Annotated in this window: 50 protein-coding genes; 15 read left to right on the top strand and 35 right to left on the bottom strand. The window is 70.1% G+C overall.

Annotated features, from left to right (window positions below; all coding sequences use genetic code 11):
• The 3 genes from IG08_RS0144425 to IG08_RS0144415 all read left to right on the top strand — a co-directional run.
• The coding region (locus IG08_RS0144425; RefSeq protein WP_030617412.1) for a GNAT family N-acetyltransferase at positions 1-285 on the top strand (285 nt) is incomplete at its 5' end.
• A 138-nt stretch (positions 286-423) separates the two neighbouring features.
• On the top strand, positions 424-963 hold the full coding sequence (locus tag IG08_RS0144420) for a DUF1707 SHOCT-like domain-containing protein (protein WP_030617409.1): 540 nt from the start codon (positions 424-426) through the stop codon (positions 961-963).
• A gap of 135 nt (positions 964-1,098) precedes the next feature.
• Positions 1,099-1,419 carry an antibiotic biosynthesis monooxygenase family protein gene (locus tag IG08_RS0144415; protein ID WP_052425137.1) on the top strand — a complete coding sequence of 107 codons (321 nt, stop codon included), beginning with the start codon at positions 1,099-1,101 and terminating at the stop codon, positions 1,417-1,419.
• 122 nt (positions 1,420-1,541) lie between these two features.
• Here the strand turns inward: IG08_RS0144415 and IG08_RS0144410 are convergent, their stop codons facing one another.
• From IG08_RS0144410 to IG08_RS0144370, 9 genes are all read right to left on the bottom strand, one after another.
• Positions 1,542-2,162: a hypothetical protein gene (locus tag IG08_RS0144410; RefSeq protein WP_158812347.1), complete on the bottom strand. Its 621-nt coding sequence runs from the start codon at positions 2,160-2,162 to the stop codon at positions 1,542-1,544.
• Positions 2,147-2,581 (bottom strand): hypothetical protein, encoded by a 435-nt coding sequence (locus IG08_RS0144405; protein ID WP_052425136.1) that lies wholly within the window; start codon positions 2,579-2,581, stop codon positions 2,147-2,149. The genes IG08_RS0144410 and IG08_RS0144405 overlap by 16 nt, the downstream gene beginning before the upstream one ends.
• 47 nt (positions 2,582-2,628) lie before the next feature.
• Entirely contained in the window at positions 2,629-3,294 is a 666-nt protein-coding gene (locus IG08_RS0144400) for a response regulator (protein WP_030617399.1), read from the bottom strand.
• The gene (locus IG08_RS0144395) at positions 3,291-4,637 is read right to left on the bottom strand and encodes a histidine kinase (protein WP_030617397.1); all 1,347 of its coding nucleotides are present in this window, start codon (positions 4,635-4,637) and stop codon (positions 3,291-3,293) included. Before IG08_RS0144395 ends, IG08_RS0144400 begins: the two co-directional genes overlap by 4 nt.
• Positions 4,638-4,732: 95 nt before the next feature.
• Positions 4,733-5,407 (bottom strand): response regulator, encoded by a 675-nt coding sequence (locus IG08_RS0144390; protein WP_030617395.1) that lies wholly within the window; start codon positions 5,405-5,407, stop codon positions 4,733-4,735.
• Positions 5,404-6,753 carry a sensor histidine kinase gene (locus IG08_RS0144385; protein ID WP_052425135.1) on the bottom strand — a complete coding sequence of 450 codons (1,350 nt, stop codon included), beginning with the start codon at positions 6,751-6,753 and terminating at the stop codon, positions 5,404-5,406. The genes IG08_RS0144390 and IG08_RS0144385 overlap by 4 nt, the downstream gene beginning before the upstream one ends.
• A 148-nt stretch (positions 6,754-6,901) precedes the next feature.
• Positions 6,902-8,113 carry an acyltransferase family protein gene (locus tag IG08_RS0144380; protein WP_030617388.1) on the bottom strand — a complete coding sequence of 404 codons (1,212 nt, stop codon included), beginning with the start codon at positions 8,111-8,113 and terminating at the stop codon, positions 6,902-6,904.
• A complete protein-coding gene (locus tag IG08_RS0144375; RefSeq protein ID WP_030617385.1) occupies positions 8,106-9,119 on the bottom strand; it encodes an alpha/beta hydrolase in 1,014 nt (337 codons plus the stop codon). Before IG08_RS0144375 ends, IG08_RS0144380 begins: the two co-directional genes overlap by 8 nt.
• Positions 9,120-9,344: 225 nt before the next feature.
• Positions 9,345-10,274 (bottom strand): alpha/beta hydrolase, encoded by a 930-nt coding sequence (locus IG08_RS0144370; RefSeq protein WP_030617382.1) that lies wholly within the window; start codon positions 10,272-10,274, stop codon positions 9,345-9,347.
• Positions 10,275-10,494: 220 nt separating this feature from the next.
• Between IG08_RS0144370 and IG08_RS0144365 the strand changes: the two genes are divergently transcribed.
• Positions 10,495-11,097, top strand: coding sequence for a TetR/AcrR family transcriptional regulator (locus IG08_RS0144365; RefSeq protein ID WP_030617378.1), 603 nt, complete (start codon positions 10,495-10,497; stop codon positions 11,095-11,097).
• Between the two features lie 13 nt (positions 11,098-11,110).
• Here the strand turns inward: IG08_RS0144365 and kynU are convergent, their stop codons facing one another.
• The 11 genes from kynU to IG08_RS58015 all read right to left on the bottom strand — a co-directional run bounded on the left by kynU (position 11,111) and on the right by IG08_RS58015 (position 21,907).
• A complete protein-coding gene (gene kynU / locus IG08_RS0144360; RefSeq protein ID WP_030617375.1) occupies positions 11,111-12,355 on the bottom strand; it encodes a kynureninase in 1,245 nt (414 codons plus the stop codon).
• Positions 12,348-13,187, bottom strand: a complete 840-nt coding sequence (locus tag IG08_RS0144355) for a tryptophan 2,3-dioxygenase family protein (protein ID WP_030617372.1) — start codon at positions 13,185-13,187, stop codon at positions 12,348-12,350. Before IG08_RS0144355 ends, kynU begins: the two co-directional genes overlap by 8 nt.
• 155 nt (positions 13,188-13,342) lie before the next feature.
• Positions 13,343-13,756, bottom strand: a complete 414-nt coding sequence (locus tag IG08_RS0144350; protein ID WP_030617369.1) for a DUF3151 domain-containing protein — start codon at positions 13,754-13,756, stop codon at positions 13,343-13,345.
• 54 nt (positions 13,757-13,810) lie between these two features.
• Entirely contained in the window at positions 13,811-15,280 is a 1,470-nt protein-coding gene (locus tag IG08_RS0144345) for an MFS transporter (RefSeq protein WP_030617367.1), read from the bottom strand.
• Positions 15,281-15,346: 66 nt separating this feature from the next.
• Entirely contained in the window at positions 15,347-16,369 is a 1,023-nt protein-coding gene (gene fbaA / locus IG08_RS0144340) for a class II fructose-bisphosphate aldolase (RefSeq protein WP_030617362.1), read from the bottom strand.
• 160 nt (positions 16,370-16,529) lie between these two features.
• Complete coding sequence (pyrE, locus tag IG08_RS0144335) at positions 16,530-17,081, bottom strand: orotate phosphoribosyltransferase (RefSeq protein ID WP_030617359.1); 552 nt, start codon at positions 17,079-17,081, stop codon at positions 16,530-16,532.
• Between the two features lie 10 nt (positions 17,082-17,091).
• Positions 17,092-17,880, bottom strand: a complete 789-nt coding sequence (locus IG08_RS0144330) for an aldose epimerase family protein (protein ID WP_030617355.1) — start codon at positions 17,878-17,880, stop codon at positions 17,092-17,094.
• Positions 17,881-18,067: 187 nt separating this feature from the next.
• On the bottom strand, positions 18,068-18,817 hold the full coding sequence (locus IG08_RS0144325; protein ID WP_106981137.1) for an SRPBCC domain-containing protein: 750 nt from the start codon (positions 18,815-18,817) through the stop codon (positions 18,068-18,070).
• Between the two features lie 120 nt (positions 18,818-18,937).
• Positions 18,938-20,578, bottom strand: coding sequence for a polyamine aminopropyltransferase (locus IG08_RS0144320; RefSeq protein ID WP_030617347.1), 1,641 nt, complete (start codon positions 20,576-20,578; stop codon positions 18,938-18,940).
• Between the two features lie 109 nt (positions 20,579-20,687).
• Positions 20,688-21,245: a DUF2617 family protein gene (locus IG08_RS0144315; RefSeq protein ID WP_030617344.1), complete on the bottom strand. Its 558-nt coding sequence runs from the start codon at positions 21,243-21,245 to the stop codon at positions 20,688-20,690.
• A gap of 377 nt (positions 21,246-21,622) precedes the next feature.
• Positions 21,623-21,907, bottom strand: coding sequence for a hypothetical protein (locus IG08_RS58015; RefSeq protein ID WP_078655981.1), 285 nt, complete (start codon positions 21,905-21,907; stop codon positions 21,623-21,625).
• 129 nt (positions 21,908-22,036) lie between these two features.
• Between IG08_RS58015 and IG08_RS0144310 the strand changes: the two genes are divergently transcribed.
• Positions 22,037-23,227, top strand: coding sequence for a pyridoxal phosphate-dependent aminotransferase (locus tag IG08_RS0144310; RefSeq protein WP_030617341.1), 1,191 nt, complete (start codon positions 22,037-22,039; stop codon positions 23,225-23,227).
• 108 nt (positions 23,228-23,335) lie between these two features.
• Positions 23,336-24,529: a membrane protein gene (locus IG08_RS0144305; RefSeq protein WP_030617338.1), complete on the top strand. Its 1,194-nt coding sequence runs from the start codon at positions 23,336-23,338 to the stop codon at positions 24,527-24,529.
• Positions 24,530-24,541: 12 nt separating this feature from the next.
• On the opposite strand, the gene IG08_RS0144300 is transcribed toward IG08_RS0144305, so the two are convergent.
• The gene (locus IG08_RS0144300; protein ID WP_030617333.1) at positions 24,542-25,072 is read right to left on the bottom strand and encodes a YbjN domain-containing protein; all 531 of its coding nucleotides are present in this window, start codon (positions 25,070-25,072) and stop codon (positions 24,542-24,544) included.
• A gap of 303 nt (positions 25,073-25,375) precedes the next feature.
• Here IG08_RS0144300 and IG08_RS60370 point away from each other — a divergent pair, with 303 nt between their 5' ends.
• A complete protein-coding gene (locus tag IG08_RS60370) occupies positions 25,376-25,531 on the top strand; it encodes a hypothetical protein (protein ID WP_158812346.1) in 156 nt (51 codons plus the stop codon).
• Positions 25,532-25,549: 18 nt separating this feature from the next.
• Here IG08_RS60370 and clpB read toward each other — a convergent pair whose 3' ends face one another.
• Positions 25,550-28,156 carry an ATP-dependent chaperone ClpB gene (clpB, locus tag IG08_RS0144290; protein WP_030617330.1) on the bottom strand — a complete coding sequence of 869 codons (2,607 nt, stop codon included), beginning with the start codon at positions 28,154-28,156 and terminating at the stop codon, positions 25,550-25,552.
• 129 nt (positions 28,157-28,285) lie between these two features.
• On the opposite strand from clpB, the gene IG08_RS0144285 reads away from it, so the two are divergent.
• Entirely contained in the window at positions 28,286-28,699 is a 414-nt protein-coding gene (locus IG08_RS0144285) for a pyridoxamine 5'-phosphate oxidase family protein (protein ID WP_030617327.1), read from the top strand.
• Between the two features lie 187 nt (positions 28,700-28,886).
• Here the strand turns inward: IG08_RS0144285 and IG08_RS0144280 are convergent, their stop codons facing one another.
• Positions 28,887-29,222, bottom strand: coding sequence for a Rieske (2Fe-2S) protein (locus tag IG08_RS0144280; RefSeq protein ID WP_030617324.1), 336 nt, complete (start codon positions 29,220-29,222; stop codon positions 28,887-28,889).
• Positions 29,219-29,398 carry a hypothetical protein gene (locus tag IG08_RS0144275; protein WP_158812345.1) on the bottom strand — a complete coding sequence of 60 codons (180 nt, stop codon included), beginning with the start codon at positions 29,396-29,398 and terminating at the stop codon, positions 29,219-29,221. The genes IG08_RS0144280 and IG08_RS0144275 overlap by 4 nt, the downstream gene beginning before the upstream one ends.
• 127 nt (positions 29,399-29,525) lie before the next feature.
• Between IG08_RS0144275 and IG08_RS0144270 the strand changes: the two genes are divergently transcribed.
• Positions 29,526-30,539: a helix-turn-helix domain-containing protein gene (locus IG08_RS0144270; RefSeq protein ID WP_030617319.1), complete on the top strand. Its 1,014-nt coding sequence runs from the start codon at positions 29,526-29,528 to the stop codon at positions 30,537-30,539.
• 20 nt (positions 30,540-30,559) lie between these two features.
• Positions 30,560-31,546, top strand: coding sequence for a helix-turn-helix transcriptional regulator (locus IG08_RS0144265; protein WP_030617316.1), 987 nt, complete (start codon positions 30,560-30,562; stop codon positions 31,544-31,546).
• Here IG08_RS0144265 and IG08_RS0144260 read toward each other — a convergent pair.
• The gene (locus IG08_RS0144260) at positions 31,509-32,537 is read right to left on the bottom strand and encodes a helix-turn-helix transcriptional regulator (RefSeq protein ID WP_030617314.1); all 1,029 of its coding nucleotides are present in this window, start codon (positions 32,535-32,537) and stop codon (positions 31,509-31,511) included. The genes IG08_RS0144265 and IG08_RS0144260 overlap by 38 nt on opposite strands.
• Positions 32,538-32,845: 308 nt before the next feature.
• Between IG08_RS0144260 and IG08_RS0144255 the strand changes: the two genes are divergently transcribed.
• The 3 genes from IG08_RS0144255 to IG08_RS0144245 are packed head-to-tail and all read left to right on the top strand — an operon-like array spanning position 32,846 to position 36,182.
• Positions 32,846-34,390 (top strand): circularly permuted type 2 ATP-grasp protein, encoded by a 1,545-nt coding sequence (locus IG08_RS0144255; RefSeq protein WP_030617311.1) that lies wholly within the window; start codon positions 32,846-32,848, stop codon positions 34,388-34,390.
• Positions 34,387-35,319, top strand: coding sequence for an alpha-E domain-containing protein (locus IG08_RS0144250; RefSeq protein ID WP_030617308.1), 933 nt, complete (start codon positions 34,387-34,389; stop codon positions 35,317-35,319). Before IG08_RS0144255 ends, IG08_RS0144250 begins: the two co-directional genes overlap by 4 nt.
• A gap of 20 nt (positions 35,320-35,339) precedes the next feature.
• Positions 35,340-36,182 carry a transglutaminase family protein gene (locus tag IG08_RS0144245; protein ID WP_030617306.1) on the top strand — a complete coding sequence of 281 codons (843 nt, stop codon included), beginning with the start codon at positions 35,340-35,342 and terminating at the stop codon, positions 36,180-36,182.
• 36 nt (positions 36,183-36,218) lie between these two features.
• Here the strand turns inward: IG08_RS0144245 and IG08_RS0144240 are convergent, their stop codons facing one another.
• Both IG08_RS0144240 and IG08_RS0144235 read right to left on the bottom strand, forming a co-directional pair.
• On the bottom strand, positions 36,219-36,638 hold the full coding sequence (locus IG08_RS0144240) for an SRPBCC family protein (RefSeq protein ID WP_030617303.1): 420 nt from the start codon (positions 36,636-36,638) through the stop codon (positions 36,219-36,221).
• A 52-nt stretch (positions 36,639-36,690) separates the two neighbouring features.
• Positions 36,691-37,794: a sugar ABC transporter substrate-binding protein gene (locus tag IG08_RS0144235; protein ID WP_030617301.1), complete on the bottom strand. Its 1,104-nt coding sequence runs from the start codon at positions 37,792-37,794 to the stop codon at positions 36,691-36,693.
• A 298-nt stretch (positions 37,795-38,092) separates the two neighbouring features.
• On the opposite strand from IG08_RS0144235, the gene IG08_RS0144230 reads away from it, so the two are divergent.
• Positions 38,093-39,805 carry a fibronectin type III domain-containing protein gene (locus IG08_RS0144230; RefSeq protein ID WP_030617298.1) on the top strand — a complete coding sequence of 571 codons (1,713 nt, stop codon included), beginning with the start codon at positions 38,093-38,095 and terminating at the stop codon, positions 39,803-39,805.
• A gap of 95 nt (positions 39,806-39,900) precedes the next feature.
• On the opposite strand, the gene IG08_RS0144225 is transcribed toward IG08_RS0144230, so the two are convergent.
• From IG08_RS0144225 to IG08_RS0144190, 8 genes are all read right to left on the bottom strand, one after another.
• On the bottom strand, positions 39,901-40,236 hold the full coding sequence (locus IG08_RS0144225; protein ID WP_030617294.1) for a hypothetical protein: 336 nt from the start codon (positions 40,234-40,236) through the stop codon (positions 39,901-39,903).
• Positions 40,236-40,682, bottom strand: coding sequence for an amidase domain-containing protein (locus IG08_RS58010; protein WP_234343129.1), 447 nt, complete (start codon positions 40,680-40,682; stop codon positions 40,236-40,238). The genes IG08_RS0144225 and IG08_RS58010 overlap by 1 nt, the downstream gene beginning before the upstream one ends.
• Entirely contained in the window at positions 40,601-43,717 is a 3,117-nt protein-coding gene (locus tag IG08_RS61850) for a DNRLRE domain-containing protein (RefSeq protein WP_234343128.1), read from the bottom strand. Before IG08_RS61850 ends, IG08_RS58010 begins: the two co-directional genes overlap by 82 nt.
• 199 nt (positions 43,718-43,916) lie before the next feature.
• Positions 43,917-44,369, bottom strand: a complete 453-nt coding sequence (locus IG08_RS0144210) for a heat shock protein transcriptional repressor HspR (protein ID WP_030617286.1) — start codon at positions 44,367-44,369, stop codon at positions 43,917-43,919.
• Positions 44,370-44,374: 5 nt separating this feature from the next.
• Positions 44,375-45,562: a molecular chaperone DnaJ gene (dnaJ, locus tag IG08_RS0144205; RefSeq protein WP_030617284.1), complete on the bottom strand. Its 1,188-nt coding sequence runs from the start codon at positions 45,560-45,562 to the stop codon at positions 44,375-44,377.
• A 33-nt stretch (positions 45,563-45,595) separates the two neighbouring features.
• Positions 45,596-46,252, bottom strand: coding sequence for a nucleotide exchange factor GrpE (gene grpE, locus IG08_RS0144200; RefSeq protein WP_030617281.1), 657 nt, complete (start codon positions 46,250-46,252; stop codon positions 45,596-45,598).
• A complete protein-coding gene (gene dnaK / locus IG08_RS0144195) occupies positions 46,249-48,096 on the bottom strand; it encodes a molecular chaperone DnaK (RefSeq protein WP_030617277.1) in 1,848 nt (615 codons plus the stop codon). Before dnaK ends, grpE begins: the two co-directional genes overlap by 4 nt.
• 94 nt (positions 48,097-48,190) lie before the next feature.
• On the bottom strand, positions 48,191-49,210 hold the full coding sequence (locus IG08_RS0144190; RefSeq protein WP_030617274.1) for an MraY family glycosyltransferase: 1,020 nt from the start codon (positions 49,208-49,210) through the stop codon (positions 48,191-48,193).
• Positions 49,211-49,398: 188 nt separating this feature from the next.
• On the opposite strand from IG08_RS0144190, the gene IG08_RS0144185 reads away from it, so the two are divergent.
• Positions 49,399-50,712 (top strand): 4Fe-4S dicluster domain-containing protein (locus tag IG08_RS0144185; RefSeq protein WP_030617271.1); only part of this gene is annotated, 1,314 nt, incomplete at its 3' end.

Genomic DNA, 50,712 nt, shown 5'->3' with positions numbered 1-50,712 from the left:
CCCGAGCGTCCGGGCAACCGCCGGGAGGCCGGGGAGACCGAGCTCGGCTACTTGTTCCTGCCGGAGGCGTGGGGACGCGGGTACGCCACCGAGGCGTGCGCAGCGGCACTCGACTGGTTCGCCGGCGCGCTTCCCGGTGAGCCGGTGGTGCTCTACACCCAGACCGCCAACGTCCGCTCGATGCGCCTCGCGGCGAAGCTCGGGGTCACCGAGCTGGAGCGATTCGAGGCGTACGGAGCCGAGCAGTGGTTCGGCGTGTGGTCCTCGATCACGCCGTCCGGTTGAGTCAGGTCGTTTCTCTCGGATCAGGTAGCTGACCAGATGAAGATGCCGAGGCGGATCGGGGAAACCCACCGATGGAGACGTCGGCATGACACCCCGAGTCGACCTCGCCCACCGCGCGGTGCCGCTAACGTGACTGTCATGTCGGATGACCTGCCCGACCTACGGGCGTCGCACGAGGATCGCGACCGAGTCGTGGATGTGCTGCGGGTCGCCGCCGGTGACGGCCGGCTCAATGCCGAGGAACTCGACATGCGGCTGGAGAGCGCGCTTACGGCCCGGACGCTCGGCGAGTTGGCCGAGCTCACCGCCGACCTGCCGATCGCGCCCGCGGCCAAAGGCAAAGATGTACTCGTGGTCGAGCAACACGGCGGCAAGTACGTACGGGAGGGGCGCTGGTCGGTACCCGCGCGCATCGAACTTCGCACGCAACTGTGCCGAATCACCTTCGACTTCACCCACGCGGTGATCACCTCGGACGTCCTGCGAATCGAGACGGACATGGTGCACGGCAAGCTGTTCTTCGTCGGCTCGCCGGACATCGTGATCGACACCGACGGGCTCAACCTCACCTACTCCAAACTCAAGCTCCACCCCAAGAACTCCGCTGCCGATCCCCGTCTCCGCATCGAGCTCGTCGGAAACCTCCTGCACGCGAAGGTCATCGAGCGGCGGCGGTAACGCCGTTCTGTGAGCCGGTGGGCTCGTGGCCGTTGACGCTCGTTCGTTGGGCGCTTCCCGCCTTACGGTGGCGCCACGAGCGATCGCTCGGGAGCTCCTGTCGCGCCCGTCGAGGCCTATGAACCCCCCTACTACGTGGCTGTCTTCACTACGGTGCGAACCCAGAACCAGAACGACTACAGCGAGACCAACGCACGCATGGAAGACCTGGTGAAGGACGTCCCCGGGTTTCTGGGGATGGACCACGCGCAGACTCCTGGCGGGCTGGGCATCACCGTCGGGTACTTCCGCGACGCCGACGCCCTCGCGGAGTGGCGGACCAACGTCGAGCACCGCGCGGCGCAAAAGCGCGGGCAAGTCGAGTGGTACCAGAGCTACACGCTGCATGTGGCGAAAGTGGAGCGGAGCCACGGGTTCATGCGAGCGGAGGTCCCGCAGAGCCCGACAGCAGGCTGACCGAAGTCGCCTCAGCGACACCTAGTGCTCTGACCGCATAGATTCACCGGGTTGAGAGTCATGCCGCGTTGGCAACGGGTGTCCTCCTCAACGCAGGCCTGACAGGGCGCAGTGCAGCAGCCCTACCAGTCGGTCAGATCTACGAGGAGATCGCAGTGGGGGTCGTCCGGCGCCGGATGTTGGTACTGCTCTTCCTCGATGAGGGTGGCAAGGGAGGCGATCAGCGCGGTGGACGTATCGGTCAGGCGGATGTCGGCGCCGATGATGCCAGGGCGGTCGGGGCGCTGCACGTACAAGCGCATCAGGCCGTCGCGCATCAAAAAGCCGATCAAGAAGGGGTTCTCATCGTCGCCGGGGTCGGACAGTGCGCGCAGGACGGTGAGCGCCCGCCCCTCTTCGGGCTCCGGGTCCGGGGTGATCTCCTCGGGGCGGAGACGGATGACGGTCATCCCCATGTCGTCGCTGATGTCGTCGCTGCTGTAGTACTGAGTTCCGGCAAGGACGGTGCGCATGATGCCGGGGATGAAGGCGGGGGCCACCCTGTCATTGGGGATTTCGTAAAGGAAAGTCATGCCCGTCGCGTCGTCTCCGGCGTGGACGGCGATCCGTACGCCACCGGGAGCCGGCAGAACTCCTCGAAGGCGGCAGCCCTCGGCGATGGGCGCGTTCAGGTAGTACAGCAGCAGGCGGCTGACGGCCGCCTGCTGCTCTCGGTCCTCGGGGTCCGTCACTGATTCATCCATGCGGGGCACTTGTTGTTCGGCTGGTTGCGGCAGAAGGCGTTGATGACGCCGATCTTCTTTCCCCTGCCCGCGTCGTATTTCCCGTCCTTGGTCTTGCGTGAGTACTGGACGATGACGACGTACTTGACGTGCGCAGGATTGGGGCCGGCCCTGATGGCGTCACCGAAGTATTCCAGGCGCCCGTGATTGTCGTCGCGGTCGGGGTTGCCGCTGAGGGCTTCGTTGACGATCCGACACTTTTTGATGTTGTGGCGGTGGGTGAAGTGGTTCCAGCCGAACTCGGAGTTGCCGTACCGGGTGGGAATCCTGCGTCCGTCGGCGTCGGTCTCATTGCATTTGACCCGGTGGTCCCAGGGGTGCGGCTGGGCCGGACTTGGGGCCGCCTCCGCGGTGGACGCAGTGCCGGACAGGTGTCCCATATCGGCCAATCCGAGGATCAGTATCGAACTACACCAAAACCATCTAGCTAGCCCGGCGTGACCAGCCGCGCCTCGTACGCGAACACCGCCGCCTGCGTCCGGTCCCTCAGCCCCAGCTTCACCAGGATCCGGCTGACGTGGGTCTTGATCGTCGACTCGGCGACCACCAGCCGCTCGGCGATCTCCGCGTTGGACAGGCCCTGCGCGATCAGTACCAGTACCTCCGTCTCCCGGTCGGTCAGGTCGCCGTACGCCGCCTGCGCGGAGGGCGCGAGACGCGGCGCCTCGGACAGCTTCGAGAACTCGGTGATCAGCCGTCTGGTGACGGAGGGGGCGAGGAGCGCCTCGCCGGACGCCACCACCCTTACCCCGTCGGCGAGTTGGCGGGCGGAGGCGTCCTTGAGCAGGAAGCCCGAGGCTCCCGCCCGCAGCGCCTGGTACACGTACTCGTCGAGATCGAAGGTGGTGAGCACCAGCACCTTCGCCGCACCGTCCGCGGCGACGATCTCCCGGGTCGCCTCGATGCCGTTCAGCTCGGGCATCCGGATGTCCATCAGGACGACGTCGGGGGCGAGTTCACGGACCCGGTCCACCGCCTCCCGCCCGTTGACGGCCTCGCCGACGACCTCGATGTCCGGCATCGCGTTCAGCAGCACCGAGAAGCCCTCGCGCACCATCATCTGGTCGTCCGCGATCAGGACACGGATGGTCATGCGTCACCCTCGTCCATGGCCGGCACCGGCAGGAACACCGCCACCTCGTAACCCCCGTCGTCCGTCGCGCCGGCCGTCATCTCGCCGTTGAGCATGGAGACCCGCTCCCGCATCCCGGTGATGCCATGTCCCGCACCGGGCGAGGGCTTCACCAGCGACGGCTGGGGCAGCGGGCCGTTGACTATCCGCAGGCCCAGGCCGCCGAGGACGTACGACACCTCGACCCGCGCGCTCGCGCCGGGTGCGTGCCGCAGCGTGTTGCTGAGCGCCTCCTGCACGATGCGGTACGCCGACAGCTCGACGCCCTGGGGCAGTTCGCGCACCGCTCCGGTCAGCGCCTTGTCGACGCTCAGGCCGGCGTCCCGCACGTTGGCCAGCAGCGCGTCCAGGTCGGCGAGGGTGGGCTGCGGGGCGTCCGGGGCCTCGTAGTCCTCGGCGCGGACGACGCCCAGGACGCGGCGCAGTTCGGTGAGGGCAGCGACCGCGTTCTCCCGGATGGTGACGAAGGCGCGCTCCAGCTCCGGCGGCGGGTTCTCCACCCGGTAGGGGGCGGCCTCGGCCTGGATGGCGACGACCGACATGTGGTGGGCCACCACGTCGTGCAGCTCGCGGGCGATGGTCGTGCGCTCCTCGAGGAGCGTGCGCCGGGAGCGCTCGTGGGCGGTCACGGTCTGCTGGGCGGTCACCTCCTGCACGGCCGCCCGGCGGGTCTGCCAGACGGTGACGGCGAGCAGGGCCAGGGCGGAGACGAAGAGCAGTTGCATGGTGTTGGAGCTGAAGTAGTGCCCGCCGCGGAGGACACTCTCCGACAGCAGGCCGTATACGGCGGTCAGCAGCCACATCCACGCCGCTGTGCGCGGCCGGGTGCGTATGGCCACGACCGTGAGCACCACGAGATGACAGGCGAAGCTGCCGGCCGGCCACGGCCACTCGGTGTCCTGGCTGTTCGCCAGCACGTAGGCGACCGGGGTCGCGGCCATCGACAGCCAGAAGGCGGCGGTCGGCCGCACCATGGTCAACAGGACCGGGGCCAGCGAGAGCACGCCGACGAAGAGGTTGATGGCCGCGCCTCGGTCGCCGTTGTCCGAGGCGATGAGCATCGAGAACAGGCCGGCCACGGCGATCAGGGCGTGCGGTGTCCAGGTCGCGTACTCCCGTATGCGACCGCGCAGCCGGCGGGAGATCCGGCCGTCGACACCCATGCGGGGCAGCGGGCGGTAGGCGAAGGCGTCGTGGAACAGGTCCTGCCGCAGTCCGCGCAGGGCGTCCGCGGCCAGCCGGAACTCCGGACTGCGCGGCTTGGCCCCGCCCACCGGCGGCAGCTTCTGGGTCGTCTCGGTCACATACAGAACCGTAGGGGGAGGGCGGGGTCGCGGTCGTCACCAGTGAGAGGGGTCCTTGGGCCTCCACCTCAAGTACTACGGGTACGTACCGCAGGTCAGTACCCCGACGGCCGCACCAGCCCCGACTCGTACGCGAACACCGCCGCCTGCGTCCGGTCCCTGAGCCCCAGCTTCACCAGGATGCGGCCCACGTGGGTCTTCACCGTCTGCTCGGCGACGACGAGCCGCTCGGCGATCTCCGCGTTCGACAGACCCTGCGCGATCAGGGCGAGGACCTCCGTCTCGCGCTCGGTCAGGTCGCCGACGCGGTCCTTGAGCGGGGCCCGCGGCCGGTCGTCCAGGCGGGAGAACTCGGCGATCAGCCGCCGGGTGATGCCGGGCGCGAGCAGCGCGTCGCCGGCCGCCACCACTCGTACCGCCTCGGCGAGTTGGTCCGCCGAGGCGTCCTTCAGCAGGAAGCCGGACGCGCCGGCCCGCAGCGCCTCGTACACGTACTCGTCGAGGTCGAAGGTGGTCAGCACCAGCACCCTGATGTCCGGGCGCTCGCCGGTGATGCGACGCGTGGCCTCGATGCCGCCCAGCTCGGGCATGCGGATGTCCATCAGCACGACGTCCGGGTCGAGTTCGGCGACCTTGGCCACGGCGTCCAGGCCGTCGACCGCCTGGCCGACCACCTCGATGCCGGGCTTGGTGTTGAGCAGCACGGTGAAGCCCTGCCGGACCATCTGCTGGTCGTCGGCGATGAGTACGCGGATGGGGCTGCTCGTCATGCGGAGTCGTCCTTCGGGTCGGTGGCCTGGTCGGGGTCTCCCGGGGGCGCCGTCGGAAGATATGCGGCCACCTCGTAGCCGCCGTCGGGCAGGGGGCCGGCGCGCAGGGTGCCGCCGAGCATCGCGGCCCTCTCCCGCATACCGAGCAGTCCGTGCCCCGCGCCCGGGGAGGGCTGCACGCTGCGGGTGGGCCATGAGTTGACGACCCGCACGTCCACCCCGTGCAGGTAGTGGACGAGCCTGACGGACGCGGTCGCGCCGGGCGCGTGCCGCAGTACGTTGCTCAGCGCCTCCTGCACGATCCGGTACGCCGACAACTCCACACCGGACGGCAGGGGCCGCCGCGTGCCCTGCACGTCGACCTGCACGGTCAGTCCGGCCGCCCGGGTGTTCTCCACCAGCGCGTCGATCCGGTCCAGGGTGGGCTGCGGGGCGTGCGGGGCGGTGCCGGTGGCGGGTTCGTCGAGCGACTGCGGTACGTCGGGCTGCTCGGCACGCAGCACGCCCAGGACGCGGCGCAGCTCGGTCAGCGCCTCCAGCGCGTTCTGCCGGATGCCGTCGAGGTTCTCCTGGAGCTCCTCGGACGGGTTCTCGACGAGGTGCGGGGCGACCTGGGCCTGGATCGAGATGACGGACATGTGGTGGGCCACCACGTCGTGCAGCTCGCGCGCGATACGGCTGCGCTCCTCCAGCAGGGTGCGCCGGGCCCGCTCCTCGGCGGTGAGCGTGGTCTGCCGGCCGAGCTCCGCACGGGCCTCGCGGCGGCCGCGCAGCGCCATGCCGAGCACCACGGCCACCGCGAACAGGGAGACCGCGAGCACGCCCGTGGACTGGTAGTTCGAGGCGCCCCACACGCCTTGGAGGAGATAGGTGACCAGCGCGGTGACGGCCAGCGCCTCGGCGGACACGCGGGTGCGCACCCGCAGGGCGAGCAGCAGCAGGACGAGCAGGTGCGCGATGATCCCGGTCGCGGTCCAGGGCCAGGTGAACGTCCCGCTGTCCATGCCCAGCTTGCCGTGCATCCCGACGGCCCCCACCACCGTGGCCACCGTCGACAGCCACCACGCCGGGATGGGCCGCCACAGCGCGAGCACCGCGGCGCCGCCCTGCGCGGCGGCGATCGGGAAGGCGGTCCCGTTGCTCAGATGCCCCATGTCCTGGAGCTGCGCCCCACCGCCCAGCGTGATGCCCAGCGCCGCCAGGCACACCACACCGTGCGGCAGCCAGCGCAGCCATACGGAAGGGGGCAGCGGGTCGACCCTGACGGTGCACAAGTCGTCGCGCAGCACCCGCAGCCAGCGCAGCACGCGGCTCACGACCACGTGCTGGATCCCCGTTTCCGTCACTCGGCCCAGCCTAAGCGGGTCGCGAAGTCCGGTACGGTTCGGCCGCGCCCCAACAGGCGCGGGGCTGTCTCGATCTGCGGCTCCGCCGCGTGGGCGCGACCAGCCACGACGGACCCCCGGTCGACGCACCCGACCTCCAGCGGAGCGCCTAGGCACGGTGGACCTCCTTCGCCGACGCCGGATCCGCTCGACGGTGGACGCGGATCACTCGTGACGGGCGGCGGCCGGACCGGCGCCCGCCCTGTTCGTAGGAGCGGAAGGCCGCCCAGCAGACCGTCAGGACGAGAGCGAAGGCCGGGAGCCAGGCCAGCCGGGCCGCCACCCAGCCCAGGTCGTCCGGGAGGGTGTGGAGACCCGCGAGCCGGCCCGCCGTCAGACCGGTGGCCGTGGTGGCCATCATCGCCGTCTGGTGCCAGAGGAAGATCGTCATCGCGGAGAGGTTCACCAGGGCCACCGCGGCCCAGACCAGCGGGCGTCGCATCGTGCGGCGCAGCCGGTCGCGCAGCAGCAGGGCCAGGCCGCACTGGGCCAGGCCGAAGGTGACGGCGGCCAGCGTCGGCGGGTTCAGGTTGGAGACCGCGGCGCCCGGGACGCCGACCATCGACGCCGGGTAACCCGCGAACGCGACGAGCACCGCGGTCACCGCCGCACCGCCCGCCAGCAGGAGCCAGCCGGCCCGGCGGCGCTCCAACTCGCCCCGCGTCCAGGCCGCGCCCAGGGTGTACGGCACCAGCCAGCCCGCCGCCACGTTGATCCAGCCGAGCCAGGACGGGCCGCCGAGGCCGAAGCGCACGAGGTCCACGTGGAGCACGACGGCCAGCGGCCACAGCGGGTTGAGCCGGAGCAGGAGCGGGGTGGCGGCCGTGAGGGCGGCGAAGACCACGAGGAACCACAGGGGCGACAGGGCGAGTTTGACCAGGGTGCGAACCGTCTCGAACTCGGCGCCCGTCAGGAGCAGAGCGGTCGCGGTCACCGTCCACAGGACGAGGACGGCGGCCACCGGTTTGAACAGCCTGGACAGCCGGGCCGTCAGCCACTGTCCGTACGTCGTCCCGCGGGCGCGCGCCGAGGTGTAGCTGCGCGTCGCCACATGACCGCCCACCAGGAAGAACACGGCCAGCGTCTGGAAGGCCCAGGAGATCGGGGCCAGCCAGGGCATGTGCTGGAGAGGACTGGAGGCGTGCAGCGCGCCGCCGTCCGCGACCAGGGCCGTCACCAGCCAGTGGCCGAGGACGACACCGAGGATCGCGAAGGCGCGCAGGGCGTCGACGGCCCGGTCCCGCTCGGTGGGGGTGGCCGCGTCGACGCGCTCGGCGCCCTGCCGTATGCCGTGTCGGATGCGTATGCCGGTCTCACGCACGGGTCACCTCCGAGGTGTCTCCGAGGACGATCCGAGCCAGGTTGGTCAGCGAGACCGAGCCCGGGGTGAAGTAGTCGCTGTGTCCGCCGTCGCCGGCGGCGAAGACGCGGGCACCGAAGGCCGGGGACACGGGGTCGGTGCCGAAGCCGACGGTGGTGCCGAACAGGTCGGCCTTCACGTGCGGGACCTCCGCGATCCAGTCGTCGGTGCCGCGGGCCGCCCAGACGCGGGCGCGGGTGTGCAGGCCCGCGGCGTCTTCGGCGCCGGTGCCGGGGCTGCCGACCAGGACGAGGTCGTCGACGTCCAGGCCGTCGGCGGCACGCCCGCAGACGACCGAGCCGTACGAGTGGCAGAGCAGGGAGAGTCGCGCCTCGGGGCCGACGACGCCGTGCAGTTCGCGTATGAACTCCCGCAGCTGCGGGGCGGCTTGCTCGGCGCGGCCGGCCGTGGCGACGGTCGTGCTGACCGTGCCGGGCGTCTCGTAGCCGAGCCAGGCGACGACCGCGGTGCGGGCGTCGGTACGGGTCAGCTGCCTCTGCAGAGCCGCCGCACCCGCACGGAAACGGTCGTACGTGTCGAGTGAGGTGTCGGAGCCGGGGACCAGAACCGCTATCCGGGTGGCGTGGGCAAGGTCGCCGAAGACCTCTGTCGCCCGGCCGGAGCCGCGGCCGTCGAAGGTGAGGAAGTGACGGGACGGGTCGGCCATGGAGCGGTCCGCCGCCGCGCGGGCGTGGTCGCCGTGGGCCGCGGCCATGCGGGATGCCTCCGCGGCGTTGGCCCGGTTGGCGGCGTAGGCCTTGTCGAGCGTGACTGCGGTGAGCGACACGAGCCTGGCCGGGGGCGGGGCGGGAATCTCGGGGCGGGCGGCTGCGGAGAGGGGGGCGACGACTGCGCCGGTGACGAGGGCGGCGAGCAGAGCGCGGCGCCCTCGGTGAAAGCGACGCCGCTTCTTCGTGCGCCCCGTGGTCTCCTCGGCGGCTACGGCCACCCCCGTCTCAAGCCCCATGGCCGTCTTCCCTCCCAGTCCGCCCGTCCATCGGGCTTGTCTGGTTGGGAAGTTACGGATCCGGACTCGTCGTCCGCGTCACGCCAGGGAGCTCTCCTGCGCCGTAGCTCTCAGGTATTACGGGTATGACCGGGACGGCGCCCAGCCACGACAGCGAGGCCGCTCACACCCCGCTCACACCCCGCAGACGCCCCCCGGAGACGCCTCACCACCCCCGCAGACGCCTCACCACGCCAACTGCGCGATCTCCTCCGCCACCACCGCACACGCGTCCGCCGCCGGATCGATCAACGGGAAGTGCCCGACCTCCTCCAACAGCGTCAGCCCCACCACCTCGCCCGCCTTCGCCGCCGCGTCCGCGTAGGCCTCGGCGACCGCCTGCGGTACGACGTCGTCCGTGCGGCCCTGGACAAGTGTGGTCGCGATGCCGGTCGGGAGCAGCAGGGAAGGATCGGCATACGGCTGACGCGCGGCGAACTCCTCCTCCCCGCCCAGGAGTTGACGGCAGGCCCCGCCGCACACGTCCAGTTTCTCGGCGACCGCGAAGTCCGCGATCGGGGCGAGGGCGACGACGCCGCGCAGCGGAGCGGGGCGGTCGAGGTACCAGGAGGAGTCGGCGGGCAGGCAATGACGGGCCGCGGCCCACAGCGCGAGGTGGCCGCCCGCCGAGTGCCCGGTGACCACCATGCGGCGCGGGTCGGCCTGCGGCAGGGCCTCCCGTACGAGCGCGGGAAGCGCGTCCATCGCGGCGGCCACGTCGTCGAAGGTGTCAGGCCAACGCCCGGCGACCGGTCCGGCACCCGCCGCACCCGTCGAGCCCGGCGCACCCGGCGCACTCGCCGAGCCCTCCCCACCCCCCTGCGCAGGAATCGCGGCCCCACCCCGCCGATACTCCACACTCGCCACCCCGAACCCCCGCCGGGCCAGGTAGTCCGCGAACGGCGAGATGTGTGCCCGGTCGTACGGCGCCCGCCAGGCACCGCCGTGCAGCACCACCACCAGAGGCACGCGCCCGGACTCCCCGTGCGGTGCGAAGAAGTCGATCACCTGGTCGGGATGGTCGCCGTACGCGGCGGTGGCGTCGGGGTCGACCGCCGGGTGCGAGAAGGCCGACTCCTCTTCGGCGGCGGCACGGGCTGCGGCGTCGTCCGGCATGCTCCAACCTCTCAGCGGTGAAACGGATTTGACGGACCTGGAAAGAGTTCCCCGAGGGGGAATCCAGTCGTGTGCGGGGACGCTACCAGGCCGATGACGTGCACGGACACACGGATGTCACGCTCGGTGAGGGTTAAACGGTTCTGCTGTTTCGTTACGCTGACAGGCACCCGGCACCACCGCCCCGCGCGCCCGGCACAACCGACCCAAGGAGGCCGTTATGTCCGCCGAACCCGGCACCGTACGTCCCGGAGGGCGTACCGCCCGTGTCCGTGCGGCCGTACTCGAGGCGGCCGGAGACGTCCTGGCGGAGCAGGGATTCGCCCACCTCGACCTCGCGGACGTCGCACGCCGGGCGGAGGTCGGCAAGACGACCGTGTACCGGCGCTGGGGCTCGGTGACCGGACTGGTCGCCGATCTGCTCGCGGACATGGCCGAACAGTCGCTGCCCCGCGAGGAGACCGGGTCGGCGCCGGGCGATCTGAGAGCGAACGCCCTCCTCGTCCAGCGCACCCTCGCCGACCCCCGCCAGGGCGCCCTGTTCCGCGCGGTCATCGCGGCCGCGACCTGCGACGAACGCACGGCGGAGGCACTACGACGGTTCTACGACGTCCGGGTCGCCGAGTGGGCCCCGTGCGTCGAACAGGCCGTACAACGCGGGGAGTTGCCGCCAGGCACCGACGCGAAGGAAGTCGTACGAGCGGTCTCGGCACCCCTCTACTACGCGCTGCTGACCACCGGGACGATCCCCGACACCCCCGCCGCGGAGCGCGCGGCACAAGCGGCATACGCTGCCGCCGCGGCAGGGGTCTACATCAGCTAGAGCACTTCATCGACTAGAGCACGTCGGCCAACACCCGCGCCGCCCGCTCCACATCACCGAACCCGACGTACAACGGCGTGAACCCGAACCGCAGCACATCAGGCCGCCGGAAGTCCCCGACCACACCCCGCTCGATCAGCCGCTTCATCACGTCACCGGCGTCGTCGCAGCGCAGCGCGATCTGACTCCCGCGCTCCCCATGGGCCACCGGAGTCACCGACTCCACCCGCCCCGAGGGCACATACGCCGCCACGCACTCCAGGAAGAAGTCCGTCAGCGCGAGGGACTTGGCGCGGACCGCCTCGATCGACACCCCGTCCCACACCTCCAACGCGGCCTCCAGGGCGAGCATGGAGAGGATGTCGGGCGTCCCGACCCGCCCCCGCAGCGCACCCGTCGCCGGTTCGTAGTCGCTGCGCATGCCGAAGGGTTCCGCGTGGGAGTTCCAGCCGGGCAGCGGCGAGTCGAAGTGGTCCTGCAGGTCCGCGCGCACATAGAGGTACGCCGGTGAACCCGGGCCCCCGTTCAGGTACTTGTAGGTGCAGCCGACCGCGAGGTCCACCCCGTGCTCGTCCAGCCCGACCGGCAGGGCGCCCGCGCTGTGGCACAGGTCCCACACCGCGACCGCGCCCGCCGCGTGCACGGCGGCGGTCAGCCCGGGCAGGTCGTGCAGCCGGCCCGAGCGGTAGTCCACGTGGTTCAGCAGCACGGCCGCCGTACGCTCGCCCAGCACCCCCGGCACCTCCGCCGGCGTCACCGGACGCAGTGTGCAGCCGGTCAGCCGGGCGGCGGACTCGGCCATGTACCCGTCCGTGGGGAAGGTCGTCGCGTCGACGACGATCTCGTCCCGACCGGAAGCGACGGACGCGGTGGACGCGGCAGACGCGGCAGACGCGACGGGCTCGCCGAGCCTCGCCAACCGCACCGCCCCCACAAGTGCCTTGAAAACATTGACACTTGTCGAGTCCCCGACCACGATCTGCCCGGCCGCCGCCCCGACCAGCGGAGCGATGAGGTCCCCGATCCGCTCGGGCGCGGTCCACCACCCGCTCTCGTCCCAGGACCGGATGCGCAGCTCACCCCACTGCCGCCGTACGACGTCCTCGACCCGCCCCGGAACAGCGGCCGGAAGCGCGCCCAGCGAGTTCCCGTCCAGGTACACCACGTCATCCAGCACGAACCGCGAACGCACGCCCGCCAGTCCGTCACCGGCATCCAACTTCGCGGCCCGCACGGCAAGTTCAGAAGACTCAGACATGAGACCGCGCCGTCCACAGCTCGGGAAACACGTTCTTCTGCGCCCGCTTCTCCAGCCAGGCCACCCCGGCGGAGCCGCCCGTGCCGGTCTTCGCACCCATCGCGCGCCGGGTAGCGACCAGATGGTCGTTGCGCCATCGCCACACCAGCTCGGCGACGTCGGTCAACGCCTCGCCGAGACGGGCGAGTTCGTCGCCCTCGTCACCCGAGTAGAGAGCCGTCCACACGGCCTCCACCTCGGCCGACGGCTCGTACCGCCGCGAGACATCGCGATCCACCACAGCCGCGGGAACCGCGTGCCCGCGCCGGGCCAGCAGCCGCAGCACCTCGTCGTACAGGCTCGGCTCGTGCAGCGCCTTCTCCAGTTCGGCGTGCACACGGGGCGCGCCCCGGTGCGGCACGAGCATGGACGCGGACTTCTCGCCGAGCAGGAACTCCATGCGGCGGTACATCGCGGACTGGAAGCCGGAGCCCTCGCCGAGGGCGCTGCGGTACGAGTTGAACTGGGCCGGGGTCAGCTGCCCGAGCGGCCTCCAGGAGGCGTTCAGCGCCTCCAGCTCCCGTACGGAACGCTTCAGCGCGGCGATCGCGACCGGCACGTCGTCGGAGCGCACCGCGTGCGTCGCGGTCTCCCACTCATGGACGATGACCGTGAACCACAGCTCCATCACCTGGGTCGTGACCAGGAAGACCATCTCTCCGGGGTCGTCGGAGAGGGTGTGCTGGAGGTGGGTGAGCACGTCCGCCTGGACGTAGTCCTCGTACGGCGTCGTACCTTGGAAGTCGAGATGCGGGGTCTCGGGCTCCTGGGATTCATGAGCCTCGTGGGACATCGCTGTCTCCTGTTGTTACTCCGGGTAGCGGTCCGCCCCTGCCGTTATCGACAGGGCGCCCCGGTCCCCGCCGGGCATCCTCTTCGATAGTCCGCCGAAAAAGCAAGGCCCGCCTGATCGGATCAGACGGACCTCACATCACACACAGCTGCGGATCAGCCCAGTGTCTGCGCCGCCACCGGCGAGGAGTCCTTCAGGAACTGCGAGCAGCGCTCGTACTCCTCCTGCTCGCCGATCGAACCGGCGGCGCGGGCGAGGGCGTGCAGGGCGCGCAGGAAGCCGCGGTTCGGCTCGTGCTCCCAGGGCACCGGGCCGTGGCCCTTCCAGCCGTTGCGGCGCAGGGAGTCCAGGCCGCGGTGGTAGCCCGTACGGGCGTAGGCGTACGACTCCACGACGCTGCCCCGCTCGTACGCGTCGTCGGCCAGCTGGGCCCAGGCCAGCGAGGACGTCGGGTACTTGGCCGCGACATCCGCGGGCGCGGTGCCGCCCGCCAGGAGCTCGCGCGGCTCCGGGTCGTCGGGGAGGTGGGTCGGGGGCGGTCCCCCGAGGAGGTTCTCGTGAATCGACATGGGTCAAGTCTCCTCCATCCGCGTTCCTCCCTCCACGCACGTGACCGGGGGCTGTCATGCGAGCCGCCCCCGCGCCCGCTCCCCCTCCAGCGGCGGCGCCGTGATGGACCCGTGCGTCCGGCATTCCGGCCGTCGGCAGTCCGGCGGAAGCTTCCGTACGGTCGCGAAGGCGACCCCCGCCCCCACCACGAGCAGCCCCGCGCACACCACCATCGCCCGCCCGAACGCCTCGTCGAAGGCGTCCGGCGACCGGTACGCCTCCTCCCCCATCCCGGTGACCAGCGGCAGCGCCGCCACCGCGATGAGCCCCGCTGCCCGGGCCGCCGCGTTGTTGATGCCGCTGGCCAGCCCCGCCCGCGCGACGTTCACCGAGCCCAGCACGGTCGCCGTCAGCGGGGCGACCAGCGTGACCAGGCCGAGACCCAGCACCAGCAGCGCGGGCAGGACGTCGGCGACGTACGACGCCCCCGGCCCGACCCGCAGCATCAGCAGCATCCCGGCCGCGCAGAGCAGGGGCCCGACGGTGAGCGGGATGCGCGGACCGATCCGCTCCCCCAGCTCACCGGAGCGGGCGGACAGGAGCAGCATCATGGCGGTCGTCGGCAGCAGGGAGACACCGGCGCCGAGGGCGGAGTAGCCGACGGCGACCTGGAGTTGGAGCGCGGCGAGGAAGAAGAAGCCGCCGAGGGCCGCGTACACGCACAGCGTGACCAGGTTGACCGCGGTGAACTGACGGGAGGCGAAGATGTCGAGCGGCATCATCGGATCGGGCTGCCGCTTCTCGACGTACACGAAGGCGACGGCGGCCATCAGACCGGCGACGGCCGTGACCGTCACGGCCAGGGAGCCCGCCCGGGCCTCGATCAGCGCATACGTGATCAGTGCGAGGGCCACCGCGCCGAGGACCGCGCCGAGCACGTCGAAGCGCGCGGTGTGCGTACGGCCGTCCCCCGACTCGGGAACGTGCCGTACGGCGATCGGCGCGCACAGCAGGGCCACCGGCACGTTGATCAGGAACACCCAGCGCCAGCCCGGCCCGTCCACCAGCCAGCCGCCCACGAACGGCCCGACCGCCGCCCCGACCCCGCCGAACCCGGACCACAGGCCGACGGCCCGCCCCCGGTCGTCGGGATGGAAGGAGGCCTGGATGATCGCGAGCGAGCCGGGCGTGAGCAGCGCCCCACCGACACCCTGGAGGGCCCGCGCGGCGATCAGGACCTCGGCGTTCGGGGCGATCCCGCACAGCAGCGAGGCCGCGGCGAACCAGATCACACCCACCACGAAGATCTTGCGGCGACCATGGCGGTCGCCCAGGGAGCCGCCGAGCAGGATCAGCCCGGCCAGGGTCAGCGTGTACGCGTTGACGGTCCACTGGAGGGCGGCGAGGTCGGCGTCCAGGTCGCGGCCGATGCGGGGCAGGGCGACGTTGACGACGGTCGAGTCCAGCATGGCCATGCTGGAGCCGAGCACGGTGGTCAGCAGGATCCACTTGCCTTGCGGCGAGGCCAGCCGGACATCGGGCATGACCCCAGATATACAGCGAGCCCGGTGCCGTAGCACCGGGCTCGCCGCAAACCGTTCGAAACGGCCTTACTTGATCTTCGTGCCAGTGGAGCGGAGGTTGGCGCAGGCCTCCGTCACGCGGGCGGCCATGCTCGCCTCGGCGAGCTTGCCCCAGGTGCGCGGGTCGTAGGTCTTCTTCGAGCCGACCTCGCCGTCGACCTTCAGGACGCCGTCGTAGTTGCGGAACATGTGGTCCGCGACGGGACGCGTGAACGCGTACTGGGTGTCGGTGTCGAGGTTCATCTTCACGACGCCGTTGTCCAGCGCGGTGGCGATCTCCTCCTCCGTGGAGCCGGAGCCGCCGTGGAAGACGAAGTCGAAGGGGGAGGCCTTGCCGTACTTGGCGGCCACGCCCTCGTTCAGCTCCTTGAGCAGGTCGGGGCGGAGCACGACGTTGCCCGGCTTGTACACGCCGTGGACGTTGCCGAAGGACGCGGCCAGCAGGTAGCGGCCCTTCTCGCCGAGGCCCAGCGCCTCGACCGTACGGATCGCGTCGTCGACCGTGGTGTACAGCGAGTCGTTGATCTCGTGGGAGACGCCGTCCTCCTCGCCGCCGGTCGGGGTGATCTCGACCTCAAGGATGATCTTGGCAGCAGCGGCGCGGGCGAGCAGCTCCTGCGCGATGGAGAGGTTGTCGGCGAGGGTCTCGGCCGAACCGTCCCACATGTGGGACTGGAACAGCGGGTTCCGGCCGGCCTTGACGCGCTCCTCGGAGACCGCGATCAGCGGACGTACATACCCGTCGAGCTTGTCCTTCGGGCAGTGGTCCGTGTGCAGCGCGACCGTCACCGGGTACTTCTCGGCGACGATGTGCGCGAACTCGGCGAGGGCCACGGAACCCGTGACCATCTCCTTGCTGTACTGACCGCCCAGGAACTCGGCACCACCGGTCGAGATCTGGATGATGCCGTCGCTCTCGGCCTCCGCGAAGCCGCGCAGCGCAGCGTGCAGGGTCTGGGTCGAGGTCACGTTGATGGCCGGGTAGGCGAACTTGCCTGCCTTCGCCCGGTCGAACATTTCGCCGTAGACCTCGGGAGTTGCGATCGGCATTTGTCCGCTCCTTGGTTGTGCGGGTTGGCGTACTGCGTGCTTACGGCCCTGACCTAGACCTGGTGTGGGGGTGCGACGTCATCGTCGTCCCCATCTTTCCAGACTTGGCCGGATGCTTCGCCCAGGGTGTCCGACCTGTGGATGACGGCCTGTGGACAACTCAGTCCAGGCCCAGCTCATCCTTCGAGAACGCGAAGCGGTACGGCACTCCCGCACCCTCCTGGATCTTCTCCGCGGCACCCGTCGCCCGGTCCACGATCGTGGCCACGGCGACGACCTCGGCGCCGGCCGCGCGCACGGCCTCGACCGCGGTGAGCGGGGAGCCGCCGGTGGTGGAGGTGTCCTCGACGACCAGCACCCGGCGGCCGGCGATCTCCGGCCCCTCGACCTGCCGCTGCAGGCCGTGCGCCTTGGCCGCCTTGCGGACGACGAAGGCGTCCAGCTTCTTCCCGCGCGCGGCGGCCGCGTGCAGCATGGCGCCGGCCACCGGGTCGGCGCCCATGGTCAGCCCGCCCACCGCGTCGAAGTCGAGGTCCGCGGTCAGGTCCAGGAGCACCTGCCCGACCAGCGGAGCGGCCTCGCCGTCGAGGGTGATGCGGCGCAGGTCGACGTAGTAGTCGGCCTCCAGACCCGAGGAGAGGGTCACCTTGCCGTGCACCACGGCCTTGTCCTTGATCTGCTGCAGCAGCTCGCCGCGTACGTCGTCCGTCATGGCTGCCAGCTTAGAGGCGCCGCCAGCTCCAGGTCGTCGAGGCCTCCAGCGGCTCCAGGAGTGTGACCAGGCGCGGCAGTGTGTTCAGGCCATTGGGCGGCCCGGTCTGCGGTTCCACGCAGACGGCGGCCTCCTGCTCGTCGTAGACGACGGCCCACTCCTCGCGGCTGGCCACCTTCAGCTCCAGCTGCCCCGGCCAGGTGAGCGTGACGTCGACTCCGCCGGGCATGCCGAAGCAGTCGTCCCAGGGGCCGGGCTTCGGGTCGAGACGGTTGCCGGTGGGGAGGTGGTCGTCGCCGCGCTCCTCCTGCCAGGCCGGGGTGAAGGCCAGCTGTACGTCCTCGCCACCGAGATTCCGGTTGAACCACGGGTGCCAGCCGATCTGGGCCGGGAAGGAGGTCTCGTACGTCTCCACGGACATCGTCAGCGTCACGGCGTCCTCGGTGAGGGCGACGACCTGCGTGATCCGGCCGGTGTAGGGCCACGGCTCGACCAGGTCGTACGTGATGACCGCCTCGTCGGCTTTCACGCGCGCGACGCGCCAGGCGCCGTCGCGTGCGGTGCCGTGGATGGCGTGCGGCGGGGAGTTGAGCGGCAGCTGGTGGACGGTCCCCCCGTCCCGGAACCGGCCGTCCCTGATCCGGCCGCACCAGGGAACCATCGGGAAGCAGCCGAAGCGCTCGCCCTGCCGGAGCAGTTCGACGCCGCCGACCTTTAGTCCGCCCACCCGTCCGCCGTTGGCCGGCTGTACGGTCACCTCCGCGTCGCCCGCGGTCAGCGTGATGTCTTCGTCACTCACGTGATGACACTAGCCTCCGGCGGTTGACCGAAGTACCGCGCGGGCGAGTTGGGCGCACCGTCCCTGGGGGCTGCCGCCCCCAGACCCCCGCTTCGGCCCTGAAGGGGCCTCGTCCTCAAACGCCGGACGGGCTGGGATATGCCGGCCGGCGCTCATCAATCCCGCGCCCTGTCCGCGCCCCATCCGCTCAGTGGCGCTTGCGCAGGGCCCTGCCCACCACGATCGCCGATGCCAGGACGACTGCCGCCGCGGGGGCCGCCCAGCGGAGCGCGGCGTTGGGGGCGACCGTCTGGGGTGCGGGAACGGGGGCGTAGCGGCCGCGGGGCGGGGCGTGGTCCACCTCCTCCGCGCTGCGGCCGATCATCGTGCGGCGCGCGTGCGCGGCTTCCGCGGGGGGTTCGGTGGGTTCCGTGAGGTCCTCGACGAGGGCCGGCGGGGGGACCTCGGTGTCGAGGACGGGAGGCGGCGCGACGGGCTCCGGCGCCTCCGGCTCCTCCGGGATCTCCGCTTCCTCCGGCTCCTCCGCGCCCAGGTTCTCCGCGAAACGGTTCAGCAGCCGGGTCACGGCCGAGGTGACCGTGTCCGGCGACAGTTCCGTGACGCGTCCATCCGCGGAGGCCGTTCCGTCGAAGGTGAGGGTGGTGCCGCCGTCCGTGTCCCGGAGGCGGAGCGTGAGCGCGAGCTTCACCGAGCCGGTGCCGCGGGCCTCGGTGGCGTCGCCCTCGACGGCGTACGAACCGTCGTCCTGCCCGGACACGCGCACGGAGCCCCGGTAGGTGATGGAGGTACTGCCGACGCGCACCTTCAGGCGCCCCGCGACGGGTTCGGCGCCGGCGTCCTGCTGGAACCCGGGAACCGCCCGGGCAACCCGGGCCGGGTCGGCCAGTGCCTCCCGCAGCAGCTCGACCGGAACCGGAACGAACACCTCATGCTCCATGTCAGCGGAGCCTACCCAGTGGGCGTCGCCGTGCACCCCGGTTGCTCGAAACTGACCGCGCGTTGGTGCCCACCCTCCCCCGTCCCGACTGGGTCAGTCGGAAGTGGCCGCCCGAAAACCTCAGTACCGCGGATGCACCAACGTGGAAGCCGCCAGCCCCCCGACCCTCGCCCCCTCCGCCGCCCGCGCGTCCGCCTGCAGGGTCCCCTCCGTCAGCGTCCGCGACCTCGGCCCCCGCGGGTCCAGCCCCAGCGGCGGGCGCTCCCCCGGGGCCGCGAGCACGAACCCCCAGTCGTGCGGCGCCCGGGACGCGCCGAACGTGCGGTCGGGGCCGGCCGCGAAGCCCGAGTCGCGGCCGCCGACGCAGTAGGGGGTGGTGCGGAAGCCCGCCGCCCGCAGGGTCGTGTCCACCGTCCAGAAGACACGGGGGCGGGAGGCGACCGGGCCGGCGTGCACGACGAGGCGGCCGTCGGGGGCCAGGACGCGGCGGGCCAGGCCGTAGAACTCCTGCGAGTACAGCTTCGTGCTCGCCGTGATGCCGGGGTCGGGGAGGTCGGCGATCACCACGTCGTACGACGACGTCGGCCCCGCCCCGCGCAGCCAGCGGAAGGCGTCCGCCGTGGTGACGTGGACACGCGGGTCGCCGTACACATGGCCGTTGAGGTCGGACAGCGCCGGGTCCTGGCGGGCCAGCCGCAGCACCTCGGCGTCGAGTTCGACGACGTCGACCCGCCGCACACCCGGGTGCCGCAGCACCTCGCGGGCGGCGAGGCCGTCGCCGCCGCCGAGGATGAGCACGCGCGCGTGCGGGCCGTACATCGCGGGGTGGACGAGTGCCTCGTGGTACCGGTGCTCGTCGCGGCCGCTGACCCGCAGCCGGCCGTCGAGGAAGAGGTCGAGGGGCCGCCCCTCGGTGCCGCCGGTCAGGACGATCTCCTGGACGTCGGTCTGCAGCGCCACGCGCACATCGTGGCCGTAGACCGCGTGCCGTGCGGCCCGCTCGAAGTCGTCGACGAGTACCGCGGCGGTGGCGAGGACGCCGAGTACGGCGAGGTTGGCGACCAGCAGCAGCCAGCGGGCCCGGCGGGTCAGGTCGCCGCGGAACAGGCCGAGGACGAGCGCGCCGCCCGCGACCGCGTTGACCGTGCCGGTGAGCAGCGCGCCCGTCAACTGGCCGAACAGGGGGAGCAGAAGGAACGGGAAGGCGAGGCCGCCGACCAGCGCGCCGACATAGTCCGCCGCGAACAGGTCGGCGACCGCGCCGCCCGCGTCCTGGCGGCGGATGCGCTGGATCAGCTCCATCAGCAACGGGACCTCGGCGCCGATCAGCAGGCCGATCGCGAGGGAGAAGGCGACCAGCAGGTAGCGGGAGCCGTTGGCCCACAGCCCGCCCCAGTCGCCGGTCCAGGCGAAGACGGCGTACAACGCCATCGCGCTGCAGCCGCCGACGAGGGCGAGGAGCGCCTCGATCGCGCCGAAGCCGGCCGCCGCGCGCCAGCGCAGCCGCTTCGCGGCGAGCGAGCCGATGCCCATCGCGAAGACCATGACGGACAGCACGACGGAGGCCTGGGTGACCGAGTCGCCGATCAAGTACGAGGCGAGGGCGACGAGTTCGAGTTCGTACACCAGTCCGCAGGCCGCGCAGACGAAGACACAGGCGAGGACGAGGAACCGGCCCGTGTCGGGGCGCACCGGCAGCCGCGCGGGTCCGGCCCACGGCGGCGGGGTGCCGGGCGGGGCGGGCGCGTGCGGTTCGATCACGTTGCGACGTTACGTCACTGCGAGGGCACGCTTCGTCACCCACACGTGTGGAACTCCCGGTCAGTTGTGCGTCCCGCGTTTAACCGCCCGTCGCCTCGCGTTCAACGCCTCAGACACCCGAGGGGCTGAACTGCACCTGACGCGGCTCGAGTCGGTCCGCCGGAAAGCGCACGCCGACCTTCGTCCGCGTCGCCACCAACTGCCCGTCCTGCGGGTAGGCATGCCAGGTCCGCCAGTGCACCTGCCCTTCGTGGCGCTGGGCCAGCAGCGCCGTGAAGGCGTGCGGGCTGCCGGGGAAGACGCCGACGAGGCCGTTCGGGTGGTCGGAGACCAGGGCGAGCAACTCCTGGGCACGGCCCGCGAACTGACCCGGCGAGAGGACCTCGACGCGGGCCGCGAACTCGTACTCCCAGTCCCCCACCCGCTTGGCCACACCCAGCGGAAGGGGCGTACTGCTGCCCGGGATGCACGCCACCGTCTCCGAACAGGTGCCCCGCTCCTCCTCCAGGAGTACCTGGTGGGAGGCGCCGAGGAGTCTCAACTGGAGCTTGGCCCCGGCCAGTTCGAGGTCGAGCACGGCCAGGGCGGGAAGCGGCTCGCGCCCCAGGGCCCAGGCGAGGTCGGCCGCGCGCGTGTCGGTGTACGAGGTGTTCAGGGTCGTGAGCATGGATCGGCTCCGCTAGCACGCAAAAGAAAGGGGAGGTGTGGTTCCGGCGCGCCCGGGGCGACACCGGGGAATCGGCCCGGTCAGCCCAGTCGGTAAGTCAGGAAAGGTGTCCGCTGTACGTCCGAGGGGCCGCTTTGGTGATTTAGAGGGAATCATGAACTGTGGCGCCGCCACAGCGTTTTTACCCAACTTCGTGGGGTTTCCATCCCTCAGAGGGCTCCACAGCTCAACTGTTCAACTACGGCGCGCTCCGGGCGCCCGGAGCGTGCGCCGGAGCAACGGGAGCCGAGGGGCCCACCCCCGTGAGGCCCCTCGGCTCCCGCATGCCGGATGCGGTTCCCCCGCATTTCCCCCTGGTGGAGCTCAGCTGCCCCGTGTCAGCTGCCTCCTCCGCATCCGCCGCCGCCCCCGCAGGACGACCCGCCTCCGCAGGACGAGCCGCCACCACAGGAGTGGCCGCCGTGGTGACCGCCGCCCGACGAGCCGCAGGACGACCCGCCGACGCTTCCTCCGCCGCCGGCCCACCAGCTGCCGCTGTCACCGCGCCGCCTGCCACGCACATTCGCCCCGACCGTCCTGCGGCCGCTCCGGCCGGCGGCCGCGAGGCCCCCCACCACGACTGCCAGGACAACGACCAGAGCCAGGATGATGCCGATGATCATGGCGTCACCCTCCTTCCGTTTCCCCCGAAGCGACCCCCCGTGGGCGCCTCGCGTGTTGCGTGAACGGGAGATGCCCCTTCGTCTCACCAGCCAAAGCAGAGTTGAGGAACTCCAGAGCTTGGGCGCAGGATGACCGGCATGACCTCCAGCGCACGCCCCCTCCTCAACCGCCGGCTCGCCGAGTTCGGGACGACGATCTTCGCCGAGATGTCGGCCCTGGCCCTGCGGACCGGCTCGATCAACCTGGGCCAGGGCTTCCCCGACACGGACGGCCCCGAGGAGATCAGGGAGGCGGCGGTGCGCGCGCTGCGCGACGGGCGCGGCAACCAGTACCCGCCGGGCCCGGGCGTCCCGGAACTGCGCACCGCGATCGCCGCGCACCAGGAGCGCCGCTACGGCCTCTCCTACGACCCCGACACCGAGGTCCTGGTCACCGCCGGCGCGACGGAGGCCATCGCGGCGACCCTGCTCGCCCTGGTCGAGCCCGGCGACGAGGTCGTCGCCCTCGAGCCGTACTACGACTCCTACGCGGCCTGCATCGCGATGGCGGGCGGCAAGCGGGTGCCGGTGACGCTTCGCCCGCACGAGGGAAGCTTCCGACTGGACCTCGACGAGCTGCGCGCGGCCGTGACGGACCGCACCCGGCTCCTCCTGATCAACACCCCGCACAACCCGACCGGCACGGTCCTCACCCGCGAGGAGCTCACCGCGATCGCCGAGCTGGCGGTCGAGCGGGACCTGCTGGTGGTCACGGACGAGGTGTACGAGCACCTGGTCTTCGACGACGCCGAGCACCTGCCGCTGGCGACCCTCCCCGGGATGCGGGAGCGCACGGTCTCCATCGGCTCGGCCGGCAAGACCTTCTCCTTCACCGGCTGGAAGGTCGGCTGGGTGACGGCGGCCCCCGGCCTGGTCACGGCCGTCCGCTCGGCGAAGCAGTTCCTGACGTACGTGTCCTCAGGGCCGTTCCAGTACGCCGTCGCGGAGGCCCTCGCCCTCCCGGACACGTACTTCACCGCCTTCCGCGAGGACATGCGGGCCAAGCGGGACCTGCTGGCCACGGGCCTCGCGGACGCCGGCTTCGAGGTCTTCAAGCCCGCCGGCACGTACTTCGTCACCACCGACATCCGCCCCCTCGGCGAGACCGACGGCTTCGCCTTCTGCCGGGCGCTCCCCGAGCGCGCCGGGGTGGTCGCCATCCCGAACGCCGTCTTCTACGACCACCGGGACGCGGGCGCGCCCTTCGTACGGTTCGCGTTCTGCAAGCAGACGTCGGTGCTGGAGGAGGCGGTGAAGAGGCTGAAGGCGTTGGCGGGCTGAGGCCGGATTCCGGCTCACGTCACGCCGCCACGCCGCACGCCGCGCATCCACACCCACCCGGGCGCGCAATGCTCGCGTGCACCCGTTTCACCCTGCATTGTGCCCGTTGTGACCCAAGCCAGTACCCTCGCACCGCCCTCCGTCACGCGCTCCGGCAGCGGGCTCCGCGCCCACCCCCGCGCGGCAGCGCTCGGCACCGCGCTCGGCCTCTTCGCCGCCGCCAGGCTCACCGGCCTGGCGGTGCTCGCGGCGACCGCCTGGGCCACCGGCCACCACCCGCTCACCCTGCTCGGCCGGTCCTGGGACTCCCGCTGGTATCTGGGGATCGCCGCGCACGGATACACCCGCACCCTGCACCTCAAGCCGGACGTCGTCTTCAGCGACCTGGCGTTCTTCCCGCTGTACCCGGCCCTGATCCGCGCCGTCACGACACTGACCCCGCTGAGCGGCAGCGCCGCGGGCCTCCTCGTGTCCTGGACGGCAGCCGCCGTGGCCGCCTGCGGCATCTACGCCCTCGCCGCCCGCCTGCACGGCCGTGCCGTCGCCACCGCCCTCGTCCTCCTCTGGGCCCTGCTGCCGCACTCGGTCGTGCTGTCGATGGCGTACACGGAACCGGTGCTCACCGCCTTCGCCGCCTGGTCGCTGTACGCCGTGCTCACCGGCCGCTGGCTGTGGGCGGGCACGCTGGCCGCGCTGGCGGGACTCGCCCGGCCCAACGGGTTCGCAGTCGCGGCGGCGGTGCTCGCGGCGGCGGCGTACGAGATCTGGAGGCTCCTCAAACAACACCGCAAGGTTTCCCACAGCCTGTGGACGGGCGCCGCGCTCGCCCCGCTCGGCTGGGCCGCGTACGTCCTGTGGGTCGGCCACCGCAGGGGCGACCTGCTCGGCGGCTACTTCGAGGTGCAGCGCCAGTGGGGCTCACGCTTCGACTTCGGCCGCGGATCACTCCGCTTCGCCCGCCACCTGCTCCTCCAGGGGGACCGCTTCGTCTTCCCCATGGCGCTGGTGATCGTGGCGGCCGCGGTCCTCCTCTACGCCCTCCTCCTCGCCGACCGCGCCCCGCTCCCGCTCCTCGTGTACACCGGCGTACTCCTCCTCGTCGCCCTCGGCGGCTCGGGCTTCTTCGAGTCGAAGCCCCGCTTCCTGCTCCCCGCCTTCCCCCTCCTGCTGCCGCTCGCCCGGGCGCTCGTGCGAACGGCGAGAGCCCGGCCCTGGCACGCGACCGTGGTGGTCGGCGCCCTGGCCGGGCTCTCGTTCGCCTACGGCGCGTATCTCGTCGTAGTCGCGAACACGCCGCTGTGACTGTCGCGGGACCTACTCCTCGCCGTCCTCGGGCTTCTCCGCCTCCTCGACGTCCTGCTCGAGGCCGAGCTGCTCGACGAGCCACTTGTCGAACTCGATGGCGGCCCGCACCCAGCTGACCGTGGAGGAGACGAAGTGCTCCAGGCTGACACCGGTCCCGATCAGCATCTGCGCCTCGCCGATCAGGCGGACGGTGCCGTCGTCATGGGTGTGGCTGTAGACCTTGGGCCACAGGGTCCGCCGGTTCCAGTCGTCGATGGACTCCAGCAGCAGCGGCTTCTCGTCGATCTGGTGGGGCCGGTCGTAGAACGTCCGCACGGAGAAGACCTGCTGGTCCCCTTCCCCACGGAACATGAAGTACGTACGGAACTGCTCCCACGGCGCCGCGAGGTCACCCTCGTCGTCGACGACGTACTTCAGCTCCATCTGTTCGAGGAGCTGCTTCACGAGGTCCTGATCCGGAACGACGGGGCCCGCCGGACCGCCGGGCTGCGGCTCGGGCTGGCCCCCGAAGTTCGGAATCGAGGACGGGTCGATAGACATCGGTGGGTACTCCTGAGGATTGCACGTGGTTACCTGACTTCGACCCTAGCCGTGATCGGCGCCCCATACTCCTGCGGCCTCGGAAGAATCCTCACCCCGCGCCACCGCCGACAGGCGGTGAACCGCCCGCCGACCTGCGAGGCTGCCGGACGAGGCCGTGCGGACCGGGGCTTTCACGCCATTCGACGGTTCCTCTTCCGGCGAGGTGCGCAGCACCGCACTCCCGTCCGACGGGACGTCTCAGCCGTCAGCTGACAGGATCTGACCGGTAGGAGACGGCCGGTGTGCGAAGGGGTGGGGCCAATGACCGTGACAAGGGGCGGAACAACGGGGTACGAGGAGGCGCAGGCCCCCGCCGGGCGGACCCGGTGGTGGGTGGTCGGGCTCATTCTGGGGCTGCCGGTGCTGATGGTGATCGGCTTTCTCGCCATCGTCGTGGTGTGGGTGCTGGCCGTGTGACACGGCCGGCACCCCCGGTCAGAGCGTCTTGCCGGTGGCCGGTCCCACGATCAGTCCGTCCCCGAAGGCGTCCACCCGGACCGTGTCGCCGTCCTTGACCTCGCCGGAGAGGATCTCCTTGGCGAGACGGTCGCCGATGGCGGTCTGGACGAGGCGGCGCAGGGGGCGGGCGCCGTACGCGGGGTCGTTGCCCTCCTCGGCGAGCCAGGCCAGGGCCTCCTCGGTGACCTCCAGGGTGAGGCGCCGCTCGGCCAGCCGCTTGGCGAGCCGTCCGATCTGGAGGCGCGCGATGTGGCTCAGCTCGTCCTTGTTCAGCGCCGAGAAGACGACCAGGTCGTCGAGCCGGTTGAGGAACTCCGGCTTGAAGGAGGCCCGGACCAGGTCCAGCACCTGCTGCTTCTTGTCGGCCTCGCTGGTGACCGGGTCGACCAGGAACTGGCTGCCCAGGTTGGACGTCAGGACCAGGATCGTGTTGCGGAAGTCGACCGTACGGCCCTGGCCGTCCGTCAACCGTCCGTCGTCCAGCACCTGGAGCAGGATGTCGAAGACCTCGGGATGCGCCTTCTCCACCTCGTCGAGCAGGACCACGGAGTACGGGCGCCTGCGCACCGCCTCCGTCAACTGGCCGCCCTCCTCGTAGCCGATGTAGCCGGGAGGTGCGCCGACGAGCCGGGCGACGCTGTGCTTCTCGCCGTACTCGCTCATGTCGATGCGGATCATCGCCCGCTCGTCGTCGAAGAGGAAGTCGGCGAGGGCCTTGGCGAGTTCGGTCTTGCCGACGCCGGTGGGCCCGAGGAAGAGGAAGGAGCCGGTCGGGCGGTCCGGGTCGGCGATCCCCGCACGGGTCCGCCGTACGGCGTCGGACACGGCCTGCACGGCCTCGCTCTGTCCGATGAGCCGCTTGCCCAACTCCTCCTCCATGCGCAGGAGTTTCTGTGTCTCGCCCTCCAGGAGGCGGCCCGCCGGGATGCCGGTCCAGGCGCCGACGACGTCCGCGATGTCGTCGGAGCCGACCTCGTCCTTGACCATGGTGCCCCTGGAGACCTCCTCCTCGGCCTCGGAGGCTTCCTCCAGGTCCCTTTCGAGGGTGGGGATCTCGCCGTAGAGCAGCTTGGAGGCGGTGTCGAAGTCGCCGTCGCGCTGGGCGCGTTCGGCCTGGCCGCGCAGTTCGTCGAGCTTCTCCTTCAGCTCGCCGACGCGGTTGAGGGACTGCTTCTCCTTCTCCCAGCGGGCGGTGAGGCCGCGCAGCTCCTCCTCCTTGTCGGCGAGGTCGCGGCGCAGCCGCTCCAGCCGCTCGCGCGAGGCGGGGTCGGTCTCCTTCTCGAGGGCCAGCTCCTCCATCTTCAACCGGTCGACGACGCGCTGGAGTTCGTCGATCTCGACGGGCGAGGAGTCGATCTCCATCCGCAGCCGGGAGGCGGCCTCGTCGACGAGGTCGATGGCCTTGTCGGGCAGGAAGCGGGAGGTGATGTACCGGTCGGAGAGGGTCGCGGCGGCGACGAGCGCGCTGTCCGCGATCTGCACCTTGTGGTGGGCCTCGTAACGGCCCTTGAGCCCGCGCAGGATCGCGATGGTGTCCTCGACGGACGGTTCGGCGACGAGGACCTGCTGGAAGCGGCGCTCCAGCGCCGGATCCTTCTCGATCCGCTCGCGGTACTCGTCGAGGGTCGTGGCGCCCACCATGCGCAGCTCACCGCGGGCGAGCATGGGCTTGAGCATGTTGCCGGCGTCCATGGCGGAGTCGCCGCCGGCGCCCGCGCCCACCACGGTGTGCAGTTCGTCGATGAAGGTGACGATCTGCCCGTCGGAGTCCTTGATCTCGGCGAGGACGGTCTTCAGCCGCTCCTCGAACTCACCGCGGTACTTCGCCCCGGCGACCATGGCCCCGAGGTCGAGCGCGACGAGCCGCTTGTCCTTGAGGGACTCGGGCACGTCCCCCTTCACGATCCGCTGGGCGAGCCCCTCGACGACGGCGGTCTTGCCGACGCCGGGTTCACCGATGAGGACGGGGTTGTTCTTGGTCCTCCTGCTGAGCACCTGCACGACCCGCCGGATCTCCTGGTCCCGCCCGATGACGGGGTCGAGCTTGCCCTCCCGGGCGGCGGCGGTGAAGTCGGTCCCGAACTTCTCCAGGGCCTTGTACTGCCCCTCGGGGTCGGCTGTGGTCACCCGGCGCCCTCCTCTGGACTTCTGGAAGGCGTCCAGCAGCTTCCTGGCGGTGGCCCCCTGCTGAGTGAGCACGTCGCCCGCCTGGCCGCCCTTGGCCGCGATGCCGATGAGCAGGTGCTCGGTGGAGAGGTACTCGTCGCCGAGGTCCTTGGCGCGGGCCTGCGCGTCCGCGATGACGGCGAGCAGCTCGCGGCTGGGCTGCGGGGGCGCGACGGTGGATCCGGTCACGCTGGGGAGGCCGGCGAGGACCTTCTCCGCACCCGCCCGCACGGCCGCCTGGTCCGCCTCCACGGCGGCGAGCAGATCGACGATGTTCTCGTTGCCCTGGGGGCCTCGCCCTTCGAGCAGGGCGAGGAGCAGGTGGGCGGGGGTGAGGTCGGGGTGCCCCCCGGTCACGGCACGGTTGCCGGCCGCGTTGATCGCTTCCCGGCTCCGGTTGGTCAGCTCGGCGTCCACGTCGGTGCTCTCCTCCTTGCGTCAGTCGTATCCCGCGTATCCCGGTACTGACTCAATCAGCGTACACAAAGTTGAGTCTATTCCACTCAAGGGGGGACGGGGGAAGGCCTGAGAGCTAGGTTCCGGTCCATGACCGAGTACGCCCAGGACCCCGGCACCCCCGACCCGTCGTACCTCACCTTCTGGCGGGAGCGGCACCTGTGCACCCTGACGACACCCCGCCCGGACGGCAGCCCGCACGTCGTCCCCGTCGGGGTTACATACGATCCCGAGGCGCGCCTGGCTCGCGTGATCGCGAGCAAGTCGAGCAGGAAGGTGCGGAACGTGCTCGCGGCCGGTCCGGAGGGGGCGCGGGTGGCCGTCTGCCAGATGGCCGGGCGGCGGTGGGCGACGCTGGAGGGGCGGGCGTACGTCCGCACCGAACCCGCGCGGATCACGGAGGCGGAACGGCGGTACGCCGAGCGCTACGAGCGGACGCCGTCGCCGAACCCGTCCCGGGTGGTGATCGAGATCGAGCTGACGGGGGCGATGGGGCGGGGATGAGGCGGCGAGGGAACAGGACGGGACCAGTGGGGCCACCGGGGCGGGATCGGCGACTTTCGGCCACCCCTGATTGCCCCGATACCCGGAAATGTCCCGCAAAACTGCAGCGGCGTCACCGTGTTCAGGTCACGGTGACGCCGCTGCGGGGGGAAGCACCTGAGCGATCTGTTACGACGGGGGAATCGCGTCAGGCACTGCGGGGGGTGGCTGAGATGGTCCGTGGAGTGGGGGACTCGGGCTCCACCAGCCGGTGGTCTCGTTGGTCGAGATTCACAAAGATCATTCCGTACCGGATGGCACACCGCACGGGCTGCGGCGCCCCCCGAGGCCGCCGCAGACACCGGTACGCCCGCACGTCCTCGTCCTCGTCCCGCGTCACGACGACCGGCTCACCGAAGACGGTCACCATCAACGAGTCACCGGAGTGGGGGATCGCGGTGACCAGGTCGATGAAGTGCCAGCCGGAGCGGTAGGCAGTGGCCATTTCTCTGCGGAAGGAGCGGTCGTCGGGAGGCGTGGTCATGCGCCGGCCTCCTCCGACTCGCCCGTCTGCCCACTATCGGTGGTGGTCGCCGGCTCCAGGGTCCAGCCGGTGTCCGCCTGCACCGAGGTCCAGCCCGTGTCCAGCGGAGAGGCCTTCACAGGCCCTTCACCCAGCGCACTGACGACCACAACGGCGGAGAAGACCGTGGCAAGCACTGAGCCAAGCAATCTCGCTCGCATAGTCGGCTTCGTCCTCACTTGATGGATTCCTCTCCCCCGCGAAACAAGACGATGGCTCATTCAGGCACGTCAATGCCACAGGAGCGATGCATCATGTTCCTGCATGTTCAGGACCCTGGGGGGTGGAGAATTGCCAACAAACAACTCACAACAGACACATCCCCATGCGATTACCGACTTGTGTGACGAAGGAGCGCGGCTTTATGCCACGGCCCTGCGCTCCGGACGTATCAATCGCATGGATGTGGACACCACGGCACCATGCCTCTTGGAGTTCGCGCTTCTGCACCCGGATCCGGACGATGCTAACTGGCTGCGCCCAGTGGCACCCTCCGTCGCCCTGGCGCAGCGGCTCCAGCCCCTGGAGCGTGAGATTCAGGAACGCAGGATCCAGACCATCGAGCTGACGGACTCCTTCGATCCCTTCATCGCGATCAGCACCCAGAGCCAGGGAAGCATCCACGCGATCACCGTGCTGGAGGGGTTCGACCGGATCAACGCGGCACTGAACTCGGCCACCGCCGAGTGCCAGACCGAGGTGCTGACCATCCAGCCCGGCGGCGGCCGCCCCGTGGACGCGCTCACTCAGGCCCTGAAGCGGGACAGGCCCCTGACCGACCGCGGTGTCATTTTCCGTACGCTCTACCAGCACACCGCCAGACACAGCCAGGGGACCCTCGCGTACGTGGAGCACATGCCCCGCGACCATGTGCAGGTCCGTACCCTCGAAGAACTCGTAGAGCGCCTGATCATCTTCGACGAGGACGTCGCGTTCATCCCCGCCAGTGACGACCGGAGCGTGGCTCTGGAGCTCCGCCACCCGGGGCTGGTCGTCTACCTGCGCAAGGTCTTCGAACACCTCTGGCAGCGGGCGGTTCCCCTGACCGAGGAGCTTCCCCACGACGTGACCTCGGAAGGCATCACCGGCGTCCAGCGCTCGATAGCCAAGCTCCTCATCGAGGGCCACGTCGACGAGGCCATCGCCCGCCGGCTCGGTATGAACGTCCGGACCTGCCGGGCGCACATAGCCAAGCTCGCGGCGGCCCTGGGCAGTGGCAGTCGGGCTCAACTCGGCTACCTCATCGCGCAGTCGGGAATCCTGGAGCAGGGCCACTGAACGCAGGAGGGAGGTACGGAGTGAGCGCGCCGCCACACCCGGAGCACGGCGTGGAAGACCTGTGCACGGCAGGCACGGAGCTGTACGAACGCGCCCTGCGCGACGGGTACGTCAGCAGTGCCGACGCCGAAGCGGCGCCCTGCCTGCTCGACTTCGGTCTGCTGCACCCCGCGGTCACGGACCTCACACGACTGGAACCCGTGGCCCCTGTCGTGGCCCTTCATCGAATGCTGCGAACCGCGGAAGAGCGCATCGCGGACGAGCGGCGACGCGGACAACGGCTGGCGGACCTGTTCGAACCTCTCATGCGGATCGACGGGCGTCGCACGGGCGCCGCGGACACCCCGGCAGTCAGCGTGCTCAGCGGAATGGACCGCATCAACGAGGCCATCACCCAGGCCATGGCCAACGCCTCAGGCGAACTCCTCGCCGTCCAGCCCTACCCCACTCACACCCGCGATGCCCCGTACCGCCATGTCCAGGCCCTGGACCGCGATCAGGCCCTGCTCGACCGCGGCGGCCGAATTCGCACGCTCTACCAGCACACCCTCAGGCACTCTCCCACGCTGGTCGCCCGCTACGAACGGCTGCAGGGCGACGTGGAGGCCCGCACCCTCGACGAAGTCACCGACCGCCTTCTCATCGTCGACCGCACGGTGGCCTTCATCCCCGCCAACAAGGACCGAACGCTGGCCCTGGAGGTCCGCCACCCCGCCCTCGTCGGCTTCCTGGCCACCGCCTTCGACCGCCTCTGGCGCCTGGCCACGCCCATGTACCCCCAAGCCGTCCGGCAGCCCACCCTGAACGGCATCACGCCCCGCCAGCGCGCCATCGCCGCCCTCCTCATCGAAGGCCACACCGACGCCGTCATCGCCGACCGCCTCGGCATGAACATCCGCACCGCCCGGGTCCACATAGCCAAACTCGCCGCGACCCTCGGCAGCGAAAGCCGAGCCCAACTCGGCTACCTCATCGGACAGTCCGGGATTCTTGACCGGGAAGGGTGAGCGAGGAGACGGACGTCGTGCCGTCCAGGCCGACCTGAGCTATCCGGACGCCCAACTGCGTACGGCTCGCCGCGCCCAGGGTCTCCGACAGGCGGGCGATGTGGGCCCGGCACGTGCGGACGCTTATGCCCAGCCGCTCCGCGATCACCGCGTCCTGGTGGCCTTCCGCCAGCAGCGCCGCGATGGACTGCTCGCGGTGGGAGATGCCCTCGATGCCCGTGTCCGGGAGGGGCGCCGTCAGCGGGATCGCGAGGCGCCACAGACGCTCGAAGACCGTCACCAGGTACTCCACCAGCGCCGGGTGGCGCAGCTCCAGCGCCAGCGTGCGGTCCGCGTTCGCCGGGATGAAGGCCACCGTGCGGTCGAAGAGGATCAGGCGGTCGATCACCTCGTCCAGGGTGCGGGCCTGGACCGTTCCGCCCATCAGCTCCAGGTAGTTGAGCAGGCCCTGGCCGTGGCGGGCGACGTGTGTGTACAGATCGCGCATGCGGACCCCCCGGCCGCGCAGCGCCAGCGCCCGGTGCAGGCCCTCCGTCAGCTCATGCTCGGGGCGGATGCCGCCCGGCTGGACCGTCAGGACCTCCGTCGTGCACGCGTCGGTCGCCTCGTCCATCGCGGCCTGGATGCGGGAGAGGCCGTCGAGGACGCGGATCGCCGTGCCCTCCGCGGCAGCGGCACTCGGCCGCGGGCCCAGGCCGGCGTACCGCTCGACCGCCGCCACCGCCGCACCCACCCGCCGCTGGCTCGCGCTGACCTCGTCGTACACCCCGCGCAGCAGCCGGGTCATGACCTCCTGGGGCGCCGTCGGCACCAGCCAGTCCATGTCGTCGGGGTCCGGGTGCAGCAGGGCCAGTTCCAGGAGACAGGGGACCGGCTCGGCATCGCAGCGGGGCACGCGGCCCCGCCGTACGGCCCGGGAATACACGCGATCCCCGGCCTCGCACAGTCGGTCAGCACCGTGTGGATGGTCGTCCGTCCCGTACCCGGCCATTCCCCATCCCACCCCCGGTTCCAGCGTCTCTCCGCCCTCTGACTCGGATCCCTGCGGGGGCGTCGAAGCCCCCTCGGCTGCCGCAACTATGCGCGGACCTGACCGGCTCCGCAACACGGCTCACCCCGTCATGACCGAGAGAAACCGCTGCTATGCCCCACTACCTCCTGGCCTCCACCCGTCGGGTTGCAACAAGCTGACGGGGGTGGAGCCGGCGCCGGCGCTCCCCGGACTATGACGTTCCGCGCGTACTCTCCCGGAAATCGTCCAGTGATCGCCGTGTTACGTACCGGCCCTACCGTCAGGCCATGGCGGACATATTTGACGCATACGCGTTGGCCGACGCGTGGGACGAGATGTTTGAGCGGCCGGGTGAGGTCAGGACCGCCTATGAGCCGGTACTGGCGGCGCTGCAGCCGATCGAGCCGAGTGAACTGCGGTTCAGGGCCGACCAGATGGCCCGGGCGTTCACCGACCGGGGCGTGACCTACGCCTTCGCGGGCGAGGAGCGGCCCTGGCCACTGGACCTCGTGCCCCGGATCCTCGACGCCCTGGAATGGGATCTCATACAACGCGGGGTGAGCCAGAGAGTCAGGGCCCTGGAGGCCTACCTCGCCGACGCCTACGGACCCGCCCGTGCCTTCGAGGACGGTGTCGTGCCGTGGCGGCTGCTCCTCAACTCGGCGCACTTCCATCGCGCGGCCCACGGGGTCGAGCCACCGGGGGGCGTACGGATCCACGTCGCCGGCATCGATCTCGTACGGGACGAGGCCGGCGACTTCCGTGTCCTCGAGGACAACGTCCGCGTGCCCAGCGGTGTCTCGTACGTCATCGAGAACCGCCGTGCCATGACCCGGATCTTCCCCTCCCTCTTCGCCGAGCAGCACGTGCTCCCCGTCGACGGGTACGGCCACCGGCTCCTCGCCGCCCTGCGCGCCGCCGCGCCGGACGGGACCGCGGACCCGCGCGTCGTCGTCCTCACCCCCGGGCCCAGCAACGCCGCCTACTTCGAACACGCCCTGCTCGCCCGGCTGATGGGCGTGCAGCTGGTCGAGGGGCACGACCTCGTGTGCCGCAACAACCGCGTCTGGATGCGGACGACCCGCGGCGAGGTGCCCGTCCATGTCGTATACCGGCGGCTGGACGACGACTTCCTCGACCCGCTGCACTTCCGCCCGGACTCGGTGATCGGCTGCCCGGGGATCATGAGCGCCGCCATGGCGGGCAACGTCACCCTCGCCAACGCGGTGGGCAACGGCATCGCGGACGACAAGCTGCTCTACACCTACGTCCCCGACCTGATCCGCTACTACCTCTCCGAGGAACCGATTCTTCCCAACGTCGAGTCCTTCCGGCCCGACGAGCCCGGGCAGCTGGAAGCCGTCCTCGACCAGATCGACCAGCTCGTCATCAAGCCCGTCGACGGGGCCGGCGGACAGGGCATCGTCATCGGGCCGAAGTCCGACCGCGCGACCCTCGAGGAGACCCGCAAGGCCGTGATCGCCGACCCCCGCGGCTTCATCGCCCAGCGGCCCGTCGCCCTGTCCACCTCCCCCACCCTCGCGGGCGAGCGCATGGCACCCCGCCACATCGACCTGCGCCCCTTCGCCGTCAACGACGGCAACGATGTCTGGGTCCTGCCCGGCGGCCTCACCCGGGTCGCCCTCCAGGAGGGCAACCTGATCGTCAACTCCAGCCAGGGCGGCGGCTCCAAGGACACCTGGGTGCTCGCGGAGGGGCCCACGGAGCAGCCCTCCCCGCTGAGCAGCGGCGGCCTCCCCGACGTCGTCCCCCGCCAGCTCGGACCCGACGGCTCCCCCACCGCCGTACAGGAAGGGGCGCAGCAGCAGTGAACGACGTGATCCTCTCCCGGATAGCCGAAGCCCTGACCTGGACCGGCCGTTACGTCGAGCGGGCGGACGCCACGGGCCGCATCCTCGACGCCTATCTGCACCGCCTGCTGGAGGACCCCTGGCGCGACGAGGACGTGGCCTGCCGGTCGCTGTACGCCATCCTCGGCGTCGACGCGGGCCGCGAGACCGTCGACATGCAGCAGGTCCTCGACCAGCTCGCCTTCGACGCCCGCTCGACCTGCTCGATCGAGGGCGCGCTGGGAGCGGCGCGGCTGAACGCCCGCAGCGCCCGTGAGGCCGTCTCCTCGGAGATGTGGGAGTGCCTCAACTCGACGTGGCACGCGCTGGCCGACCAACGGCTGGCAGCCCGCCGTACGGGCCCCTACGCCTATCTGGAACTCGTACGACGGCGCGCGGCCCTCTTCTTCGGGCTGGCCGACTCCACCATGAGCCGGGACGACAGCTGGCGTTTCGTCGTGCTGGGCCGCAGCCTTGAGCGGGTGGACATGACCGTACGGCTGCTGTCGGTGCGTGTGCTGGACGCCGCGCACGCGCCGGACTGGCCGACACTGCTGAGCGCCAGCGGCGCCGACGAGGCGTACGCGCGCGTGTACGGCGGTTTCGGCGACACGCCGAGGGTGGCCGAATTCCTTCTGCTGGACCGGGACTTCCCGCGCTCGGCGCTGCACGCGCTGACGACGGCGGAGGAGTGCCTGACGGCACTGGGCCGGCCCCGCCAGGACCCGGCGCGCCGCCCGATCGGCCGGATGCGCACCCGCCTCGAATATCTGGACACGCACGCCCTGGAGGAGCAACTCCCCATCCTGCTGAGGGACTTGCAGACTGCCTGCATGGCCTCCGCGGAGGCGGTGGCGGAGCGGTTCTTCCCGTACCAGGGGCCCGTCGAGTGGGCCCAGGAAGGAGCGTGAGCATGACCATCAACCTCGCCGTGTCGCGCCGCCTCCGCATCAAGCACACCACCCGCGTCGCGTACGCCCAGCCCGCCGCGTCCTCGCACAACGAGGTCCGTATGACCCCGCTGACGCTGCCCGGCCAGACCACGCTGGACTCCCGGGTCACCATCAGCCCCACGGCCACCACCTGGTCGTACTGGGACTACTGGGGCACCCAGGTCACCGGCTTCGACCTGATGGACCCGCACGGCACCCTCACCATCACGGCGTCGAGCCTGGTCGAGACCCACCCGGGGGGCTCGCTCCCCGAGGCGCCCACGTGGCAGGAGCTGGCCGAACAGACCGCCGGCTCACGCCTGTTGGAGTACAGCAACACGACTCCCCGTACGACCGTGCCCGCCGAGCTGATCGAGAAGGCGCGGGAGGCGGCCGCCGGGCTCGACCCGCACGGGACGGCGATCGCCGTGTCCGCCCTGGTCGCCGACCAGGTGTCGTATCTGCCGGGTGTGACGGGTGTGAACACCTCCGCCGCCGAGGCCTGGGAGCAGGGGGCGGGTGTCTGCCAGGACATCGCCCACGTCACCATCGCCCTGCTGCGGGGGCTGGGAGTGCCGACACGGTACGTCTCCGGTTACCTCCACCCCGAGCAGGAGGCCGAATTCCACCGGCCCGTCGCCGGGCAGAGCCACGCCTGGGTCGAGTACTGGGCGGGCGACTGGTGCGGCTACGACCCGACGAACCGGGTCCGCGCCGACGAGTCCCATGTCGTGGTGGGCCGGGGCCGGGACTACGACGACGTGACACCGCACAAGGGCATCTACCGGGGCGTGGCCGGCGGGCCGCCGGAGGTGACGGTGGAGTTCACTCGGGTGGGGTGAAGGGTGGGGGTGGAGTGAGCGTGACGCTGTGCACGCTCACTCCATCACGCGCTTGAGCGTGGCGAGATCGGCCGCCACCGCATCCGCGTCCTGCCCGAATTCCTCGTCACTCGTCCCCGGCCGCCGACGGAGGGTGAACACCACCTCGCACCCGGCACCGTCGACGATCACGCGCACCGGGTTGTGGATCACTTCGCCCGAGGGCAGGGTCACGTCGTGATCGAGTACACCGAACTCGTTCTTTCGCGCGAAGGCCACGACGACCCGCCCCAGCCCCTCCGACTCCGCGATCCACTGCCCGTCGACCTTCTCGACGGAGTGCCCCAGCCCGTGAGCCCACTCGGGCCAGTTGGAGGGGGTGGACGCGTAGGCGTAGACCTCCTCGGCGGGGCGGTCGATGTGGATGCTGATGTGCCGTGCTGCCGAAGCACGCGAGGTTGTGGAAAAAGTCTCCATGACCAGGACGGTAGGACCCGCCGCCGACCTGGTCTTGAACAAATCGGACGACCTACTTCAGCCCGGCCGCCTGGCAGGCGCTCTCGTACGCCGCCGTGCAGATGTCCTTCACCGAGTAGATGCCGTCCTTGACGACGGTGCTCTTGATGTTGGCCTTCGTCAGGGCGACGACCTGCACGAGCTGGGCGGGAATGTCCTTGTTGGTGGGGCTGTCGACGCTGTCCGTGGCGAGGGCGTCGAACTGGATGCTCTTGCCCTGGATCTTCATCACGGCCATCTCGGCGGCGGCCTCGGCCTCGCCGGGGTACGGCTTGTAGACGCTCATGTACTGCTCGCCCGCGACGATCCGCTGCACGGCGGACAGCTCCGCGTCCTGGCCGGTGATCGGCGGGATCTCGGTCATGCCCGCGTCCTCCATCGCCTTGATGGCGGCGCCGGCCATGGCGTCGTTGGCGGAGTAGACGGCGGCGATGTTGCCCTTGCCGATCGCGGCGACCGCCTTGGTCATGTCGGACGCGGCGGTCTCCGGGCTCCAGCCGTCGACGTCGTACGTCTTGGCGATCGTCACCTTGCCGTTCAGCTCGGACATCGCGCCCGCCTTGAACTGCCCGGCGTTCGGGTCCGAGGGCGAGCCGTTGATCATGACGATCTTGTCGGAGGTGTCGATACCCGAGCCCAGCGACTCGATGAGGGAGCGGCCCTGCACCTCGCCGACGAGTTCGTTGTCGAAGGAGACGTACGCGTCGATCGGGCCCTCGGCGAGGCGGTCGTAGGCGATGACCGGGATACCCGCGTCCTTCGCCTTCTGCACCGTGCTCGCGATGGCGTGCGAGTCGACGGCGTCCAGCAGAATCACGTCGACCTTGTCGTCGATCATCGTCTGCATCTGACTGGCCTGCTTCTTCGCGTCCGCCTTGCCGTTGGCGTACACGGTCTTGCCCTTCTTGTCGGTCAGCTCCTCGACCTTGGCCTTGATGATCGGGTAGTCGAACTCCTCGTACCGGGTGTTCGTCTCCTCCGGCATCAGCACGCCCACCGTGATGTCGTCGCCCTTGGTCGGGCTCGCCTCACTGCCGCTCGCGGCGCCGAGCGCTCCGCAGGCGGCCAGCGAGAGGGTCATCGTGGACGCGGCCACGGATATGGCGATACGACGCATTGGGGAGCTCACTTCATGGTGCCTTCCGGACGCGAGAGCAGCATTGCTGCCCATGTGACTGGAAAGCCAACGCGTGAGCGTAGCCCAGCGTCAAGCGGAACTACTTAACGAGTGCGCAACGCCACTCTCCGCTGAGCTTGTGAAGGCAGAGCGGAATCCTCTCCAAACGCTCTTTACGGACTCTCCGTTCAATGACCCCCAACAAGACGGCAAAGATCCGTACAACCAAGGCCATTTCTCGGGAGTCATGATCACAGCAGCTTCACGTCTGTCGCTCAGCTCCCGACCAGAGGATCGAATGAACCCAGTCAGACGCACGACCGCCGCGGCCTCCACCGCCGTCGTGCTCGCCACCGCCGGCGGCCTGCTCACCGCAGCCGCGGCCCCTGCCTCCGCCGCGACCACCTGCACCTCGCCGGTGTACAAGCGGCAGTTCTTCGCGAACAACACCCTCTCCGGTACACCGAAGAAGACCGACTGCGACTCGAAGATCGACCAGAACTGGGGCACCGGCGCGCCGACTTCGGGCCTCCCGAAGAACAACTTCGGCGTCCGCTGGACCGTGACCCGCGACTTCGGCTCCGGCGGACCCTTCAGACTGTCCGCCTCCGCACAGGACGGCATACGGGTCTACCTGGACGGCAAGCCTCAGATCAACCTCTGGAAGAACGTGTCGTCGACGGTGAAGAAGTCCGTCGACGTCACGATCCCGAACGACGGGAAGAAGCACACCCTCCGCGTCGACTTCGTCAACTTCACCGGCGCCGCGAACGTCAAGTTCGACTACACGCCCCGCACCAGCGCCGACGTCGACAAGGTCAAGCCCCTCGCGCCGACCGGGGCTTCGGTGTCGTACGACAGGACCACCGGCAAGTCCAAGCTCACCTGGGCGAAGAACAAGGAGATGGACCTCGCCGGGTACCGGGTCTACCGGCGAACCCCGTACGAGCCGTTCTCCACCCCGCTCGCGACGACGACCGCGACGTCGTACACCGACATCACGCCGCCGACCGGTATCACGTACTACTACGAGGTCCGCGCCTTCGACAAGGCGGGCAACGAGTCGGCGGGCAGTGCCGATCAGAGCGTCACCCCCGTCGACACCACAGCGCCCACCACGCCCAAGTGGGTGGAGACCAGCCCCTACGAGAAGCACGTGGGGATCTCGTGGACCCCGTACTCCCCGAACGACGGGGACTGGTACAAGGTGTTCCGGGCGACGAGTCCGGACGGACCCTTCACCAGGATCGCGAATGTCACGGACGGGCTCTTCTACGGTGACACCTCCGCCGCCGAGGACACCGTCTACTACTACCGGGTGACCGCCCTCGACGCGGCCGGCAACGAGTCCGCGCCGACTTACGCCGTCAAGGGCCAGCGCCTGGACGTCACGCCGCCGTCCGCCGTGACCGGGGTGACGGCCACCCCGACCGAATACGGCTTCGAGGTGCGCTGGGACGCCAACCCCACCGCCGACCTGAAGAGCTATCTGGTCCGCCGGGGTGAGCTGCTCGGGGACGAGGAAGAGAAGGTCTGCTCCCTCTACCCGGGCTTCCACGTGTCGGCCGACACCACCTCGTACGCGTACACCACCGTCCCGGACGGCGAGGAGTCCTGCTTCATCGTCGATGCCATCGACGACGCCGGGAACTCCTCGTTCAAGGCGACCGGCGATGCGCAGGTCGTGGTCGCGACCGAGCTCAACCTGACGCCGAGCGTGGAGACACCCGAGGGCTCGCCGCTGACGCTCAACGCGGCCGGCGGGGACGAGGGCAACAAGCTCGAGTGGTTCGGGCAGGACGAGTCCGCGGGCGGGTTCCGCGTCTACCGGTGGAACCCCGCCTCCTCGACGTACGAGAAGCTCGCCGACGTCGCTCCCGGCGTCTTCCAGTACGTCGACACCGGCGCCGGCCGCGGCACCACGTCGTACTACTGGGTCACCGCCGTGGCCGCGGACGGCACCGAGTCGCTCCCCGCGGGAGACTCGGTGGTCACCGCGCCGACCGTCTGACAGACGCCGGCGGGGACCTGATTTCTGAAATGGCCCGGGAGTCGGAGAACTCCCGGGCCCATCAGGGCTGTTGACGCACCATCAGCCTGTCTGCATCACCACAGGGAGATGTACGGCGACATTCCCGGGTTCCATTCGAGGTCCAGCAAGGGCAGGACGCAGAGCCTCGCCACGGTCAGACACCAGCCCAGCCGCCGCAGCCACGGGTGGCGCCGCGACAGCATGGCCAGGGTGAGCACGACGGACGCCGTCAGTCCCGCACTGAGCCAGGGCAGATACGGCACGTCGGCCACGGCCACATAGGCGTCGTCACGCCATGTCCATAGGCTCCTGGCCACCAGGAGGGCCAGGAGCGCCTCCACGGAGACGAACCAGAGCCCCCGGCCGGACAGGTGCAGCAGGTCTCGCAGTCGCTGGGTCACGGACGTCATCAGTGCCACTCCGGCTTGATCCGGTAGATCCAGATCTTCAGCTTCGGATACAGGCTCTTCTGCTTCGCCAGGCTGCGGTACGCGTAGTCGCTCGAGTGCTGGGCGACATAGATCTTCCCGTTGCTGATCTTGGAGATGAACGAGCTGTGGTCGATGTCTCCGTCGCCCGTCCAGTCGTAGAAGATGACGTCGCCCACGTACGCGTTGCTCGTCGTGCGCTTCGAGCTCAGCATGTGGTCGTAGACAAAGGTCTTGAAGTAGGCCGCGTTGATCCAGCTGAGCGTCTCGTCGTGGCCCCAGATGCCCGGGTACCGCCACCACGCGTCCGTGCTGCGGTACCACTCACTGCCGTCGCCCTTCTTCTTCACGCCACCGCCGAGATGGACGGCGCGCGAGACGAAGTTCGTGCAGTCCGGCTCGTACAGGTGCTTGGCGTCGGCGTTGATGATCGCCCATGTCGCGGCGCCGGTACGGGCGTAGGAGCCCGCCTGCGTCGCGTCGTAGGAGACCGTCGTGGCCGTGGTGTCGGTGCCGTCGTCGGTGGAGTCGCCGTCGAACGCCGAGGACTCGGTGTCCGTGTCGGTGATCTCCTGGTCGAACTCGTTACCGAAGTCGGCCAGTGCGGCCCTGCTCGGCTGCACCACGACCTCCTCGGCGGCCGCGCTGACGGCCGAGACCAGGACGGGCTCGTCGCCGGCGGTGAGGGTGTAGCGCATCTCCACGACGTTGGCCTCGTCGGTCGCGTCAGGGTCTCGGTGCTCACGTCGGTCACGATGACCTCCGAGGTCCGCACCGTGGCCCGCAGAGTGACCGTGCTGCCGTCGGCGGACGGCATGGCCAACTCGTCGCTGACCTGGACGTCGACCACGCCGGTGTCCGTGTCGTCCTCGGAGACCGCGACCCGCTCCCGGAGGAGGGACTCCTGCTCCCGGGCGAGGAAGTCGACGAACTGCTCACCGGACGCGCTGTTCGCCGCGGCATCGCCCGCGTCGACGAAGTCGCCGTAGACCAGCCCGCCTCGCTGGTTGAGATACGACTCGACTACACCCGAGTACGCCACCGCCCCACCCGGTACGGCCAGGGGGACGACGGCGTTCGAGACGCCGGCCGGGCCGGTTCCGTGGTCGTTCTTCCCGGTGACGGTGAAGGTGTACGTGATGTCCCCGGCATCCTCGTTGAGGCTGGTGAACACGGCGGAAGCGCCGGTCGTGGTCACCGTGTCGACCGTCGTGCCGTCCGAGGCCTTGGCCGTCACTGTGTACGTGACCACATCGTCCTCGTCACCGGTGAACCGCGCCGGGGTCCAAGTCACCAGCGCGCCGTTCTCACCGCCCACGGCCGTGAGGTCGGTCACTGCGGCGGGCGCGGTGCCGGTGGTGCTGGTGGTCCCTGTGGTCTCCTCGGTCACATCGACGGTGAACTTCTTCAAGGACGTGTAGGCCGAGCAGACGTCGCCCACGCAGGAGCGCATCTTCCAGGAGTACGACGCGCCGTCGGTGAGTAGATCGTCCGGCACCTGTACGACGGCACGCCGGCCGTCGGCGACCGTGGTGGTGGCGGCCGGAGCGGTGCCGACGGCGGTTCCGGCCGCGTTGTACAGCAGGTACTCGGCGGTCACGGTCCGCTCGCCGGGGGCGGTGACGATCCCGGTGAGCAGCGGCGTCGTGGTCTGCGTGGCTCCGGTCACGAGGTCGGACGGCACGTCGGGCACGGCGACGCCGGAGGTGTCGACGGTGAAGGTCTGCCACGCGCTCCAGGCGGTGGAGTAGTCCGTGCCGTCGTAGGCGCGGGCGCGGACCCGCAGGTGGGTGCCGTCCTCCAGCGGTGCGGACGTGGGCACGGCGTAGGCGGCGACCCGGGCGGACTCCACATAGGCGCTGTCGGCGGTGAGGGTGTAGTCCGTGTCGTCGTACGCCGGGTCGGGCTCGATGGCGTACTGGACGCGTTCCCTGGCAGCGGGGTCGGCGTCGTTCAGCCAGGTCGACAGCACCGGGGTGAGGGAGGTGACGACCTGGGTGCTACCGCTCGTGGTGACCGGCGAGAGGGAGGTGGCGCCGGGGACCTCGGGGTAGGAGTTGTACGTGATCGCCAGGTGGGGTTCGGTCGAACCGTCGGCGCCTGAGACGTAGTTGGCGGAGTGGAAGCGCCGCCAGGTGTAGGAGTCGGTCTCGTCCACACCGCGGATCAGCAGCCCGTGGTTGGCGGTGCCGCTCGTCCACGCCCGGACGATGGTGTCGATGTCGAAGTTCATCGTGCCGGCCGGGCAGGCCGAGGAGTACCCCTTGGCCGCGGTGTTGATCACCTGGCCCGTGGTGGTCCCGGCGGGTTTGTCGGCCCACGTGATCGTGGACGACGACCAGGACTCGGTGATCCGGCGCACCGCCGTGCCCGTGCCCTCCGTGCAGGAGGAGGACCAGTTCGAGTACAGCGCCAGGTTGGTGTCGATGACGTGGGTGCCCGCGTAGTCCGACACGTCGAACTTCAGAAACGAACGGGCCACCGTCGTGCCCGCGTCATAGGTGCCCGACTTCAGCTCGGTCGAGGAGACCTGGGAGTCGTTGTAGTTGGTGGCCACCCAGGTGTCCGTGGTGACGGCGAGGGTGGAGGTGGGGTCGACGGTGACCGGGTAGGTGAGGTCCTGGCCGAAGTAGTCGGCGTCCGGGGCGAGTACGAGGGTCTGGGAGCCGTCGGCCGCGGTCTCGATCTCGGTGTCGACCGGGGCGAGGTGCTTTGACTCGCCGGACTTCTCGTCCACCGAGGAGTCCCACATCATCGGGGCCGGCGCCTCGGCGACCAGCTTGCCGGCGGCGTTCTTCAGCAGCAGGTGCCCAGAGTCGGCCTCGGACAGGGTGAGGCCCTTGAGGGTGACGGGGATGCGGTAGGTGAGGTCATCGCCGGGGGCCGAGTCCAGGACGACGTTCTGGGAGAACCCCTGCTTGAGGGCGGTGACGGTCAGCGTCTGCCCCTCGCCCAGGTCGTAGGAGGCGGTGTCGTCCCGCACGGTCGGTGTGGGCAGGGTGTCCTCCCAGCCCAGCGCCAGGGAGGCTCCTCCCTCGGAGACCGAGGCCAGCTTCTTGTCCCCGCCGTCCGAGACCGTGATGTCGGCTGCCGCTGCCTGCGGCTCCAACGCGGCGCCCTCGTCGGACAGTTCGGTGTCGACGTCCTGCCACGAACCGTCGTCCTGCTTGACCCGCACCGGTCCGGCGTACGACTCGGCGGTCAGCGTGCCGTCCGGATTGGCGTACACGGTGGACGTCTCGGTGCGCTTCGAGGTCAGCTCGACGCGCTTGCCCTTGATCTTCGCGTTGCGCCGGGCAGCCTGGTCCTCGCTGAGGCCCAGCAGCTCTGCGATGTCCGGCTCGTCGTCGTCGAGGGTGACGGCGCGGGCTGGACTGTTCACTATCGCCTGCGGCGTCTCGGCGCTCTTCACCGGGAAGGCCGAGACCGACGGATCGCTGACCATGAGACCGGCCGGCGTCATCGCAGCGGCGGCCGTGAGGTCTTTATGAAAGCCAAGGCAGGCGCACAGGGTTCGGCCGGAAAAGAGAGGACTTCAGCCCGGGAAGAGTGATCAAAAGGTGATCACTATCGGGAGGTCTCATGGAGAAACCGCGAAGGGGCCCGGAGGTTCAACCTCCGGGCCCCTTTCACATGCCTACATGCCTACATGCCTACGCGCCTCAGTCCGAGGACTGCTGCCGCTTCGGCCGCCACACCACCAGCGCGCTGGTCTGCTGGACCTCCTGGTACGGGACCAGATCACGGCGGTACGACGCGTGCACCGCCGCCTCGCGCTGCTGCATCGCCGCCGCGGCCCCGTCCAGCGCCGACTCCAGTTCCGCCACCCTCGACTGCAGCGCGGCCACCTGGTTCTCGAGCTCGATGATGCGCTTGATGCCGGCGAGGTTGATGCCCTCGTCCTGCGACAACGCCTGCACGGTGCGCAGCAGTTCGATGTCGCGGGCCGAGTAGCGGCGGCCCCGGCCGGCGGTGCGGTCGGGGGAGACCAGGCCGAGGCGGTCGTACTGGCGCAGAGTCTGCGGGTGCAGGCCGGAGAGCTGGGCCGCCACCGAGATGACGTAGACCGGGGTTTCCTCGGTCAGTTCATACGGGTTGCGTCGACGGCCGTCCATCTCGATCAAGCTCCCTTCGCGGCCTGGAACAGCTCCGCCCGCGGATCCTCACCCGCGGTCGCCTCGCGATACGCCTCCAGCGCATCACGAGCCTTCCCCGTCAAGTCCGTCGGAACACTCACCTCGACGGTGACCAGCAGGTCGCCGCGGGTGCCGTCCTTGCGGACCGCGCCCTTGCCCCGCGCCCGCATGGTGCGGCCGTTGGGCGTGCCCGGCGGCAGCTTCAGGGTGACGGGAGGGCCGCCCAGGGTGGGGACCCTGACCTCGCCGCCGAGGGCCGCCTCGGTGAACGTCACCGGGACCGTCACCGTGAGGTTGTCGTCCCTGCGGCCGAACACCGGGTGGGCGTCGACGTGCACGGTGACGTACAGGTCGCCCGCGGGGCCGCCCCGTTCGCCGGGGGCGCCCTTGCCGCGCAGCCGGATCCGCTGCCCGTCGGAGACGCCCGCCGGGATACGGACCTGCATGGTGCGCGACGACTTGGCGCGGCCGCTGCCCTTGCAGATCTCGCAGGCGTTCTCCGCGATCAGGCCGCGGCCCTTGCAGTCGGGGCAGGGGTCCGTGAGAGAGAACCCTCCGCCGGAACCCCGGGCCACCTGCCCGGTGCCAACGCACGTCGGGCACACCCGCGGGTTGCCGTTGGCGTCGCCGGTGCCCGAACAGGCCTTGCAGGGTGCCTGCGAGGACATCCGCAGGGGCACGGTCGCGCCCTCGATGGCCTCGGTGAAGCTCAGCGTGACCTCGGACTCGATGTCCTGGCCGCGCCGGGGCTGTACGCGCGTAGTTCCGGAGCTGCCCCGGTTGAACAGGCCCCCGAAGACGTCACCGATTCCGCCGCCGAAGTTGCCGGAACCCCCGGCGCCCCCGCCGCCCTGGGCGCCGCCTCCGAAGAGGTCGCCCAGGTCGAAGTTGAAGGAGCCGCCCGCGCCGCCCGGCCCCGGGCGGTAGCCGCCGTTGCCGAAGAGGGTGCGGGCCTCGTCGTACTCCTTGCGCTTCTTGGGGTCGCCGAGGATGTCGTTCGCCTCGGAGATCTCCTTGAAGCGCTCCTCGGCCTTGGCGTTGCCCTTGTTGGCGTCCGGGTGGAACTCGCGGGCGAGCTTCCGGTACGCCTTCTTGATCTCGGCCTCGGTGGCGTCCTTGGGGACGCCGAGGACCTTGTAGTAGTCCTTCTCGATGAAGTCCTTGGTGCTCATCCTCGACGCCCCTCCTTTCTCATCGGTTCAAGCTCAGCCCTCGTCCGGGCCACCGCTCTCCTTGTCGTCAGCCGCCTCGGCCTCGTCGGCCTTCACGGTCTGCGCTCCGGGCTGCGGTTCGGCGACGGCCACCCGCGCGGGGCGGATGGTGCGCTCGCCGAAGCGATACCCCGGCTGCAGAATCGCCACGCACGTCGTCTCGGTGACGTCGGGCGCGTACGAGTGCATCAGGGCCTCGTGGATCGTCGGGTCGAAGGGCTCGCCCTCCTTGCCGAACTGCTGCAGTCCCATCTTCGCCGCGACGGTCTCCAGCGACTCCGCCACGGACTTGAATCCGCCGACGAGTTCGCCGTGGTCCCGCGCGCGGCCGATGTCGTCGAGGACGGGAAGGAGCTCGCTCAGGAGGTTCGCGTTGGCGATCTCCTTGACCGTGATCCGGTCCCGCTCGACCCGGCGGCGGTAGTTCTGGAACTCGGCCTGGAGCCGCTGGAGGTCCGCGGTGCGCTCTTCGAGCGCCTTGCGCACCTGGTCCAGCTGGGCCGTCAGACCGGCGATCTGTGCACTTGCGTCCCCGGCCGGGGCCGCCCCCTCCCCCGAGGAGGGGGAGGCGGCCTGCGGCTCGGCGTCTTCGGGGGTGGCGCCGGAGGGGACGTCGGGCTTCTCGTCGAAGCCCGGGGTCTCCTCCGTCACGCGGCACCGTCCTTGCGCTCGTCGTCCACGATCTCGGCGTCCACGACGTCGTCGTCCGCCTTGGGAGCCTCGTCGGCACCGGCGGACGCGCCACCGGCGGCCTGGGAGGCCTGGGCGTCGGCGTACATGGCCTGGCCGACCTTCTGCGAGACCGCGGCGACCTTCTCGGTGGCGGTGCGGATCTCGGCGGTGTCCTCGCCCTTGAGCGCGGCCTTCAGCTCCTCGACGGCGGCCTCGACCTCGGTCTTGACCTCGCCGGGGACCTTGTCCTCGTTGTCCTTGAGGAACTTCTCCGTCTGGTAGACGAGCTGCTCGCCCTGGTTGCGGGTCTCGGCGGCCTCGCGGCGGGCGTGGTCCTCCTCCGCGTACTTCTCGGCCTCCTGGCGCATCCGGTCGACCTCGTCCTTCGGCAGCGAGGAGCCGCCGGTGACGGTCATCTTCTGCTCCTTGCCGGTGCCGAGGTCCTTGGCCGTGACATGCATGATGCCGTTGGCGTCGATGTCGAAGGCGACCTCGATCTGCGGGACACCGCGCGGGGCCGGCGGCAGACCGGTCAGCTCGAACATCCCGAGCTTCTTGTTGTACGCCGCGATCTCGCGCTCGCCCTGGTAGACCTGGATCTGCACGGAGGGCTGGTTGTCCTCGGCGGTGGTGAAGATCTCGGACCGCTTGGTCGGGATCGTCGTGTTCCGCTCGATGAGCTTCGTCATGATGCCGCCCTTGGTCTCGATACCAAGCGACAGCGGCGTGACGTCGAGGAGCAGGACGTCCTTGACCTCACCCTTGAGGACACCGGCCTGGAGGGCGGCGCCGATGGCGACGACCTCGTCCGGGTTCACGCCCTTGTTGGCCTCGTTGCCACCGGTCAGCTCCTTGACGAGCTCGGCGACGGCGGGCATACGGGTGGAGCCACCCACGAGAACGACGTGGTCGATCTCGGAGAGGTTGATCCCGGCGTCCTTGATGACGTTGTGGAACGGCGTCTTGCAGCGCTCCAGAAGGTCGGCGGTGAGCTGCTGGAACTGGGCGCGCGTGAGCTTCTCGTCCAGGTGCAGCGGGCCCTCGGCGGAGGCCGTGATGTAGGGCAGGTTGATCGAGGTCTCGGTGGAGCTCGACAGCTCGATCTTGGCCTTCTCGGCGGCCTCGCGGAGGCGCTGGAGGGCCATCTTGTCCTTGGCGAGGTCCACGCCGTGGCCGGACCTGAACTGCTGCACCAGGTAGTCGACGACGCGCTGGTCCCAGTCGTCACCACCGAGGTGGTTGTCGCCGTTGGTGGCCTTCACCTCGACGACGCCGTCGCCGATCTCGAGGAGGGACACGTCGAAGGTGCCGCCACCGAGGTCGAAGACGAGGATCGTCTGGTCGTCCTTGTCGAGGCCGTACGCCAGCGCGGCCGCGGTGGGCTCGTTGACGATACGCAGGACGTTGAGACCGGCGATCTCGCCGGCTTCCTTCGTCGCCTGGCGCTCGGAGTCGTTGAAGTACGCCGGGACGGTGATGACCGCGTCGGTCACCTTCTCGCCCAGGTAGGCCTCGGCGTCCCGCTTCAGCTTCTGCAGGATGAACGCGGACATCTGCTGCGGGTTGAAGGGCTTCCCGTCGAGCTCGACCTTCCAGTCGGTGCCCATGTGTCGCTTGACGGACCGGATGGTCCGGTCCACGTTCGTGACCGCCTGACGCTTGGCGACCTCGCCGACCAGCACCTCACCGTTCTTCGCGAAGGCGACGACGGACGGCGTGGTCCTGGCACCCTCGGCGTTGGTGATGACGGTGGGCTCGCCGCCCTCCAGAACGCTGACGACGGAGTTAGTCGTGCCGAGGTCGATGCCGACCGCACGTGCCATGGTGATTTCCTCCAGCTGACTTGAGTGGAACGGACTCAAGTGTGCATGACGTCCGCGACTCGGTCAACAGACCTGAGTCGCACGGACTCAACTCTTATCCGTTCCTTACACGCAACTGGGCTCTGACCTGCGTTGATTCCATACGTCGAGGGCTGCTCGGCCTGATACGCAGGAGTGCGCATACGGCGATCAGGGCGCCCGCCGTCACCCAGTAGCCCCCGGATCCCGCGACCCGACCCAGATGCACGAGGACCCCGACGAGCACCCCGGCGAAGGCCGCGACACCGAGGACGACGGTCGCTCCCTGCGAGGTGAGCCCCAACCGCCTCAGCCGGTGGGCGAGATGATCGGGGGCGGCACGCAGGAGGGGCCGCCCGGCGAGCCGGCGGGAGAGCACCACGAGGAGGACATCGGCGCCGACCACGACGGTGAGCGCGCCGAACGCCCCAGCGCTGGAAGCGAGTTCGTACCCGGCACGGGTCACCACGGCCGCCGAGGCCAGCACGAACCCGGTGAACAGCGACCCGCACGCACCGAGCCCCACGCGCGCGGGATGCCAGTTGTGCATCAGGAACCCGGTCAGCGCGGCGGCCAGCACGCTCAGCAGCACCGCGAGCCCGTCCATCACCTCGGCCGCGGCACACACCCCCACCCCGAAGGCGGTGACGACCCCGACTGTCCCGGCCAGCCCGTCCGCGTGATCCAGCGCCTTGAACCCGACGGCGACGAAGACGATCCAGCCGACGGCCAGCAGCCCGCCCAGGACGCCGGTCTCCTCGTACGGCACGACACAGGCCGCCGAGACGGCCGTACCGCCGACGAGAAACCGGGCCTTGACCCGCCGTACGTCCGCGACCAGCCCGAGTGCGGCGACGGCGACCCCGGCGACCAGCAGCCGGCCGATCCCGGCCCCGAGCGGTGCGACGCCCGTCCAGTCCCCGACCCAGACCACCAGCCCCACGGCGAGCACGACCGCGGCCCCACCGAGCACGGGGAGCGGCCGCTGCCGCCGGCGGTCGACGAGACCGAGGCGCAGGGCGGGGACACGGAGGAGGGCGGCGAGTACGGCGGCGAGGAACAGGGCGGTGGTGGCGGCGGCGATCCCGTAGAGCACGACCTAAAGTTAGCGCCGTATATACCAATTCATCACGAATAACACGATCAGATCTTAAGGTAACCCTGAGCGATTCAGATCACTCCGCACCTCGCTACAGTGCGCGAGAAGATGAGGGTAGTCTCAGACGGACTGCATAAGTTACCGCTTAGTAATAAGAACCCCTCGCAGGCCCGAGGAGCCCCGAAATGCAACTCGCCGCGATCATCGTGTCGCTGGTACTGACCGTGGTCGGCGTGGCACTGCTCGCACGCGCCATCGGCCAGTTCGTCCGGTACTTCAAGCTGGGCCAGCCCGCGCCCGCCGGTACCCGGACCGACAACCCCTACCAGCGCAGCGTGACGCTGGTGAAGGAGTTCCTCGGCCACACGCGGATGAACCGGTGGGGCATCGTCGGTGTCGCCCACTGGTTCGTGGCGGTCGGCTTCCTGACGCTGCCGCCGACCATCATCACCGCGTACGGCCAGCTCTTCGAGGCCGACTGGACGCTCCCGGTGATCGGCGGCTTCCTGCCGTACGAGCTGTACATCGAGTTCATCGCCGCCATGACCACCTTCGGCATCGCCACGCTGATGGTCATCCGCCTGCTGAACCTGCCCTCGCGCCCCGGCCGCAAGTCGCGGTTCGCGGGCTCGAAGATGGGCCAGGCGTACTTCGTCGAGTACGTCATCCTCACCATCGGCCTCGCCATCTACGTACTGCGTGGCCTCGAGGGTGCGCTGCACCACGTGGACCACTACGAGGCCGCGTACTTCGCCTCGTACCCGGTGATCCTGGCAGTCAAGGGCCTGAGTCTGGGCACGCTGCAGAACCTCGTCTACCTCACCGCGATGATCAAGCTGGGCACGACCATGATCTGGATGATCACGGTCTCCCTGAACACCAACATGGGTGTGGCCTGGCACCGCTTCCTCGCGTTCCCGAACATCTGGTTCAAGCGCGAGTCCGACGGCGGTACGGCCCTGGGCGCGCTCCAGCCCATGACCTCCGGCGGCAAGCCGATCGACTTCACCGACCCGGGCGACGACGACGTCTTCGGCGTCTCCCAGGTCGAGCAGTTCTCCTGGAAGGGCCTGCTGGACTTCTCGACCTGCACCGAGTGCGGTCGCTGTCAGTCGCAGTGCCCGGCCTGGAACACGGGCAAGCCCCTGTCCCCGAAGCTGCTGATCATGTCGCTGCGGGACCACGCCCACGCCAAGGCGCCGTACCTGCTCGCGGGTGGCGGCAAGACGATGGAGGGCGAGGAGAAGGCGTCCGAGGAGCAGCTGGCCGGTGTGCCGGCCGCGGCTCTGGCGGAGGCCGAGCGCCCGCTGATCGGCACCCTCGAAGACAACGGCGTCATCGACCCCGACGTCCTGTGGTCCTGCACCACCTGCGGCGCCTGCGTCGAGCAGTGCCCCGTCGACATCGAGCACGTCGACCACATCGTCGACATGCGCCGCTACCAGGTGATGATCGAGAGCGCGTTCCCGTCCGAGGCGGGCACGATGCTCAAGAACCTG

Origin of the sequence: Streptomyces fulvoviolaceus, assembly GCF_000718165.1 — a bacterium.
Taxonomy (GTDB): Bacteria; Actinomycetota; Actinomycetes; order Streptomycetales; family Streptomycetaceae; genus Streptomyces; species Streptomyces fulvoviolaceus.
Note: the sequence above shows the minus strand (reverse complement) of the source record. Positions and strands in the feature narration are given on the sequence as shown.

What these genes read in the sequence shown, in the direction of transcription:
- IG08_RS0144420 (WP_030617409.1), top strand. Translation starts at nt 424, where the DNA reads ATGTCGGATGACCTGCCCGACCTACGGGCGTCGCACGAGGATCGCGAC.
- IG08_RS0144410 (WP_158812347.1), bottom strand. Translation starts at nt 2,162, where the DNA reads ATGGATGAATCAGTGACGGACCCCGAGGACCGAGAGCAGCAGGCGGCC.
- IG08_RS0144405 (WP_052425136.1), bottom strand. Translation starts at nt 2,581, where the DNA reads ATGGGACACCTGTCCGGCACTGCGTCCACCGCGGAGGCGGCCCCAAGT.
- IG08_RS0144400 (WP_030617399.1), bottom strand. Translation starts at nt 3,294, where the DNA reads ATGACCATCCGTGTCCTGATCGCGGACGACCAGATGATGGTGCGCGAG.
- IG08_RS0144390 (WP_030617395.1), bottom strand. Translation starts at nt 5,407, where the DNA reads ATGACGAGCAGCCCCATCCGCGTACTCATCGCCGACGACCAGCAGATG.
- IG08_RS0144375 (WP_030617385.1), bottom strand. Translation starts at nt 9,119, where the DNA reads ATGGGGCTTGAGACGGGGGTGGCCGTAGCCGCCGAGGAGACCACGGGG.
- IG08_RS0144370 (WP_030617382.1), bottom strand. Translation starts at nt 10,274, where the DNA reads ATGCCGGACGACGCCGCAGCCCGTGCCGCCGCCGAAGAGGAGTCGGCC.
- IG08_RS0144365 (WP_030617378.1), top strand. Translation starts at nt 10,495, where the DNA reads ATGTCCGCCGAACCCGGCACCGTACGTCCCGGAGGGCGTACCGCCCGT.
- kynU (WP_030617375.1), bottom strand. Translation starts at nt 12,355, where the DNA reads ATGTCTGAGTCTTCTGAACTTGCCGTGCGGGCCGCGAAGTTGGATGCC.
- IG08_RS0144355 (WP_030617372.1), bottom strand. Translation starts at nt 13,187, where the DNA reads ATGTCCCACGAGGCTCATGAATCCCAGGAGCCCGAGACCCCGCATCTC.
- IG08_RS0144350 (WP_030617369.1), bottom strand. Translation starts at nt 13,756, where the DNA reads ATGTCGATTCACGAGAACCTCCTCGGGGGACCGCCCCCGACCCACCTC.
- IG08_RS0144345 (WP_030617367.1), bottom strand. Translation starts at nt 15,280, where the DNA reads ATGCCCGATGTCCGGCTGGCCTCGCCGCAAGGCAAGTGGATCCTGCTG.
- fbaA (WP_030617362.1), bottom strand. Translation starts at nt 16,369, where the DNA reads ATGCCGATCGCAACTCCCGAGGTCTACGGCGAAATGTTCGACCGGGCG.
- pyrE (WP_030617359.1), bottom strand. Translation starts at nt 17,081, where the DNA reads ATGACGGACGACGTACGCGGCGAGCTGCTGCAGCAGATCAAGGACAAG.
- IG08_RS0144325 (WP_106981137.1), bottom strand. Translation starts at nt 18,817, where the DNA reads ATGGAGCATGAGGTGTTCGTTCCGGTTCCGGTCGAGCTGCTGCGGGAG.
- IG08_RS0144315 (WP_030617344.1), bottom strand. Translation starts at nt 21,245, where the DNA reads ATGCTCACGACCCTGAACACCTCGTACACCGACACGCGCGCGGCCGAC.
- IG08_RS58015 (WP_078655981.1), bottom strand. Translation starts at nt 21,907, where the DNA reads ATGATCATCGGCATCATCCTGGCTCTGGTCGTTGTCCTGGCAGTCGTG.
- IG08_RS0144310 (WP_030617341.1), top strand. Translation starts at nt 22,037, where the DNA reads ATGACCGGCATGACCTCCAGCGCACGCCCCCTCCTCAACCGCCGGCTC.
- IG08_RS0144300 (WP_030617333.1), bottom strand. Translation starts at nt 25,072, where the DNA reads ATGTCTATCGACCCGTCCTCGATTCCGAACTTCGGGGGCCAGCCCGAG.
- IG08_RS60370 (WP_158812346.1), top strand. Translation starts at nt 25,376, where the DNA reads ATGACCGTGACAAGGGGCGGAACAACGGGGTACGAGGAGGCGCAGGCC.
- IG08_RS0144285 (WP_030617327.1), top strand. Translation starts at nt 28,286, where the DNA reads ATGACCGAGTACGCCCAGGACCCCGGCACCCCCGACCCGTCGTACCTC.
- IG08_RS0144280 (WP_030617324.1), bottom strand. Translation starts at nt 29,222, where the DNA reads ATGACCACGCCTCCCGACGACCGCTCCTTCCGCAGAGAAATGGCCACT.
- IG08_RS0144270 (WP_030617319.1), top strand. Translation starts at nt 29,526, where the DNA reads ATGTTCAGGACCCTGGGGGGTGGAGAATTGCCAACAAACAACTCACAA.
- IG08_RS0144260 (WP_030617314.1), bottom strand. Translation starts at nt 32,537, where the DNA reads ATGGCCGGGTACGGGACGGACGACCATCCACACGGTGCTGACCGACTG.
- IG08_RS0144255 (WP_030617311.1), top strand. Translation starts at nt 32,846, where the DNA reads ATGGCGGACATATTTGACGCATACGCGTTGGCCGACGCGTGGGACGAG.
- IG08_RS0144240 (WP_030617303.1), bottom strand. Translation starts at nt 36,638, where the DNA reads ATGGAGACTTTTTCCACAACCTCGCGTGCTTCGGCAGCACGGCACATC.
- IG08_RS0144235 (WP_030617301.1), bottom strand. Translation starts at nt 37,794, where the DNA reads ATGCGTCGTATCGCCATATCCGTGGCCGCGTCCACGATGACCCTCTCG.
- IG08_RS0144230 (WP_030617298.1), top strand. Translation starts at nt 38,093, where the DNA reads ATGAACCCAGTCAGACGCACGACCGCCGCGGCCTCCACCGCCGTCGTG.
- IG08_RS0144225 (WP_030617294.1), bottom strand. Translation starts at nt 40,236, where the DNA reads ATGACGTCCGTGACCCAGCGACTGCGAGACCTGCTGCACCTGTCCGGC.
- IG08_RS61850 (WP_234343128.1), bottom strand. Translation starts at nt 43,717, where the DNA reads ATGACGCCGGCCGGTCTCATGGTCAGCGATCCGTCGGTCTCGGCCTTC.
- IG08_RS0144210 (WP_030617286.1), bottom strand. Translation starts at nt 44,369, where the DNA reads ATGGACGGCCGTCGACGCAACCCGTATGAACTGACCGAGGAAACCCCG.
- dnaJ (WP_030617284.1), bottom strand. Translation starts at nt 45,562, where the DNA reads ATGAGCACCAAGGACTTCATCGAGAAGGACTACTACAAGGTCCTCGGC.
- dnaK (WP_030617277.1), bottom strand. Translation starts at nt 48,096, where the DNA reads ATGGCACGTGCGGTCGGCATCGACCTCGGCACGACTAACTCCGTCGTC.